The 57,671-nt window shown below is 51.1% G+C and carries 50 protein-coding genes and 1 pseudogene (1 of these 51 running past the window's edge); 24 read left to right on the top strand and 27 right to left on the bottom strand.

Features of this window, described 5'->3' with window-relative positions; genetic code table 11:
* The 8 genes from FE783_RS31360 to FE783_RS31325 form a co-directional block, all read right to left on the bottom strand.
* Positions 1-1,286 carry the 5' portion of a right-handed parallel beta-helix repeat-containing protein gene (locus FE783_RS31360; protein WP_158302147.1) on the bottom strand. The gene continues 919 nt to the left of window position 1, outside the view, so 1,286 of the gene's 2,205 nt are visible here — the first part of the coding sequence; the start codon lies at positions 1,284-1,286; the stop codon falls past the left edge of the window.
* A 67-nt stretch (positions 1,287-1,353) separates the two neighbouring features.
* Complete coding sequence (locus FE783_RS31355; protein WP_158302146.1) at positions 1,354-2,703, bottom strand: ABC transporter substrate-binding protein; 1,350 nt, start codon at positions 2,701-2,703, stop codon at positions 1,354-1,356.
* Between the two features lie 376 nt (positions 2,704-3,079).
* Positions 3,080-4,096 carry a LacI family DNA-binding transcriptional regulator gene (locus tag FE783_RS31350; RefSeq protein ID WP_138883344.1) on the bottom strand — a complete coding sequence of 339 codons (1,017 nt, stop codon included), beginning with the start codon at positions 4,094-4,096 and terminating at the stop codon, positions 3,080-3,082.
* 350 nt (positions 4,097-4,446) lie between these two features.
* Positions 4,447-5,661, bottom strand: a complete 1,215-nt coding sequence (locus FE783_RS31345) for a Gfo/Idh/MocA family protein (RefSeq protein WP_238403330.1) — start codon at positions 5,659-5,661, stop codon at positions 4,447-4,449.
* Positions 5,662-5,757: 96 nt separating this feature from the next.
* Positions 5,758-6,579, bottom strand: coding sequence for a sugar phosphate isomerase/epimerase family protein (locus FE783_RS31340; protein WP_138883342.1), 822 nt, complete (start codon positions 6,577-6,579; stop codon positions 5,758-5,760).
* A 60-nt stretch (positions 6,580-6,639) separates the two neighbouring features.
* On the bottom strand, positions 6,640-7,809 hold the full coding sequence (locus FE783_RS31335; RefSeq protein ID WP_138883341.1) for a dihydrodipicolinate synthase family protein: 1,170 nt from the start codon (positions 7,807-7,809) through the stop codon (positions 6,640-6,642).
* A gap of 13 nt (positions 7,810-7,822) precedes the next feature.
* Complete coding sequence (locus tag FE783_RS31330; RefSeq protein ID WP_138883340.1) at positions 7,823-8,974, bottom strand: Gfo/Idh/MocA family protein; 1,152 nt, start codon at positions 8,972-8,974, stop codon at positions 7,823-7,825.
* 163 nt (positions 8,975-9,137) lie between these two features.
* Positions 9,138-9,587, bottom strand: a complete 450-nt coding sequence (locus tag FE783_RS31325) for a hypothetical protein (RefSeq protein WP_138883339.1) — start codon at positions 9,585-9,587, stop codon at positions 9,138-9,140.
* A 205-nt stretch (positions 9,588-9,792) separates the two neighbouring features.
* Here FE783_RS31325 and FE783_RS31320 point away from each other — a divergent pair, with 205 nt between their 5' ends.
* A complete protein-coding gene (locus tag FE783_RS31320; protein WP_138883338.1) occupies positions 9,793-10,329 on the top strand; it encodes a PadR family transcriptional regulator in 537 nt (178 codons plus the stop codon).
* A 468-nt stretch (positions 10,330-10,797) separates the two neighbouring features.
* Here the strand turns inward: FE783_RS31320 and FE783_RS31315 are convergent, their stop codons facing one another.
* Positions 10,798-11,637 carry an AraC family transcriptional regulator gene (locus FE783_RS31315; RefSeq protein WP_138883337.1) on the bottom strand — a complete coding sequence of 280 codons (840 nt, stop codon included), beginning with the start codon at positions 11,635-11,637 and terminating at the stop codon, positions 10,798-10,800.
* Positions 11,638-11,850: 213 nt separating this feature from the next.
* On the opposite strand from FE783_RS31315, the gene FE783_RS31310 reads away from it, so the two are divergent.
* Positions 11,851-12,237 (top strand): bleomycin resistance protein, encoded by a 387-nt coding sequence (locus FE783_RS31310; protein WP_138883336.1) that lies wholly within the window; start codon positions 11,851-11,853, stop codon positions 12,235-12,237.
* 289 nt (positions 12,238-12,526) lie between these two features.
* On the opposite strand, the gene FE783_RS31305 is transcribed toward FE783_RS31310, so the two are convergent.
* Positions 12,527-15,127 (bottom strand): glycosylhydrolase-like jelly roll fold domain-containing protein, encoded by a 2,601-nt coding sequence (locus tag FE783_RS31305; RefSeq protein WP_138883335.1) that lies wholly within the window; start codon positions 15,125-15,127, stop codon positions 12,527-12,529.
* 489 nt (positions 15,128-15,616) lie between these two features.
* Positions 15,617-18,382: a glycoside hydrolase family 2 protein gene (locus FE783_RS31300; protein ID WP_138883334.1), complete on the bottom strand. Its 2,766-nt coding sequence runs from the start codon at positions 18,380-18,382 to the stop codon at positions 15,617-15,619.
* A 175-nt stretch (positions 18,383-18,557) separates the two neighbouring features.
* Here FE783_RS31300 and FE783_RS31295 point away from each other — a divergent pair, with 175 nt between their 5' ends.
* The 3 genes and pseudogenes from FE783_RS31295 (at position 18,558) to FE783_RS31285 (ending at position 21,341) form a co-directional block, all read left to right on the top strand.
* Positions 18,558-19,490 carry an ArsR/SmtB family transcription factor gene (locus FE783_RS31295; RefSeq protein ID WP_138883333.1) on the top strand — a complete coding sequence of 311 codons (933 nt, stop codon included), beginning with the start codon at positions 18,558-18,560 and terminating at the stop codon, positions 19,488-19,490.
* A gap of 123 nt (positions 19,491-19,613) precedes the next feature.
* Positions 19,614-20,385, top strand: a pseudogene (locus tag FE783_RS31290) (ANT(4')-I family aminoglycoside nucleotidyltransferase).
* A gap of 38 nt (positions 20,386-20,423) precedes the next feature.
* Entirely contained in the window at positions 20,424-21,341 is a 918-nt protein-coding gene (locus FE783_RS31285) for an aldo/keto reductase (protein ID WP_138883332.1), read from the top strand.
* Positions 21,342-21,442: 101 nt separating this feature from the next.
* Here the strand turns inward: FE783_RS31285 and FE783_RS39050 are convergent, their stop codons facing one another.
* From FE783_RS39050 to FE783_RS31260, 5 genes are all read right to left on the bottom strand, one after another.
* Positions 21,443-21,580, bottom strand: a complete 138-nt coding sequence (locus FE783_RS39050) for a winged helix-turn-helix domain-containing protein (RefSeq protein WP_420799784.1) — start codon at positions 21,578-21,580, stop codon at positions 21,443-21,445.
* Complete coding sequence (locus FE783_RS38465) at positions 21,517-21,915, bottom strand: hypothetical protein (protein WP_238403327.1); 399 nt, start codon at positions 21,913-21,915, stop codon at positions 21,517-21,519. Before FE783_RS38465 ends, FE783_RS39050 begins: the two co-directional genes overlap by 64 nt.
* A gap of 99 nt (positions 21,916-22,014) precedes the next feature.
* A complete protein-coding gene (gvpU, locus tag FE783_RS31275; protein WP_138883331.1) occupies positions 22,015-22,431 on the bottom strand; it encodes a gas vesicle accessory protein GvpU in 417 nt (138 codons plus the stop codon).
* A gap of 348 nt (positions 22,432-22,779) precedes the next feature.
* Positions 22,780-23,409 carry a hypothetical protein gene (locus FE783_RS31265; protein WP_138883330.1) on the bottom strand — a complete coding sequence of 210 codons (630 nt, stop codon included), beginning with the start codon at positions 23,407-23,409 and terminating at the stop codon, positions 22,780-22,782.
* 748 nt (positions 23,410-24,157) lie between these two features.
* A complete protein-coding gene (locus tag FE783_RS31260) occupies positions 24,158-25,738 on the bottom strand; it encodes a DUF262 domain-containing protein (RefSeq protein ID WP_158302145.1) in 1,581 nt (526 codons plus the stop codon).
* A 315-nt stretch (positions 25,739-26,053) separates the two neighbouring features.
* Between FE783_RS31260 and FE783_RS31255 the strand changes: the two genes are divergently transcribed.
* Entirely contained in the window at positions 26,054-26,695 is a 642-nt protein-coding gene (locus tag FE783_RS31255; protein ID WP_420799783.1) for a pyridoxamine 5'-phosphate oxidase family protein, read from the top strand.
* 4 nt (positions 26,696-26,699) lie between these two features.
* Here the strand turns inward: FE783_RS31255 and FE783_RS31250 are convergent, their stop codons facing one another.
* Positions 26,700-28,013 carry a copper amine oxidase N-terminal domain-containing protein gene (locus tag FE783_RS31250; RefSeq protein ID WP_158302144.1) on the bottom strand — a complete coding sequence of 438 codons (1,314 nt, stop codon included), beginning with the start codon at positions 28,011-28,013 and terminating at the stop codon, positions 26,700-26,702.
* 281 nt (positions 28,014-28,294) lie between these two features.
* A complete protein-coding gene (locus FE783_RS31245; RefSeq protein WP_138883327.1) occupies positions 28,295-28,840 on the bottom strand; it encodes a pyridoxamine 5'-phosphate oxidase family protein in 546 nt (181 codons plus the stop codon).
* Between the two features lie 196 nt (positions 28,841-29,036).
* Here FE783_RS31245 and pdxR point away from each other — a divergent pair, with 196 nt between their 5' ends.
* The gene (gene pdxR, locus FE783_RS31240) at positions 29,037-30,467 is read left to right on the top strand and encodes a MocR-like pyridoxine biosynthesis transcription factor PdxR (RefSeq protein ID WP_138883326.1); all 1,431 of its coding nucleotides are present in this window, start codon (positions 29,037-29,039) and stop codon (positions 30,465-30,467) included.
* Positions 30,468-30,688: 221 nt separating this feature from the next.
* Here the strand turns inward: pdxR and FE783_RS31235 are convergent, their stop codons facing one another.
* Both FE783_RS31235 and FE783_RS31230 read right to left on the bottom strand, forming a co-directional pair.
* Complete coding sequence (locus FE783_RS31235; RefSeq protein ID WP_138883325.1) at positions 30,689-32,029, bottom strand: sensor histidine kinase; 1,341 nt, start codon at positions 32,027-32,029, stop codon at positions 30,689-30,691.
* On the bottom strand, positions 32,026-32,712 hold the full coding sequence (locus tag FE783_RS31230) for a response regulator transcription factor (RefSeq protein ID WP_138883324.1): 687 nt from the start codon (positions 32,710-32,712) through the stop codon (positions 32,026-32,028). Before FE783_RS31230 ends, FE783_RS31235 begins: the two co-directional genes overlap by 4 nt.
* Before the next feature lie 174 nt (positions 32,713-32,886).
* On the opposite strand from FE783_RS31230, the gene FE783_RS31225 reads away from it, so the two are divergent.
* The 3 genes from FE783_RS31225 to FE783_RS31215 all read left to right on the top strand — a co-directional run bounded on the left by FE783_RS31225 (position 32,887) and on the right by FE783_RS31215 (position 34,447).
* Positions 32,887-33,363, top strand: coding sequence for a DUF6220 domain-containing protein (locus FE783_RS31225; RefSeq protein ID WP_138883323.1), 477 nt, complete (start codon positions 32,887-32,889; stop codon positions 33,361-33,363).
* Positions 33,364-33,620: 257 nt separating this feature from the next.
* Positions 33,621-34,001: a VOC family protein gene (locus tag FE783_RS31220; protein WP_138883322.1), complete on the top strand. Its 381-nt coding sequence runs from the start codon at positions 33,621-33,623 to the stop codon at positions 33,999-34,001.
* A 41-nt stretch (positions 34,002-34,042) separates the two neighbouring features.
* Positions 34,043-34,447 (top strand): DUF6223 family protein, encoded by a 405-nt coding sequence (locus FE783_RS31215; RefSeq protein ID WP_138883321.1) that lies wholly within the window; start codon positions 34,043-34,045, stop codon positions 34,445-34,447.
* A 222-nt stretch (positions 34,448-34,669) separates the two neighbouring features.
* Here FE783_RS31215 and FE783_RS31210 read toward each other — a convergent pair whose 3' ends face one another.
* The 4 genes from FE783_RS31210 to FE783_RS31195 form a co-directional block, all read right to left on the bottom strand.
* Positions 34,670-35,248 carry a TMEM175 family protein gene (locus FE783_RS31210; protein WP_138883320.1) on the bottom strand — a complete coding sequence of 193 codons (579 nt, stop codon included), beginning with the start codon at positions 35,246-35,248 and terminating at the stop codon, positions 34,670-34,672.
* Positions 35,249-35,770: 522 nt separating this feature from the next.
* Positions 35,771-36,667: a phosphotransferase family protein gene (locus tag FE783_RS31205; RefSeq protein WP_138883319.1), complete on the bottom strand. Its 897-nt coding sequence runs from the start codon at positions 36,665-36,667 to the stop codon at positions 35,771-35,773.
* Between the two features lie 435 nt (positions 36,668-37,102).
* Positions 37,103-37,582 (bottom strand): DUF2231 domain-containing protein, encoded by a 480-nt coding sequence (locus tag FE783_RS31200; RefSeq protein WP_138883318.1) that lies wholly within the window; start codon positions 37,580-37,582, stop codon positions 37,103-37,105.
* Between the two features lie 12 nt (positions 37,583-37,594).
* Complete coding sequence (locus FE783_RS31195; RefSeq protein WP_138883317.1) at positions 37,595-37,939, bottom strand: hypothetical protein; 345 nt, start codon at positions 37,937-37,939, stop codon at positions 37,595-37,597.
* A gap of 213 nt (positions 37,940-38,152) precedes the next feature.
* Between FE783_RS31195 and FE783_RS31190 the strand changes: the two genes are divergently transcribed.
* The 6 genes from FE783_RS31190 (at position 38,153) to FE783_RS31165 (ending at position 44,747) form a co-directional block, all read left to right on the top strand.
* Positions 38,153-38,833: a helix-turn-helix transcriptional regulator gene (locus tag FE783_RS31190; protein ID WP_238403329.1), complete on the top strand. Its 681-nt coding sequence runs from the start codon at positions 38,153-38,155 to the stop codon at positions 38,831-38,833.
* A 343-nt stretch (positions 38,834-39,176) separates the two neighbouring features.
* Positions 39,177-39,980: a hypothetical protein gene (locus FE783_RS31185; protein ID WP_138883315.1), complete on the top strand. Its 804-nt coding sequence runs from the start codon at positions 39,177-39,179 to the stop codon at positions 39,978-39,980.
* A gap of 272 nt (positions 39,981-40,252) precedes the next feature.
* Positions 40,253-42,187 (top strand): sensor histidine kinase, encoded by a 1,935-nt coding sequence (locus FE783_RS31180; RefSeq protein WP_158302143.1) that lies wholly within the window; start codon positions 40,253-40,255, stop codon positions 42,185-42,187.
* Positions 42,184-42,828 carry a response regulator transcription factor gene (locus FE783_RS31175; protein WP_238403326.1) on the top strand — a complete coding sequence of 215 codons (645 nt, stop codon included), beginning with the start codon at positions 42,184-42,186 and terminating at the stop codon, positions 42,826-42,828. Before FE783_RS31180 ends, FE783_RS31175 begins: the two co-directional genes overlap by 4 nt.
* A 216-nt stretch (positions 42,829-43,044) precedes the next feature.
* Positions 43,045-44,217 (top strand): HD-GYP domain-containing protein, encoded by a 1,173-nt coding sequence (locus FE783_RS31170; protein ID WP_138883312.1) that lies wholly within the window; start codon positions 43,045-43,047, stop codon positions 44,215-44,217.
* 29 nt (positions 44,218-44,246) lie between these two features.
* Positions 44,247-44,747: an HD-GYP domain-containing protein gene (locus FE783_RS31165; RefSeq protein WP_238403325.1), complete on the top strand. Its 501-nt coding sequence runs from the start codon at positions 44,247-44,249 to the stop codon at positions 44,745-44,747.
* Between the two features lie 312 nt (positions 44,748-45,059).
* Here FE783_RS31165 and FE783_RS31155 read toward each other — a convergent pair whose 3' ends face one another.
* A complete protein-coding gene (locus FE783_RS31155; protein WP_138883310.1) occupies positions 45,060-46,136 on the bottom strand; it encodes a P-loop NTPase family protein in 1,077 nt (358 codons plus the stop codon).
* Positions 46,137-46,259: 123 nt separating this feature from the next.
* On the bottom strand, positions 46,260-46,799 hold the full coding sequence (locus FE783_RS31150; protein WP_138883309.1) for a hypothetical protein: 540 nt from the start codon (positions 46,797-46,799) through the stop codon (positions 46,260-46,262).
* A 291-nt stretch (positions 46,800-47,090) separates the two neighbouring features.
* Here FE783_RS31150 and FE783_RS31145 point away from each other — a divergent pair, with 291 nt between their 5' ends.
* From FE783_RS31145 to FE783_RS31135, 3 genes are all read left to right on the top strand, one after another.
* Positions 47,091-49,091, top strand: coding sequence for a sensor histidine kinase (locus FE783_RS31145; RefSeq protein WP_138883308.1), 2,001 nt, complete (start codon positions 47,091-47,093; stop codon positions 49,089-49,091).
* 23 nt (positions 49,092-49,114) lie between these two features.
* A complete protein-coding gene (locus FE783_RS31140; RefSeq protein ID WP_138883363.1) occupies positions 49,115-49,777 on the top strand; it encodes a response regulator transcription factor in 663 nt (220 codons plus the stop codon).
* Positions 49,778-50,008: 231 nt separating this feature from the next.
* The gene (locus tag FE783_RS31135) at positions 50,009-50,737 is read left to right on the top strand and encodes a DUF4386 domain-containing protein (protein WP_138883307.1); all 729 of its coding nucleotides are present in this window, start codon (positions 50,009-50,011) and stop codon (positions 50,735-50,737) included.
* Here the strand turns inward: FE783_RS31135 and FE783_RS31130 are convergent.
* Positions 50,672-51,277: a Crp/Fnr family transcriptional regulator gene (locus FE783_RS31130; protein ID WP_138883306.1), complete on the bottom strand. Its 606-nt coding sequence runs from the start codon at positions 51,275-51,277 to the stop codon at positions 50,672-50,674. The genes FE783_RS31135 and FE783_RS31130 overlap by 66 nt on opposite strands.
* A 197-nt stretch (positions 51,278-51,474) precedes the next feature.
* Here FE783_RS31130 and FE783_RS31125 point away from each other — a divergent pair, with 197 nt between their 5' ends.
* From FE783_RS31125 to FE783_RS31105, 5 genes are all read left to right on the top strand, one after another.
* On the top strand, positions 51,475-53,277 hold the full coding sequence (locus FE783_RS31125) for a sensor histidine kinase (protein WP_158302142.1): 1,803 nt from the start codon (positions 51,475-51,477) through the stop codon (positions 53,275-53,277).
* On the top strand, positions 53,255-54,061 hold the full coding sequence (locus tag FE783_RS31120; protein WP_138883304.1) for a response regulator transcription factor: 807 nt from the start codon (positions 53,255-53,257) through the stop codon (positions 54,059-54,061). The genes FE783_RS31125 and FE783_RS31120 overlap by 23 nt, the downstream gene beginning before the upstream one ends.
* 94 nt (positions 54,062-54,155) lie before the next feature.
* Positions 54,156-55,484: an ABC transporter substrate-binding protein gene (locus FE783_RS31115; RefSeq protein ID WP_138883303.1), complete on the top strand. Its 1,329-nt coding sequence runs from the start codon at positions 54,156-54,158 to the stop codon at positions 55,482-55,484.
* 88 nt (positions 55,485-55,572) lie between these two features.
* Positions 55,573-56,454: a carbohydrate ABC transporter permease gene (locus FE783_RS31110; protein WP_138883302.1), complete on the top strand. Its 882-nt coding sequence runs from the start codon at positions 55,573-55,575 to the stop codon at positions 56,452-56,454.
* Between the two features lie 134 nt (positions 56,455-56,588).
* Positions 56,589-57,365 carry a carbohydrate ABC transporter permease gene (locus FE783_RS31105; RefSeq protein ID WP_238403328.1) on the top strand — a complete coding sequence of 259 codons (777 nt, stop codon included), beginning with the start codon at positions 56,589-56,591 and terminating at the stop codon, positions 57,363-57,365.
* The last annotated feature ends 306 nt before the right edge of the window (positions 57,366-57,671 follow it).

Raw genomic sequence — 57,671 nt, 5'->3', positions numbered from 1 at the left:
GCCTTGCTATCGCTTGCGATGATACCGTACAGACCGTTACCGATCGCGACGCACGAATCCAGCACGTACGGTGCCGTCGATGTTTTGTACGGTCTGTTCACGCCGGGAGCGACCGTAAATCCGCAATGGGTATTATTCTCGGCTACGCATTGGGAGTAGGTGACGTTTTCCGAGTTTTCCGACCAGAAGCCCGCATTGAATTCCCCGCCGCCGTACAGCCTGGATTGGTCATGCCCGTAGCTGGCATGGCATTGGGAGAAGGACACGTTCCAGCTTCCCTGCTCGCAGACAAAGCCGATTCTCGTGTAATCTTCCGCCGTGCAGCGGTCGAACCGGATATGATCGCTTGTTACCGTATATACCGCGTCGCCGAAATTGCCCCGCGCTCGCTTCATCGAGCAGTTTTCCACGATGACCCGGCTGCATTTCTCGATCCGAAGCGGCGACATGAGACTGTTGCGGAACGTGCAGCCGACGATCCGGATATCGGTCGAGTTGTAAAGGTTGCAAGCAAGCCCGCCGGTGAACGAATTGTAGTTCGAGCTGTTCCACGCGGGCGGATCGGCGCTGACCCCTCCGTCAAACGTCATCCCTTCCAAGGAGAGACCGGTTCTGCCCACCATTCTTACAAAATTGTATTTGTTGCCGGTCGGCGACACATTTTCCACGACAGCATTGCCGTGCGCGAACCAAGAAGCCGTGATGAGCAAGCCATAGGCTTTGTACGTGCCTTCGGGAAAATAGAGCCGTTTGGACGACGCGGCCGCGACGGTATCGGCCAGCTGGATCGCGGAGCTGTCGTCCGTCGTTCCGTCCCCTTTCGCTCCAAACCACCGCACGCTATAGAAATCGGTTTCTATGATGCGCTTAAACCTCGCTCCTCCGACGTTTACGAGCAGCGTGCCCGTGTTATCGGGAGACGTCGAATCAAGCGGATCGTATATAAAGTGGCCTTCATGCCCCGGATCGGTCAAATAGTATACGAAATCCGTATGGAGCGAAGCGGCGGCTCGCAGCTCCGCCAGAGTAATCGGAACGACATAGGATAATTCCGTCCATTCTTTCGGCTTGATTTTGTCCGGCGCTCCCCCGTAAACGGATTGCTGCACCGAGCTTCCGGAATTCGCTTGGCCGTATACGGCCCCGGACAACGTTCCCGGCAGCACGAGTCCCGCCGCGGCGGCCGCCCCTGCCAAACCGATTGACGCCAAAGCTTGCCTACGGTTGAGCCCCGCTCGTTCCGGCTCTGTCTTCCCGTGCTCCGACTCTCCGCTATCCCGATTCATACTTCCCGCCTCCCTCGTAATAGGCCGCATTCGCCTCGGATCTTCGTACATGGCCCGGCTTAATAGATCATTTCGCCCCGGTGCGCGCCTTCACTTCGGCAATACCTTTCTCCGCTTCCTCGATCGCAGCGCGGAACGCCGTGTTGATGTCGATGTCGCCCTTCGCCATGAGACCGATTTGTTTCGTGTACGATTTCTCGACCGTAACGTCATAGATCGTTTTGGCCGATATCGGGGCGAATTTGTTGTAGAAGGCGGCGTTAAAGTTTTTGCCCTTGAACTTCGTATCCTGACCGAACACTTTAATGATCGCTTCGTCCTTCAGAACCGGCATCGTACCCTTCTTGGACAGGTCGGTCTGATATTCCGTCGATGTCAAGAACTTCATGACCTCGATCGCAGCATCTTTATTGCCGGCCATGGACGTAATGCTGAAGTAAGTCGGATACGCCTGCGAGCCTACGCCCGGCAGCTCCTTGAACGTCGGCAGCGAAACCATATCCCAGTTCAGCGGGGTAATTTCCTCAGCTACGGTAAAAGGCATTGCGGACAGGAAGACGAACATGCCGAGCGTCTGGTCCTTCAAGAGCGCATCCCGGTAAGGAAGGGCGTTTTTCAGCTCCGTAATGCGGTCCTTGTAGCCTTGGTCCTGCGCCGGGTCGATCATCGTCGTTTGGTACACCTTTCTCCACTTCTCGTTGTCGAGAATCGGCTTGTTCGTCTTCGTGTCGACGTACGGCAGCGAGAACTGGTTCATCCGGAGCATATGCGTAGGCGATACGGACAAACCGAGGTATTGTTTGTCACCGTCTTTGCGGTTCAGCTTCTTGGCCAGCTCCAGCGTTTCGTCCCAGGTCATGCCGTCCTTCGGATACGCTACTCCAAATTTATCGAACACCGCCTTGTTGTAGAACAGGATCAGGTTCGTGTTGTAGACGGGCAAGCCGTACATTTTGCCACCGGATATTTCTCTCATCGCATCGATCAGCGTCGGCTCGAACTTGGTCAGGTCGATGCCGGACTTCTTGATCAAATCGGACATGTCGTACTGCATCTGATACCCGAACAAGCCGTCCGAGAAGTTGCCGATCGAGTCGTAATAAATATCGATCTTCGTTCCGGAGGCGATCAGCTCCGGCAAGGTCGTGCCTTTCTCGCTGCGGATATATTTGATCGTATAGTTCGGGAACTGCTTGCGGATCGCGTTGCCGTACCGGTCGTTGAAGCTGTCCTGGGACTCTCCGCCCATCGTGAAAAATGTCAGCTCCGCGGGCTCCGTAGCCGCGTTCTTTTTCGGCTCCTTCGGCGCCTCTCCGGCTTTCTCGGTCGTGGAAGCATCGCCTTTGCCGCACGCGCTAGCCATCATGGCCAATACTAGGGCAAGGCTCAACGTAACTGTAAGCTTTCGTTTTTGCAAAACAACCCCTCCTGATCTGTTAAGAAAATGGAATCCGGACTCGTTCGACATTTTGCTATTACGCTTTCGTGCATGCATGAACAGTAACCGTTTTCATTATTCACTGCAAAATCGGACGATCATTCGCGGCAGCCCGACTATATTCGGCCGGTCGCTTCGTTCCTCACCTCCATAACGGCTCGCGGTTGTCGCACCGCTCGTAGAAATCGATTTCTTTCTAGTGATAAAAAGAATCCGATTTCTCATGCTATAAACAGCGACATAACGGACTTTGTTTTCAACTATGGGATCATTATATTATACGTATTCTTAACTTGTAAACAAAAAAATTCCACGGAGCTTCCGCCGCCCTGAGAACAGCGGAAGCCCCATGGAATTACCCGGTAATCGCTTTTACGGATTGTCGCACTACGAGCTCCGGCTCGATCAATACATTCGCGCTTCGGGATACGGTCTGTCCCTCGGACTGCTCGGCCGCCGTCTTGTCGGCCGCATCGCCCGCCAATATGTCGATGGCGCACGAGGCCAGGCGGGCGATACTCGGACCGACGACGGTCAGCGGCACGTCCAGCAGCTCCTGCATTTCGGGCACATCATCATACACGATCAGCGACAGATCGTCCGGGATGCTTATTTTATAAGTTCGAAACCATTTGAGCATTTGGAATAGAGCGCCCTGACTGTCCAAAATGAGCGCCGTAGGACGCTCCTTCGCAGGCCGGGCCAGCAGCGCCTCCACCGCCTGATGGGGAAAAATGCGCCCTTCGCGCTGAAGGACATAATCCGGGTGGTGCTCCATCTGGAACTCGACCATACCTTGCATAAATCCGCTCATCTTGTCGGACGCGTTTCCGATGAACGTGATTTTGCGGTGTCCGAGCTCCGCCAAATGCTGTACCGCTTTGTATATGCCTCGCTTCCGGTCCATGTCGATCCGGTGAGCTCCTTCCAGGGTCGCTCCGCCCATCAGCAGCAATTCCCCTTGGAACGCTTCCATTTCCTTCATGAACGGCATGTCGGGAACCCAGTTCGACGACTCCCAGAACAGAATGCGGTCGACAAAATGCTCGTTGAACGTATGCACGGCCACGGCCGGATTGGCCACGGATATTAGAAACGTAAGCCCTCGGGCCGATACTTCCCTTTGAATCGCGTGACAGAGATGATAATAAAACAACCCTTCGGTTCTCGGCCAGATGAGTCCGATACAGTTGGATTGACGCGTGACCAGCCGTTTCGCGGCCAAATTCGGAACGTAGTTCAGCTCTTTGGCTATTTTCAGAATACGTATTCTCGTCTCTTCGCTTACGCCCGGCTCGTTGTTCAGCGCTTTGGAAACGGTAGGTTGGGTGACGCCGGCGAGCTTGGCAATATCTTTGACGGTAATTCTCATCGGTACGGCCTCTTTTCGGGATAATGACGACTACGTATACTATAATGCATTTCGGTCACTTATGCACCCATTGCGACGCCCCCGATCGTCATCGCAAAAAAAGACCGCCCTCAAGGCAAGGGCGGCTGCTGAAAAAGTCTAAGCGAGAGTTGGAATACCAAAAGAGGTGGGGGAGATGTGCGTAAAGCGAAGCGGCTGACTTTAAAATCGTGTTGTAACCTCTGAAAATTCCAAAAACAACACGATTTTAACGGAAGTGGAGCGCATTCCCCGACCTCTTGCCTTCAGCGCTTCCCTTCTTGCAGACTTTTTCAGCAGCCTCCAAGGCAAGAGGGCGGCCTATCTTAAAACTAAATCATTCCGGCCGGCAGCTCGAACCGCGAGTAGCCGTCCAGCTTGAACGGTTTCGTGGACGTCGCCCAAGGCAGGCCGTACTCGGAATAAAGCTTGCCTTGCTCGGCTGCGTCCTTCATAACGTCCGACAATCCGGGCAGCAGACGGACCGTCGTGTTCTCTTCCGCCTGCTCCACCACGTACTCCATCGGGATCGGGCGAACGGCGCCCGAAGATTCGTATGCCCCGTTCGAGGCGAGCACGAAGCTGCGGCACGCTTCGATCGGCGAATAGAGCGGCTCGCCGCCTCCGGAGATCGCCTGCATCAGGTTCAAATACATGTTTCGCACCAGGTTTTCGTTCCCGAAAGATTTGCTGTGCTCCCCGTCACGGCCGGCGATCGTCAGCTTGTTCTGATAGTTCCAGCGCGCTTCCCCTTCGGTCCCCTTGACGGAAATGAAAGGCACCTCGCTGTCATGATGGGCCAGCATCGCGTAAAAATGAACTTGTACACCGGTTGCCGTGCCGATCCTTAGAACGGATACGTCGTCGCCTTCGATGTCGTTCACATGATAAAGCTCGGCTTGCACGGAGTTTGGCTCCGCCCGATAGGCATCGCCACTTCCCGCTGCGATCAGACAATTGTTCAGCAAGTGGGCGAGCGGGTTGTTGAACGTCCCGTCCAGCACGTACTGGCCGTCGCATAGAAGCTTGCCGGCCCAGCGCGTTCTCTCATAGTACGATCGCAGACGCTTCCACATGCCGACCCCGGTCACGTGCGTCACTTGTCCGATCGCGCCCGACTCAAGCTGACCCAGCATCTCCCGGAACGCCCGGCCCGACGTGTTCTGGAAATTCACTTGGCACAGCTTGCCGGTAGCCCTCTGTGCGGCGATCATCTCGTCCAAATCCTGGATCGTCACGGCCGGCGGCTTCTCGACGATCACATGGAACCCTAGCTGCATGACGCGCACGCACATCGGCTTATGGGCCGCAATCGGGGTGGCGATCGCGACGAAATCGATTTCTGGATGCTCGCTCAGCATCTGCTCATAATCCGAGTAGTGCGCGGCACCAAACGACGTGAGCTTGGCGTACTCCTCGGCATAGGCTTCCGCTCTTACGTCCGCGAAAGCGACAATTTGCAGCAGACCTTCCTTGGCCAGCTCTGTCATGACCCTGACGTGTTGTGCGCCAAATCCCCCGATACCAATTATCGCAGATCGAATCATATTCACTAGCGGTCTCCTCCGCACCGAATAGGCTATTGCCCGGATAGCTGGGCTGTCCGGGCAAACATTCATTCTTTTTCACTAACAGTTGGGACTTTACACATGCTCCAAGTAACGCTCTTTGATCAAGGCCAGCGCCTCGTCCCCTTGCATATCCCATACTTGCCGGTTGAATATTTCCACTTCGATGGCGCCGGCATATCCGGCCGCTTCCACTGCATGACGCATCCGCCGCAGTTCGATGACGCCGTCTCCCATCATGCCGCGGCCCATGAGCAGATCCGGTACCGGTACGATCCAATCCGAGACGTGGAAGCCGAGAATGCGGCCTTTCGCCCGTTCGATTTGCGCGTACAGCTCCGGGTCCCACCATACGTGGAAGGCGTCGATGACGACTCCGACATGATCGGCGTCGAACTTCTCGGCAAGCGTATTCGCTTGCGCCAGCGTATTGATCACCGACCGCTCCGCGGCATACATCGGATGGAGCGGCTCGATGCCGAGCTTGACTCCGTGCGAGCGGGCGAACGGCGCGAGCTCGGCGATCGCCTCCTCGACCGTCTTGCGGGCGAAATCGATGTCGCGGTCCGGCGCCGGGCCGCAGACGAGCACAAGCACGTCGGTGCCGAGCTCGGCCGCTTCCTCGACGGCGCGGCGGTTGTCGTCGAGACGCATCTTGCGCTCTTCCGCCGTCGCAGCCGGAAAATATCCGCCGCGGCACAGGCTGGATACGCGCAGCCCGGCGTCGCGCACGAGCCGCTTGCTCTCGGCGAGACCCGCCTCGGCGACTTTATGCCGCCATAGGGCGATCCAAGGCACTTCGGCGCGGACGGTCACATCGACCGCTTCCCGCATATTCAGCCGGTCCGTCGTAATCTGGTTCAGGCTGAGTCTATCTATGGAAAGTAGAGGCTCCACAATGCTTCCCTCCCGTAATGTACTTCAAAAGGGACTAACTGGCAATACTAAATTTACCGATCAGCCCTTGATTCCGGCTAGCGCCAGCACCGGCTTCATCCGCTGCACGGCGAGCTCCGGATCGGCAAGCAGCCCGGCCCGGTCGGCCAGCACGAACAGCTCCGCCAGATGGACGATCGAGCGCGAGCCTTCCGCGCCGCCGATCATCCGGAAATGCGACTGGCGGCCGTTCAAATAAGCCATGAATACGATTCCCGTCTTGTACGCGTAAGTCGGCTTCTGGAAAATATGCCGCGACAACGCTACGGTCGGCTCCATGATCGCTTCGTAGCTGTCCATATCCCCCGCATCCAGCGCATGAAGCGCTTGCGCCGCGGCCGGCGCGATCGCGTCGAATATGCCGAGCAGCGCGTGGCTGTATCCTTGCTCGTCGCCGCGGATCAGCTCCGGATAGTTGAAGTCGTCGCCGGTATACATCTTGACGCCCTCCGGCAGCAGCCGGCGCATCCGGATTTCTTTGCCGGCGTCGAGCAGCGATATTTTGATGCCGTCCACCTTGTCCGCATTCGCCCGGATCACGCGTAGACATACGTCCATGGCCGCGTCCAAATCGTCCTTGTAGCCCCAATACCCCGCGAGCGCCGGGTCGAACATGTCGCCCAGCCAGTGAAGAATGACCGGCTGCTTCACTTGTCCCAATATGCGGCCGTATACCCGTTCGTAATCTTCCGGCCCTTTCGCGCATGCGGCAAGGGCGCGGCTGGCCATGAGAATCACTTGTCCGCCTTCGCCTTCGACGAAGCCGACCTGCTCTTCATAAGCCGCTTCCACGGCTTCAAGCGTCACGTGCGGTCCGGGCGCCAAATGGTCCGTTCCCGCTCCGCAGGCGATGCGCCCTCCTACCGAACGCGCTTCCGCGATCGAACGGCGGATCAGCTCCTTCGAGCGGTTCCAGTCGAGCCCCATCCCGCGCTGGGCCGTATCCATCGCCTCCGCTACGGCAAGGCCGAGCGACCACAGGTGATGGCGGTACGAGAGCGTCGAGTTCCAATCGATCTGAGCCTGATGCAGCGGATCGGCGTCCGCGAACGGATCGCAGACGACATGTGCGGCCGAGAACGCGATGCGGCCTGTGAACGGCTTCGCCGGCACGGAGAACGATGCCGCTTTGCCCGGCGTATATTCGTACAGTTCTCCCCCCGCGCGGGGGAGGAGCAGCGTTTTTGCCATAATGGCTCCCTCCCTACAAGCTCAGCTTCGGTACGTCGATCCAGCGGCGCTCTTGCCACGATTGTAGCCCGAGATCGGCAAGCTGGGTGCCTTTCGCGCCTTCGAGCAAATCCCACGGGAACGGCGTATCGATGACGATATGCTTCAGAAACATTTCCCACTGCACCTTGAAAGCGTTATCGAACGTCGTGTTGTCCGGCACCTGCACCCATTGGTCGCGGAACTTGAACGGATTCGGAATGTCCGGGTTCCATACCGGCTTCGGCGTATTGACGCGGTGCTGCGCTTTGCAATCGCGCAAGCCGGCCACGGCGCTGCCTTCCGTGCCGTCTACCGTTACCGTCAGCAAGTCGTCGCGGTCGACGCGCACCGCCCAGGATGAGTTCGCCTGCACGATAATGCCGCCTTCCAATTCGAACGTCGCATAAGCCGCATCGTCCGCCGTACAATCGTAAGGAACGCCTTGCTCGTCAAGCCGTTTCGGGATATGGGTGGCTGCAAGACAAGAGACGGACTTCACTTCTCCGAACAGGTTGTCCAGCACATACCGCCAGTGCGCGAACATGTCGACGATGATGCCGCCGCCGTCTTCCTTGCGGTAGTTCCACGAAGGCCGCTGCCCCGGCTGCCAATCGCCCTCGAACACCCAGTAGCCGAATTCCATCCGTACGGACAAGATGCGCCCGAAGAAGCCGGAGTCGATCAGCCGCTTCAATTTCAACAGACCGGGCAGGAACAGTTTGTCCTGCACGACGCCGTTCTTCACCCCGGCCTCGCGGGCGATGCGGGCCAGCCCCATCGAGCCTTCCAGATCGACGGCCGTCGGTTTCTCGCAGTAAATATGTTTGCCTGCCGCGATCGCCTGCTTGATGCTTTCCGCACGGCGAACCGTCGTTTGGCTGTCGAAATAAATTTCATTATAAGGATCGGCGAGGCATGCCTCCAGATCGGTGCTCCAACGGGCGACTCCGTGCGCTGCGGCAAGCGCCTGCAGCTTGTTCTCCTGTCTGCCGACCAGAATCGGGTCCGGCATGATGACGTCCCCGCCCGGAAGCGCGACGCCTCCCTGATTGCGAATGGCCAAGATGGAGCGGATCAAATGCTGGTTCGTCCCCATGCGGCCGGTTACCCCGTTCATAATAATTCCGATATTGCGCACTGCCATGTTCATTGCTCCCTTCGTCGTTCGTATACCCGTATTGTATCGAAAGCTAAAGCGCTTTTCTTACAACTCCGGGAAGACGATTCTTAATTTCGGAAGCGAATTCGAAACTTGGCCGCTTAAAAACAAAGAGCGCCCTACAATCGGGCGCCCACGGAATCGAACGTTAATATTTGCCGCTGACGACGAAAATAATCGACAAGACGAAGGCGGAGCTGACGGCGAGCCCCGTCACGTAGGAGGTGATGGAGGACGAAGCCGTATGGGCGACACCGCCGGAAATCCGCTTCACCATGCGTCTTCCCATCATCGAGATGACGACGATAAACAGCAGAATGACCATGCCTCCGACCCGCTCCATGTAGATCATCCAGAACGGTTTGTCCGACCCGAGTCCCATCTGGAGCAGCATGAGGACACCGCTCACGAGAACGAGGAAGGCGCTCGGATGCGTAAGGAAATTGAACGTGCGGACCGTTTTCTTGACCAGCGCTCCCACATCGGCGGAATGAATTTGCTTCTTCATGGCCGTGAGCAGAATGCCGACGGCAACGAGCGAGCCAAGCCAGACGCATAGCCCGGATAAATGGATGAACAGCCAAAAACCGTACATCATAAAACCTCCTCCGCACTGTAGACGGTCCGCCGAACCGTACCGACGGACATTTCACCCGGTTCGCGCCGATGGCGCGGCATGCCGGATATTTTGAGCACGCCTATAGTCACGCGTGATTAATAATACATGAGTAGGTTATCAAATTTTTGATCTTCCCGTCAAAGTTACTATAATGGGGATGAACGAAGCAAGGAGGATCAACATCATGGATGAACGCGAGCTGCTCGTATTGGGCTTGTTGATGGCACAAAGCCAGCACGGCTATCAGATCAACGAATTTATCGAACGCAACCTCGGGCAGGTTTCCGATATGAAGAAGGCGACGGCCTACGCGATCTTGAAAAGGCTCAATCAAGCCGGCTGTGTCGACGTGAGCGTGGAACAGGAGGGGAATCGGCCGCCCCGGCAAATGTACTCGATTACGGAGCGCGGGGAAGCCAGATTTCAAGAGCTGCTGCGAAGCGTCTTGTCGAGCGTGGAAAATGTAACGCCTTCCGGCGACATCGGCCTTATGTTCATCGATCATCTCCCCGCTTCGGAGGCGCTGGCGCTGCTGGCGGAAAGACTGAAGAGAACGGAGCAGCTGCTCGCAGTGCTGGGGTCCGTCCCCCGTCACGGACACGGACATGGCGTCGATCTGTCGATCAGCCACCGGATCGCCCTGCTGCAATGCGACCGCGACTGGCTGAAGGAGACGATCGGAGCTTTATTAAAATCGTCTGTCAGCGAACGGCGGAAGTGATCTGCCCTAGTACAATCATCGGCTTGGAATAAGAGCCTTTTCTTAGGTTGTTGAAAAAGTCTAAAGAGAGTGTTGGAGCACAAAAAGAGGTGGGGGAGATGTGCGTAAAGCGAAGCGGCTGACTTTAAAATCGGGTTGTAACCGCTGAAAATTCAAAAAACAACATGATTTTAACGGAAGTGGAGCGCATTCCCCCACCTCTTGCCTTCACCGCTTCCTCTCTTGCAGACTTTTTCAACAACCTCACTTTCTACCCTTTATTTTGTCCAAAACCGGTTTTTTTCCCCAAATAAGAGCGATTTGGGACCCTTATTCTAATCAAATGGTCAATAATCCTATATCGTCCCCACACCGCAATGTGATCCTATAAGAGTCACAAACAGCCGCTATTTTGTCTCAACGCCCCGCCAGCTTTCGCCAGCCCCAGCGCCCACCCGCCCCGATACGAAGAAGACTAACTTGAACATCTCATTCCGCATATTCCGCTTGCCCGGACGTATTGAGCTCCCTGTAGGTTTTCGGCGATATTTTCGCGACGGCCTTGAACGAACGGTAAAACGTGGAGACGGAGTCGTATCCGACCTCGAAGCAGATGGAGATAATATCTTTACCGGTTTCCGCGAGCAGCTTCTGGGCGAGGCGGATGCGCACCTCCGTCAAATACTGCATCGGCGTCATGTCGTACCGCTCCTTGAAAATGTTGTTCACGTGCCGGGTGCTGATGCCGAGTTTGGACGCGATGTCCACCGCCGTCAGCGGATCGAAATAGTGCGAATCGATATAGCTGCGGATTTTCTCCGCGCGGAGCCGATTGGAGCCGGTCCCTCCCGCCGGGCTTTGGACGGACCGGGCGAGCGACAGCAGCAGCTGCGACAGCTGGATTTTGAGCGACAGCCTGCCGAGTACGGAAGGCTCCTTCGTTTGCTCGAACAGCATTTTCCGCAGCATTTGACGCAGCTCGCTCCCCGTAAATATATTCGGCTTCATGAGGACCGATGTTTGAAAATGGGTGCGGAGCAGCTGCTCGGCCATTTCCGGATCGAGCGCCGCTTCGTCGAATGCGAGCACGAGCAGCGTCAGCCTCGAATCGGACTTGACGGAATGGACGGAGAACGGAACGATGAGCGCGGTATCGTTGACGGCCAGCTCGCGGTTTTCCCCGTCCAGTCGGATCGTTCCTTCGCCCTCGAGCACGAACAGCAGCTGATGCGTCTGATGATGGTGCTCGGATACGAGATGGCCGCCCATATGCTTCTGCTCGTATATATCGATATGATTCGGAGACAAGTCGATCCATTTGATCGTCATGCCGCAACCTCCATCCGTGGAACATGTCTCGTATCATTCGCAACTAATATTCCTATTACTTCCGGGGGAGCCACCAGATGCCTGTCGTTTCTGATTATACCGGAAAGCCGGCCGGGGATGCAGAAAAAAATTCGCGCCGTTTGTCAGGAATCGATCGTCAATCGGCATCAAGAGGGTGTAACCACCATCCTAGAGGCGAAGGAGAAATATCGAATGGCGGAAGTTTCAGGAACAAAACCTTTATCGGGACCGTCGATGGTCATGCTCGTCGTGGATGAGCAGGCGGCTGTAAACTACTACAAACATTTGGGATTCGTTCACGAATCGATCGGAGGGCACTCCCACGTATCGAGAGACGGCGTATGCTTCATCCTGCATCCGGCCCGGAATCCGAGCGACATTAGGCCTCCGTCGTCCGCGGAAGGCGGACTTTACTTCGATGCGTTCTGCTACACGAATGCCGCGGGAGTGTTCGGCTTGCGGGAGGAGTTTGCCGGCAAAGGCGCCGAAATCGTCCACTCCGCGTTGGACGGCTGGTGGAAGGAATTTACGATCCGCGATTTGAACGGGTACCGGATCGCTTTCGGCGGATCGGAATAACAGCGATGCTAATATAAGGCATTTCAGCGAACAATGAATCTAATTTGCTTATTTGTGAACCTCGTTGCGCTATTGGGCTCTGCTAACCGGCAATCGGTGGAACAGTGAACCTGAAGTAACTATTACTAACCTTAAGTTCAGTATTAACGAAATTTGGATCGCTATATGCCGAATTCGCCCGTCTTGCAAGCGATTAGCGAAATTGAGTTCCGTAACAGTGAAGTTTGGTTCGTTCAACGCCAAAATTGCAGCCCCCTACCGTTGCCGGAGGGGGCTCTCGTCGAATTACTTAAATCTCAAGGATGTCCGCCGTTACCGGTCCGAACAAGCCGGACGGTAAGGAGGCTCCGTTGTATGCGTTAGCCAAGCTGTTCGTTACAGTAACGCGAAGCTTGTTCGCGCCAGGCCGGACCGCCGCCGAAACGTCGGCATAACGGTACGGCTTCCAAAACCGGACGCCCAGCGGCACTCCGTTCAGCTCGACCGCTGTCATTTCCTCCGCGTCCCCCAGGTCGAGCCGGATGACCCGGCCCGCTCCGGCTTCCTCCTGCTCCAGATGAAGCTCGTTCTCGTAAACGACCTCCCCGGAGTAGTGGTTCATCCCTTCCCATGCGGTCCACGAGCCGAGCCCGACCGGCCTTGCGCTCCCAGCTTCCGTACCGGGGACGATCGCGCTCCAGCCCGAATCGAGCCGGACCGTGCGGATAACCCGATCCGGCTCGGGCGGCTCGGACACGACCGCCGGCCGGGAAGGATCGATGCAAAGGATGACGCTCCCTCTTCGTTCCAGCTCCAGAGGAACAACAGCGGACTTACCGGAGCTCGCCGACGGCAGCAATGGCTGCGCGACTGCACTCCCTTCCCACGGGTCCCATTTCTCCGCGAAGCCGGCCGTTCCGAGCTCGACGGTTCCTTCCCAGCGCTCCTCGCCTTCGTTCACGAACAAATAGAAGTGAACGTCCCCTTTCCGGACATGGCTGCTGCGAATGTCAGGGCAAGCCGGGACGAGCGTAACGTCGCGGGGGAGCAGTCGATCCAGCGCCGCCGGAAGCTCCCGGCCGTCAGCGGCGATGCCTATTCCTTTCGCCGAAGTCGAAGCCGTCACAGGCACCGCCGCCGATGCGGCGCCTGCTTCCGCTTGCGCCTTCGACGCGACGGCGACCGCTGCTTCTACTTCCGCTTGCGCCTCCGAAGCGACGATGACCGTGCCTCCTATCTTCGCAAACTCGGCCAGCCGTGCTCTCGTCTTATCCGCGAACCGTTCCGGACGGTCGACCACTATGACCGGGTAGCCGTATTCCCCGATGCGGGCCGCGCCGTTGCGGAGCTCGCACCTATCCGCGAACAGACGCTCTTCCAAATAATTGAACTCGATCTGATGCTCATACAACGGTACGGCGATTTCCCAAGGCATCCGGTCTTCCTCGCACAGAACGGCGACCCGGGCGGCGTTTACGGAGTCCGTCATGAGCCAGCTCATCCGTTTCATATAGTCGCTGATCGTCCGGTAGTGAGGCCACCAGATGCTATTCGGCCCTACATCGGGCGGGCGCTCGTCTCTCCGCTTACCTTCGATGGAATAGTAGAACGCGTGAGGCACGAGCATGTTGACGCCGCGGACGAACAGCCAGTCCATGTACCATTTCATCTCGTCCGCCGTAAAGTACCAGCCCATACCCGCTTTGAAGCAAGCTCCGAAGCATTCGTTCAAGTTCCGCCTTCTGCCGCGGTGGCGCGCCGCGTCCGAGGAGCATTTGCCTAGCGTGCTGTCCGCTCCGTGCAGTCCTTTGCCTTCTCCGGGCTCGACGACGCGCCAGACGATATCCTGCCCCGGCAGCTGAAAATATTCGAGCAGGCCGATCTCGTCGCTATGGCCGGGATGCCCGGTCAGTTGGATGCCGTGCTCCGCGCACCAGTCCGAAAGCGGACGGTAATAGCTGTGCGCCAGCTTCGCGTTGACCGCCTTCGCATAGGCGGCGCGCACCTCCGAGGTCCGGCCCCCGGCATCGAGCCATAGCGCGGGCAACTGCTTCTCTTCGAGCCCGAAGCTCCGGGCGTATGCGAGAAATCCGTCCGTCCATGGCTTCAAACCGCGTATAGGAGCGCGTCCCATGATGTTCGGCTCGTCCGTGAACATCGCGATTACGGTGCTTCCGAAAAACCGCTTCAGCTTCCTGTAATAAGCTTCATGCGTCAACCGGATGAACGTTTCCGTCGCTTTCGGATTCAGCAGGTCCGCCGACGGCGGCGCATCGGGATCGACATCGTCCTGTCCGAAATAAACGCCGCGTATCACCCCTTTGGAGTATGTCTCTACGAATAACAGAATGGCCCAGCTTCGGTTATCCGGAGGAGTGAACTTGACCGAACCTCGTTCTGCTTCCAGCAGAACGATACTGGCGGGATCGAACGCGCGATCGGACGTTTTCACGACCGCCTGGGCGGATACGAGCGTCTCTCCTTCCTTTATCGGCACGGCAAACTCGGTGCATTCGCCACCGTTGCACGGCATCTCGATCAGCTTAAGCCCGCGGCTCGCGAAGGCCGGATTTTCCTTCGCCACCATGCCCATCGCCGAGCCGGAAGGATACATCGCTTCGTCGTACAGGATCACTTTCATCCGGAGCCGCTCCGCTTCCTCCACGGCCGCTTCCACCAAATCCATATAGCTGTCGGATAAATAAGGCGTCGATTCGCTCATGCCGAGCCTCGGATGAATGACGAACCCCGCCACCCCTTTGCTTGAGAAATCGCGAATTTGCTTGATAATCTCATCCCGGTTCATGCTTCCGTTCCAGAACCAGAACGGCAGCGGCGAGAATTCGTCGTCCGGCTCGATGAACTGCTTCTTCAGCGAATCGATCGCGGCGGCATTGTTGCCTGGCTTCATGATTATGTTCCCCTTTTGGAAGAGCTTCGTTTCAGCCTTAACTATATAAGAAAACAAGCCCGGATCGCTATTGGCGATGCGGACCTGTTGATAGCCGTTTCGGACATTCTTGAGAAGCTGCTGTCCGGGCTTGGCTGACGGCTTGCCGTCCAATCCTTGTTGAGGATTTGCGAGACTATCCATTTACGTAAGCCATATGGGTGCGTCGCGCCGGCCATCGTGTACGGCCGCGCAGCCTGTGGATGCGGAAGTTTGAGTTCCGCTATTGCCCGGGAAAGGGCGGGAAAACGAGAGTAAAGGAACTTTCAGTTCCGTTTCCTCACTTTTTCAGTATGAAAATGGCGATTTTCCCGAAATAGAGGAACTCATTGTTCCGTTTCCCCCTTTTTTCGCCTCGATCAAGGCCAATAGCGGAACTGGTTCTTCCTTTCTTCTTTTACGAACTTGAAACGAAGCTCCCATGCCGCCGCTTTGTCCGCGAAAACCCGCTTATTCGCAGCGAACGATCAGGTCGATCGGATACCGCCCGGCATTGCGGCCGTACAGTGCCAGACCGCCTGCATCCGCCTGCAGCGAGAGCGTCAGCCTGCGACTTTGGTCCAGCTTGGCCGCGATCCGGCCGGGAACGGCTACTTTGCACAAATACCCGTATGATCCCGCCTCGTCCAGCTTGTTCGAGACCGGCTGGTAATGCCACGACAGCACCCCGCGGCTGTCCGCCGGATCGTCCGGAAGCACGAACGACTCGACCGGCTCTCCGTCGATCAGCACTTGCAGACGGGACTCGTGGCATTCCTCGTCGGTCATGTAATACGTGTTCGGATTGCGTTCCGTATTCGGGTCCGCGCCGTGCATGAACGAGATTTCCGACTTGACGTACGTTCCTCCTTCGACGTTGCGGATCAGCAGCCGTTTCGCGCCCGCCTCGAACCATATCTCGACGTTATGGATAACGGCCAGCTCCTTCCGATCCGGCAGCGTGATCTCGTAGTCGAAGCGGCCTTCCGGCCCGCCGTTTATTTTGTGGCCTTGAATCGCTTGCCATTGGTGCGGGAACGTGTGGCCAGCGAATTCGCCTACCGGCGTACTGACGATCCGCGCCGCCCCTTCGCCGACTGATCCGGGCTTGCCGCCTCTCACGTCGAAGGTCGTGAAGTTGCGCGATACGACTTCGCCTTCCTCCGTCGCGAGACGCAGCGCCAGCACGGCCACGGCATCCAGCGCCGGCAGCTTGACGGTAAGCGGTTCAAGTGGAGACACGCCGTAGCCGTCCCAGTCCAGAGTGACCTCGCCGCAGTCCGCAACCGTTCTTACGCCCAAATGGTCATAGGACAGTTCCCAGACGAGCCGGAGCCGCTTCCCGAAATGCCGGTCGGAGAAGCTGGACCGCATAATCGATAGGATCGCTTCGGTACCTGCGTCTACCGTCTGACAGGGCGGGGCGTCGATCACGATGAAATCCGCGGCGTGCAGATCGGCGATCGTCATGCCCGGCACGAACGATTCGTAGCCGAACCGTTTCTCCGAGCCGTCGAGCCGGTAATAGCCGTTGAACTCGTTGATGACGTCGCGGAATTCCGTGAAGACGAAGCCGCATATTTTGTCATGGCGGCGGAATTCGTTCAACATATACCGGTAATGCCAAGATATATCGCTGTCTCCCGCTCCGCCTTCGATGCCCCATACGTTGCCGCACTCGCTGTTCATCAAAGGGGCGCCGTTCTGGACGTTGCCGCCGCAATAGTTGAACGCCGAGCCCGGAAACGTCTGATCGGCGACTTTGGCGATATGCCCCTTCACTTTCTCGTACCCGTTCATATAGAAGTGCCATGTATTGAGATCGGATTCCACATGGTCGTAGTTGCAGGCCGAATTGTCCTCCACGAGCCGGGTCGGGTCGATCACTTTCGCCCACTTGTAAATATGGCGCACCCATTCCTGCGTTTGCGGCAAATATTGCTTGGCGGGAATCCAGTCCCTCGTCTGGTCCGGCGCCTCGTCGTCCGTCTTCAAGCCCCACGTCTCGTTGAACATGACCCAAGAGAAAATGGATGGATGGTTGAAATCCCGTTCAATCGTCTCAAGCGCTTCCCGCTCGTACGTCTCGCGGGCTTCCTGGTCGGGGTTGCCCCAGAAGCACGGCATGTCTTCCATGACGAGAATGCCCAGCTTGTCGGCCCAGTACAGCTTGCGCGGCTCCTCCGGCTTGATATGGATGCGGACGAAGTTCAAGCCGAGCCGTTTCATCAAGTAAATTTCTTCCCGCATCTCCGTATCCGTCGGATAAGTGAAATAGCCGGTCGGATGATACGATTGGTCGAGCGTGCCGTTCAAGTAGACCGGTTTGCCGTTCAGCGTAATCCAGCGATAGTCCCGGTCGCCAAACAAGGCGGTCCCGATTTCGCGTATGCCGAAATACGTGCGGACGATATCTTCACCGCCGTCGCCGGCAAGACGCACCTCTCCCTCGTATAAATGCGGCGTATCCGGACTCCAGAGCCGCGGAGCGTCGACGGTGAAACAAACCTTCGCTTCGTTCCGGCCTTCGGTCAGCTCAAGCTCGGCGCGATGTTGTACCTTTCCACCGTCGAAACGGAAATCCAGCTCCGCCTTCCCTGGCCGGTTCGCCTCGATAGTCGCCGTTACTTCCACTTGCCCGTCGATCTGGGTTATGAATTTCGCTGCCTTCACATAATTTTGCGATCGTGCTTCCAGCCACACCGGCTGCCAAATGCCCCGGATTTCACCGTAGCCTTGCTTGCCGCGGGCTTGGCTGGCGCGATCGTTGTCTTCCGCGCGAACGACGATGATGTTGTCCGAGCCGTTCAGCCACAGCGCGGTGACATCAAAATCGAAAGCGCCGTAGCCGCCCGTATGCGATCCGGCATGCTCGCCGTTGACCCAAACGTCGCAATCGTAATCGACGGCGCCAAAATGCAGAAACAGCCTCGAACCGGCCTTGGCGGGCGTCCATCGGACGGTTCGCCTGTACCAGCCGATGCCTTTCTCGTTGCGCCCCACTCCGGAGAGCGGACTGGCCCACGAGAACGGCACCGTAATGCGCAAGCCGAATTCGGGATGCTCCAGTTGTTCCGGATGTTGGTGCCACAGCTGTCCGATACCCACGTTATCCGGATCGAACCGGAACGACCATGTACCATTCAGATTGAGCCAATCCGCTCGTTCCCAATCGGGACGCGGATGCTCGGGCCGGGGAATGCCCGCCTCGGACTTCGTTAAGATGGGGGTTTCCATCGGGTGAACACGACCTTTCTTCTTGATTTCACACCCATTCTACTGCATACATTTAATACATGCAATGTATATTATGTTTTTATAATATTTTATTTTATCAATGTACATTTCGTTTTTACAATAATCGTTTTTTGGTGTACACTGTACCTATCATTTCTCGATAAGGAAGAACCGTATGAGCGATTTCAAACAGGAACTGATCCGGTATCCCGCTTCGCGCATTACCGAGGTGGCCAAAGCGTTATCCGGCGACCTGCGCGTACGCATCCTGGAGGCGCTCGGCGACAAGCCGATGAGCGTAGGCCAGCTCGCAGAGGCGCTCGGAGTCGCCCAGCCGACGATTACGATCAACGTGCAAATGCTCGAGCAGGCCGAGCTCATCGTCTCCACTCCGGGGGCGAACCGGGAGAAAATTTGCTCCGTCACCTGCAAAGCGATTCTGCTGGAGCTCCCCATCAAGCCCGGAGACGGACTTCACCGATTGGAAGAAATCCATATGCCGATCGGCATGTATTCGAACTGCCGAGTCCAGCCGCCGTGCGGGATGGCGGGTAAAGACGGCTCCTTGTTCGGTTCGATCGACGATCCGCGCGTCTTCTACATGCCGGAGCGGACGGAGGCGTCGCTGCTCTGGTTCTCGGGTACAGGAAGCATCGAATATTATTTTGCCAATCCGATGCCACCGGGCGTACCGCTCGACGAGCTCAGGCTGAAGGCCGAGGTTTGCTCCGAGGCGAACAGCTTCCGCATGGATTACCCGTCGGATATTTCGCTGTACATGAACGATCTGCTCGTGGGAACATGGACGAGCCCGGGCGATTTCGGCGACCGCAAAGGCAAGCTGACGCCGGACCGGTGGTTTCACGGCACCGAATACGGCACGCTCGTCGAATGGAAAGTAACGAAGGAAGGCTGCTTTCTTAACGGCTCCCCGGGAGCGGAGACGACGCTCGACATGCTCGGCCTGCACTACCGCGAACCGATCCGCGTCCGCTTCGAAGTTAGCGAAGATGCCGCGAATAAGGGCGGGCTCAACTTGTTCGGCTCCGGGTTCGGGGATCATCCGCAAGATATCGTGCTGTCGTTCGTGAGAAGCAGCGAGCGGTAGCATGCACAATCTCAAAGGAGGAGTTCTTATGCATCGAAAAAAAGTCCCCCGTTAAGCCCGTGGTCCACCATTCCTGCATGAGTGTCCGCTTACCCGACAAAATCAAAAGGGAGATGCACGCTAATGAATAGGAATGGACCTGTAGAAATGTCTCGGAGCGAAAGACTTCAAACCTGCCATGACATTTCCGGAGAGGCTGCACGAGGTTTACGGAAACCAAGTATTGGCGATCGGGGTTTACGGATCGGTTTCCAGAGGGACGGACGGTCCTTTCTCGGATATCGAGATGTTTTGCGTTCTGGAGCAGTCAAGCGAATCGATCGATTTTAGCTATGAATGGTCGTCGGGGCCTTGGAAAGCCGAAGTGAACGTACGCAGCGCGGACGTTCTTCTCGAAACCGCCTCAACGGTCGACGGCGAATGGCCGTTGACGCACGGTCCTTTCTTTGCTCCGCTTTGTCTGTTTGATCCTAAAGGCTTTTTCCCCCAATTAAAGGAAGCGGCCGAGTCGCCGACAAAGGAAGATTTCTGGCGCAGCATAAACGAAGTGCTTGTGGGCGAGATGTACGAGTTTATCGGAAAACTTAGAAACGTCCGTCTTCATGGCCCTCATACCTACTTGCCCTACTTGGCTATGCAGTTTGCCCAATACGGCGCCATGCTGGTCGGTTTGCACAATCGCAAACGGTTCACTACCGGCTCCAACGTTTTGCCGGAGGCGCTGAATATGCTGAATCGTCCGGTCGGCTTCGATGATGTGGCACAACTCGTAATGTCCGGGGAATTGGCAGATTCGTCGAAGATCGTTTCTGCCTGTGAGAAGTTCTGGGACGGACTTGTGGAATGGGCTGCCGAGCATGGTTATGTGATTCATACGGAACGGATTCCTTTTTGAAGCGGTCCAACTTATAATTAACGGAGGTGCGTTTAGGCATGAGAACGATAAAGCTCGGTATCAGCACGTTAGAGGTACCCGTTATAGCAGTCGGTTGTATGCGCCTTAAGTCACTGGACAAGCCGCAAGCGGAGCGCTTCATCCAGGCGGCGCTTGAAGAAGGCGCCAATTTCTTCGAGCATGCGGATATTTACGGGAAAGGCAGATGCGAGGAACTATTCGCGGAAGCGATTCAAATGAGCCCCGGCGTTCGGGACAAAATCATTCTGCAATCCAAGTGCGGCATTCGGCTCGGAATGTTCGACTTCTCCAAAGAACATATTGTTAACTCGGTCGACGCGATCCTGAAACGGCTCAAAACCGAATACTTGGATGTGCTGCTGCTGCACCGCCCCGATACGCTCGTCGAGCCGGAAGAAGTGGCGGAAGCTTTCGATCTGCTGGAAAGCTCGGGCAAAGTGCGTCATTTCGGCGTCTCCAATCAAAATCCGATGCAGATCCAGCTGCTGAAGAAGTCGGTGAAGCAGCCGATTGTGGCGAACCAGCTCCAACTCAGCATCACGAATGCCACTATGATCTCCCAAGGCTTCAACGTCAACATGGGGAACGACTCGGCCGTGAACCGGGACGGCAGCGTGCTCGACTTCTGCAGGCTCCACGATATTACGATTCAACCTTGGTCGCCTTTCCAATACGGATTTTTCGAGGGCGTATTCCTCGGCAACGAGAAGTTCCCCGAATTGAACAAGAAGATCGACGAGATCGCGGCGAAATACGAAGTAAGCAACACGACGATCGCCGTCGCTTGGCTGCTCCGCCACCCGGCGAACATGCAGCCTGTCATCGGCACGATGAATATCGAGAGAATGAAAGATTGCTGCCGAGCAGCCGACATTCGCCTTACGCGGGAAGAGTGGTACGACATTTTCCGTTCGGCGGGCAATATTCTTCCTTAACTGCCAAGAGGGCACCCTTGTGAGGGTGTCTTTTCTCGTAAAAACTATTTATGAGCACATCCCTTTTATCGCGCCCTATTTGGGGTACGGTTCACCATACTTTATCGATAAAAAATAATACGGTCAACTGCTACAAGTATGTAGGTGGGTTTGGCATAGCTCATTTCCATCCGTTTCATGAGTTTGGAGACCCCGCGAAGGGAGTACGTTTTACCAAACTCCCGATTTGCAGCGTCCAGTTGAATTTGGCAATGAATCCAACGTCATGCGGAACAGCATCTATAATGACTTTTTTCAACTTCTGCCAAGTGTAACTTACCCATTTGGAATCTTTATTTCGACCAACAACATTTCCACGAGCATCTTCAAGTATCATTACAAACTTATGAATTTTATCCCACTGTCTCCCCCGCCCCTCAACTTGTAAGCGCACCTCAATAGTTGTATTGAAGAGACCTATATCAACAATTGACACAAACTCATATGATTTTAGCAACTGATCCTTAAAAGGCTCTCTTATTCTCGATGGCGCTATCTTTGCATCAAAAATCTTACGCGGAAGTATATTGGTCATCCCACCATTTTTTTTTGATCACCAGTCTTATCGGAAGAATGTTGAAAAATTTAATTAGATCGTTCAATTAAAAAATGTCGGCTTTAGCCGACATTTACGTCATAAATTGCCAAGAATAAACCCATCAACAGTGGATAAACGTCCTCTCCAAAGACAATTATTAAATTCTATAAACTGGTTGTTACCGCCTAGAATCTTTACATTTTTTAAGTGAATGAAACCTATGTTAGCAACTTGCTCTGAATCTTGTTCTACTCTGTTACCGTAAAATGCGGTAAGTGGTTCTTCTAGGGCGTTTGCTATAGTCTCTGCTCCTGATGATCCGGCAGCTCTAAGAGACTCTATTAATAGCCTAGTATAGGTTTGGCCGCTAATCATCATTCCAGAAATGGTTGTACCTCCTACACTAAGTGTAACACCCATTTCAATGGAAGACCCATTTACAACAGCAACATATGCTGCTAGAAGCCAATCTTTTTCCGGTTCAACCGCCCTGCTTTCAAAATGTTCCGTCATGAGCGCAATCGCCTCCATATTATTAAGAAGTAATCTTTTACCAATATATCACATTTTGGAAAAATCAAAAAGATGAATTGATACTTGGAGCAGGACGATATGAAGACATAGGCGGCTTCGTCGCCGGAACGCTGACTGGAGGACGCCGGAAGGCCGCAGCGGTAACTGGCAGGGACATCATAACGCTTGACTTGGACAATATCCCTGGCCGGGGGTACGGCGGAATCACTGCGCCGTCTGGACGCGTTAGGTTGCGCTTATGCGGTTTATTCGACACACAAGTACGAGGAGTCCAATCTGGTATTTCCTCTATCTTTCATAAATATGAAGAAATAATGATAAGTATCTCTATTCCTTGTTTATTTTCTTTTCTAAGTTTCTCATTTCAAAGTATCCATGAGCTTCTACTTCACGGGACACAACTGTTTTAAATTCTTGCCAATTCGGTTTGTCTAGTTCATTATATTCAATTACAATTACGCCAGATTCTTGGATCCAAAGTCTGATACTTATATAAAACCCATTACCGAATATATCTTCATAATATATCGTTGTAGTATAAGTTATGAAATAATAATCTGTTGGGTCTTTTCGTGCAATTCTAATAACAAAAGGAATAGATCCACCTTCAGGTATACTAATAGCATTACTACCCACTCTAAAAATGACAGGATTCTCTTCTTCACTTTGGAATGATAGTACACTTACCCTCTTAGCAGGCCCCTTACCAATATTCTTGATTCCGAAATGAGCCAATACCGGAGAACCAATATCTTCTATGATTGGGTATTCATAGTTACAGGAAAATAAATTATCATCACTAATGAATTCAGTAATTCTACCAGGAAATAGTAGTGGTTTTACAGACGTCCTTCTTATATTTATATTTTCTTTTAAAGCTAAACCTGCAATTATTAGAGCAACCACAGCTGCGAGATTTGCAAGAAATTGGAAAATATCAATAATAACTTTTGGCATCGATCGTTTCCTTTCTTATTGATTTTTGTTTGATTTCTGATTGGGCGGACAAGGGCCGTAAGGCCCGCAGTAGGCTGTATTATCGGAATTGTCATTGTCATTTTTCTTCGAACTTTCCCTCATCCTGCTCCTTAAAAGTCAAACTTTCATCTCGTAGTCCTTGTTCTTTCAGACGTTTTACTACCTCAAAACAAAACAAATCATAACATAAACATAACCTGTTCCTATAGGCTATAAAAAGGTTTAAACCTATGAAAGCATGCCAAGTCACTTCATAGGCATGTTTTACCTTCACTGCTCCTTATCCGTTGCTACTCCTAACTGCCACTGAATCAACTCTTTCATCCCGCCATCATCAGGCACACTTTTGTCTCACTGACTCCCATAGAACTTCTGAACCTCAACCACAAAAGCAAACTCCGCCCATCTCTCCTGAAAATCAGCTCAAATACGTAGGCTAACCGATTGTGTACAAATTTGTTCAGTATCGTCATGTCTTTGTCGGTTATGTTCTTCTCCCAATCGGCGTGCATATCCTCAATTGGCCCATTGCGAAATGCAAAGTGCGTGATCGCCTTAGCTATTGTGACTGTATCTATGGTCGACAGCATCGTCTTCTTTATATGTGCGTTTATTCCTGTTTCTCAGCTCCTTAATGTCACTCTTAGCTTTATCCCCTCTGAAATGAATTGCATAGCTGTCTATAACGGCAAGTAAAAAGCACCGATTAAATACGGTGCTTTCTAATTTATTTTATTAATTCTCTTGCATATTCAACTAGGTTCTCCACTCGTTTTTGTAAAAATTTATCGTAATCGATATCAAGAGCATCAGCTGGACAAAACGCTGTCTCTAAGATTGCTGGTAAATTAGTGGGATCAATTAATGCTTTGTAAACAAAAGGTGGCTTATCTTTTATCTTTTGATTATCAGCATTATTTAAGAAACAAATATTTGCAAGCAAATTAATGTCCTTCTTACTAGTTAACTTCAATGTATTTTCTAAATAGTTCACAGGGAAAATATGATGAAACTCGTTTTTACTTACATTTTTTAAAACTTTGCTTAAATCAACTTTAGCTCCTGAAATGAAAGATCTGGGCCCTCTGTGTGCTAGCAACGTAATAAAGGTTTTAGTATTAACGGTATTAACATTAAATTGATTGCTCATGAAAAAAGTAGAATCTACGCTACATTCAAAACTCGCAATATCATACTCTTCGTTTTTACGCAATTCATCCATTGCACGCAAATCAGCTTTATGAGCATCAGTAACACCACTAGAATACCGTCGTGAAAAACAGGATCTCCAAAACCATCGTATTAACTGTCTTCTTTGTTTTTCTGTATAAAGGAGGCCATTCTCTTTATCTGTTGAAAAAAACCTTGTAAGGGCAACAATCATAGCTGGGTATGGCATTGATTTAAGTGAGTAAATATTCAGTTCTTTTTGTAAGAAGTCAATGCTTGATTTAATCCCGTTCTTAATTTTAGTAAAGTTATTTCTTACGTCTTCGCCCTTTAGATTAATTATTGCTGCAGGGGCAGTGTCTCCTGAAATAACACCACTACAACACTTCAATTGCAAATCTTTATCAAAAGATAAATCGCCAAATCCAAATGGCTCTATCTCCTCAGCGAGTTGTGTAAACTCATCCTGCAAGTCAAAATCCGTACTCCAGCTCCAAGCCGATAACAACTGAAACGTATCCAATTGTGTACCAAATCTATTAATCCTTTCAAAAACAATAGCAACATGGTGTTTATCTTCCGTTTCCATTACCTGAATCGGTATGAGCGTTTCTTTGAATCTTTCTTGGAGCTTATCAATAATTACTATTGTTTCAGCATCAAGTCCTTCTGCTGCTTTTCGGTACTTTACTGAATCGAATAAACAATTCATAGGGAAATACCGAGTTGGATCAAAGTCTTGCGCCTTTAATGGTACAAACTTACTTTCCTGAATTACATCTCTACTTGTGAAATCGAAAAATATATCCAACCACTCGTCATTTTGATTGGGGATTAATTCTGTTTGAAAGACACTAAAGAGAGAGGTTAGTCTTTGCTGACCATCGAGTACATAGTCTATAGGGTAATCTTTTCGTGGATCAGGAAGTGTATAATTTCCTAAATCCCTTTCGACTTTCAACCTTTCCCGCGTCCTCCACAGTAATATAGTTCCAATAGGGAATCCTTTATAAATACTGTCTAGTAAATATGAAACTTGCTCAGATGACCATACATATCCTCTTTGGAATGCAGGGATTCTAATTTCCCCTGATGTAATTTTTTCAATAACTTTCCTTATTGTGAGTGGCTCTGCCAAATAGTTCATCCCCTAGTTAAATCTCATCAAGAATACTATACCAAATATTTCCCAATAATTACATTGGAAGCTTGCAGTTACTTGTGATATGGCTCGCGGTACATTATCTAAACACAAAATTCAGTTTAACCACAGTTTGCTTTTCGACAACATGGATAGTCGAAGATATCAAAAGTATATTGAAACTACATAGACCTGGACGCTGCTCTTTTTATGTGGCAGTGGGATACCCCCTCCGTTACTTTTTCTTTTTGATAGTACACACCTATCCTAATATGGTAAATTATCAAATATAACTGTCCGCTGAAAGGGCGATTGCTTTTGAATGAGATCGATAAAAGCCAATTTATTAGCACGGAAGCCGAACTTCGCTCGCTTATGGGATTTCCCAGCGAGCTTGTCCAACACAAAGTTATTCTCCAACTTGATCATCATTGTCGGGACTTTATTTCCAAATCGCCATTTGTATTCCTTTCAACTTCCGATTCTCTAGGCAAATGCGATGTTTCTCCTAGAGGCGATCATCCCGGCTTTGTGCACATCATTGATAATAAACATTTGGTGATTCCGGAACGACCGGGCAACAAAAGAATGGATTCCTTACGCAACATCATTTCTAATCCCCAAATAGGTCTGCTATTCTTGATTCCGGGTCTTGGCGAAACACTGAGAGTAAATGGATGTGCGTTTATCACCAAGGAAGAAAAACTGTTAAGGCTGATGGCAGTCAATGACCGTATTCCTGTTGTTGGTATTGTTGTTGAAGTAGAAGAATGTTACCTGCACTGTGCCAAAGCATTTTACCGTTCCCAGTTGTGGAAGCCGTACTCATGGCTTAGTAAAGATCATTTACCATCCGCTTCTAAAATGATATCGGAACATGCAAATCTTGATGGAATGACAGCCGAAATGATTGCTGCTCGGCTTGAAGATGGTTACAAGAATCGATTGTATTAATAAACTACCTGACCGTTAACCGATAAGGTTGATTCGGATGGCGGTACCGGTGTAATTGCACTTGATCGACCGGCATCCATTCGTAGCGCTTGCTTCCGTCTGCGAACTCCCTTTCCACAAGGAAGTTGGCGTACCGGATGCCCCATGGAGCCCCTTTGAAGAATGGCTCGAAAGGATTGTATTCCAGTTGCCATACACCTTCATTGTTGGTCCAACCGCTCCATATTGGTTCCTTAAGAACTTCGTTGCTATACCAAGGAACCGGGTAAAGTCGGATCATAACGTGCGGTAGCGGCCGATCATCCCGATCAAGCGTTACAATCTCCATGCGATCTGGAAATTGCTCGGCCAAAAACCGCTCTTCCTCTTGTACGGGATACCCACCAGCCTTATTTATTGTCGCTATGGTGTGGTTGTCCCAGATCGTCTCCCCATACGGATACTCCATGATGGAACGCTCCGCTTTATAACCCTCCCCCGAAATGGGGTTCCGTCCCGCATCCACGTTTAGCGCATACAGGTCCAGTGCGTTTCCGATCGCATGAGCGAACTCATGTACAAGTCCGTCAGTAGCCGCCGATTCAAATAGAGATCCGAAATCCCCGGTCGGCCATGCATGATAAATCGACTGGGCTTCTCCACCGTACCAGCCACCCCCTCCATCCGGGAAAGCATCGTAGATTATAATAAATTCGTGCTGGGGATGCCTCTTGTTCAGCGCTTCCTTCCGTCCATCTCCCTGGAAATGATATATATCTTCGGATTGAATCTTAAAGTGCGGACTTCCCTCGAATCCCTTTTCCCGGTATCTTTGATTCACAGCATCCATTTGCTTCACGATCTTCTGTTTCACTTCCGCCAACCCACCAAATGCTTCCGCTGTTTGATCTGTAACCCCCGCTATAATGCGATATTCCCAAGCCTTGGCGTCAATTGGAGACTTGGTCCGGACGACAACCTTTTGTTCTCGAACGTCCCATGCCACTGCTGCCCCAAAAGATTCGCTTAAGAAACGCAACGGCACGTAGGTGACTTCTCCAATTAGCTGGGGTGGTACACTGAGCTTGATTTGACGCGGTAACTGACCCTTATCTTGCACATACGCTAACTCCTGCTCCAACCCCAACCGCACGGTTCGATTCCACCTGCTGACCGTTATCGTCCGTGTGGACTCTTCCCATTTAACGTTTGCGCTTAGAGACTCCAACAAGCTCCGAAGTGGAATTAACGTGGTACCGTCCTTCAATAGCGGGTTATGTTCAAACAGCATGGCCTGACCATTTAACTCTACTGTAATCGCATCTGCGGATACGACCAAGCCGGGGAAGCTCCCTATGAAGATCGTTACGCCAATCATCGCACTTAGGAGGTAAAGCACCCCGCTTCGCAACATTCTTCTTCGTACAGATCTGCCGGCCCTATAGGTTTGAACCACTCTATCAACCCCAATGATTCAAGATGTCTTATTATACCATTTTACGAATTTCCTTGGGATTTGCGGCAAGTTATCGGCGAAAAAGCGAAAGGAGCATGCCGCGGCAGCTCCTTGATCGTTTATAGAGCACATCCTATTAAACAAATCTGCATTTGGTTCAGAATCTACTCTCGTCCGACATTTATGACCGTTGTATACATTTTTTCTGCCTCAATTGGACTTTCTTTTGCCGTCACATGGTGGGGGATAACCCGGCAAACTTGAACCGGTCCGCCGAATACAGCCGATCTATATTTGTCCACATGCTGCTTCGGCAAGGGACGGTTATAATAGCCGGGTACATATTTATTGATCATTTCCTGAAGTACATGGGTGGCTTCGTCCAAATCTGTGATCGGCTCTGCTTGTCCAAATATCATTACGCTCATATAAGCCGTATCCGTCTTGGCAGGTACCGGATCCGTAATGGTACCGTATTCCACGCATACCGTAAAACATACCTCCGGATTTTCACTCATGACCTGATTACGTCTTCCATCTCCAGCTCCGTGAAAATAGAGCTTCCCCTCTGTCCATACATAATTAAGCGGTACAACATAGGGCAGGTTCCCATCAACCAACCCAAGACACCCAATTCTCGCTTGGCGAAGGAAACTTTCAATCTTTTCTTGATCCTGGCATTCCCTGATCTTGTAACGAACCGAATCCATTTCGAAACCTCTCCTTTCACTCCTAAGATATTCATCCCACTCCAATTGTCTTAACTCCGATACTCTTCTGGAGTGAGGCAACGACCAGATTGCGAATACCAGTGTTATTACGGTAGTATATCAACGAATGGAGTGTGTTAACATATCCAAACATTACGGTTTTGAACAGTCCATAATTAATATGGAGGTGTGTACGATGATGAAAGTAATCCGTAATGATAAGAGACCGATCTGGCAGCAATTGCTGGATCAAGCGATTCATAATATTACTAGCGGAATCTGGGCGCCGGGACAATTGCTGATTCCTTCCCGCGAACTTGCTCACCTGGTAGGCGTCTCTCGCTCAACGATACAGATCGTCTATGAGGAATTGCTAAGTCGAGGCTATACGGTTACATCTCGCCGAGGAGGAACGCGAGTTAGTAAATGGAAGCAAGTCACGGAGTCAACGAAGGAAATAATAGCAGATGGCCCCATCCCCCCCTCGCTTCCCTTGTTGAACTCGGCGGTCGATCAATTGCATGACTGGTTAAGAGGCAAAGAACAGCGAGTAGTGGATATTGATTTTAGCCCCCATGAACCTTATTTGGATGGACAATTTCAAAAGAACTGGCGACAATCGCTTCTCCACGCATCCGCTGAAATGGATTTATCAAGTTGGGCTTACGGTAATCCCTATGGGTACACACCATTACGTGAGCAAATTCAACGTTATTTATCACTTGAACGAGGAATCCATATCCAGACCAATCAGATTCTGTTGACCTCGGGAGCTCAGCATAGCATTGACTTAATCGCACAATCGCTTTTAGCTGATGGCGACACTGTCTCTGTAGAAGATCCCGGTTTTCCGGCTGCATGGATGGCGATGAAATATCGGCGTATGAGCGTGGTGCCCGTTCCCGTTGATGAGTTTGGTCTAGTGGTTGAGCATATTCACCCGCAATCCAAAATGATCTTTGCGACCCCTTCGCACCAGTGCGCGGTCGGGGTCGTTATGTCGGAGCCGCGCAGACAACAATTGCTTCATAAGGCCGCTCAAGAACAATTTTGGATCATGGAAGACGATTATGATAGTGAATTTCGATATCGTGGGGAGCCGCTTCCAACGCTGTTTAGTCAGGCACCCAATAATACGTTGTACCTCATGAGTTTTTCTAAAATGATTGCTCCCGGCATTCGTATTTCGGCTATCGTTGGATCTGTCGAGGCAATTGCTCAACTAGCCAAGGTACAGGAGCTGACTTACCGTCATCTTCCGATTATGGATCAGCTAACCCTAACCCACTTCATCAAAAATGGGCATTTTATGCGCCATATGAGAAGAGTCCGAAATGTGTACCGACGAAGACACGAAGCCATGACAAAGGCTATTATGGCTAGCGGTTTAGGGGAACGTTTCAAACTAAGCGGAGTAGAAACGGGATTGCATATGTTGCTTGAAGCTGAACAGTCCTACGACGAAGAAGCCTTGACAAAGTTAGCCCTTCAAAAGGCAATACGTGTGTACCCTCTTGGACCCTATTGTTTGGAAAGCAAACGAAAGGGATGGGTATTGGGGTTTGCAAAAGTAGATGAAGCCTCGATTGAGCAGGGGATTCATCGTCTTGCGGAGTTGATCTTATAGGAACACGGCTCGGCTTGACGGGTCTATCGGCGAAAAGTAACAAGGAGCTTGCCGCGGCGCGACAGCTCCTAGAAATCCAAGTGACGTGTAACGCTCGATATCATGATTTCACCGCAGTTGCTATGATCACAACCAATAGTTATGGAAAGGATTTATCACGTGTCAAAAAAGCGTCCTATCGAGCAAAAAATTTCATTTGCTTTTGCGGGATTCATAATGTGCTATGCACAAGGCAAATACACAGTAAACTGGGTCCCGCGACCAACCTCACTTTGTACCGAAATGAAGCCTCGATGAGCCTCGACAAATTCTTTTGCGATTGCAAGTCCGAGACCCATGCCACCCGTATGACGGGAACGCGATTCTTCGGCGCGATAAAAACGGTCGAACAGGAAGGGGAGCTGCTCCGCCGCGATACCGACTCCGGTGTCCGCAATCGAGACGGACGCAAAACGCGAATCGTCATGGGAACTATCCGTAATCCGGATCGAAATCCTTCCGCCGGACGAAGTATACCGCATGGCATTGACCAGCAAATTATAGAATACTTGCGTAATCCGGTTAGGATCGATGAATGCATTCAATTGTTGTGCCGGATACGAGCGAACAATGTCGATATGTCGTTCTTCCGCTTCCGGCTTTAACATATCGATGATCCGATCCAAAAGGGGAACAAGATCGGTAGGAGCCTGGTTCAGCTGCAATTTGCCGGCTTCGGCCAGCGTTAACTGGTGGAGATCGTCGACAAGCTTGGACAAACGAATGACTTCATCCTGCATAGGCAATAAGGTTTCCGGAGGAATGTCCCGTCCTCCCTCTTGTATCATTTCCATATGACATTGAATAATGGAAAGCGGCGTCCTCAATTCATGTGCCACATCGGCCGTCAAATGCTTCCGTGCCTCTTCTGCTCGAAGCAACTGCTGCGCCATATGATTCAGCGCTTCCGTTATTTTCCCGAATTCGTCCCTTGTTGTCACGGGAATGCGAATATGAAGCTCTCCGACCGCAATTTTTTGGATGGCGGGGGTGAGACGTTCCAGAGGCTGCGTTAATTTCTTAGTTAACCAAGAGCCAAGAAGCAGGGCAACGATCCCGGTTAAGCCCAGTACCCATATACCTTGGGTGCGCATGGAGCCCAGAACAAACTTCTTTAATAGATAATCTTCGGTCGATTCCCACTTGTCGACATAGACCGTGCCGACCGTCGTTCCGTTAACCATGACTGTATTCCGCTTCCCCTGATGTATCAACGGCCCGGCATCGCCCGACCCTCTAAAAAACAAGATGTTGCCATCAGGAGATAATAGAGCGATTGCGCGTTCATCCGGATTTCTCTGCTCCAATCCATCTGAAATGTTCATCTCCTCTATGCCTTCCCATGAGTGTTTATGCTCCTTATAGTAGATTTCAAACAGCTCTGTCGTTTTTTCTTTGAAGTAACGGTCAAAACGGCTTTCCAAGTATCCTTGGGTTGCCCCATAGTAGGCTACAGTGACGAAAAGAACCAGAACCGCCATCGCGCCAAACAATTTATCCCCGATGCACCAACGAACGTTCATAACTTGTCACCGAATCGATAACCGAATCCGAACACGGTTTGAATATATTTCGGGATTGCCGGATCGTTCTCGATCTTCTTCCGCAAATTGCTGATGTGGGAATCGATCGTACGCTCGTAGTTGATGAAATCATCTTCCATGACCGATTTCATCAGTTGAAGCCGACTGAATACAATACCGGGCTTGGCGGCCAAAGTGATCAGTAGTTTGAATTCCGTAGGGGTAAGAACAATTTCCGCGCCATCCTTCATGACTTGGCATTTCGATTCGATAATCGTCAAGTCTCCCCTTAGCATCGTCTGAATTTCTTCGGACTTCCCCTGAATGCGGCGTAATACGGAACGTATTCTCGCCGCTAACTCCCTCAAACTGCAAGGCTTTGTCATGTAATCGTCGGCCCCGATTTCCAAACCGATAATTTTATCCATCTCCTCCGTTTTTGCCGTCAACATAATGATTCCATAAGATCCCATGTTCCGAAGTTCGCGGCAAACTTCAATTCCGCTCATTCCCGGAAGCATCCAGTCTAGAACAACCAAAGCCGGACACTCCGTTTTGGCTGCAATCAGCGCATCCTTGCCCGTAGTGGCGCACACAATCCGAAACCCTTCAGTTCGTAAATAAGAAGCCATCGCCTCAAGCATTTTCACTTCATCGTCGACCAGAAGTAAAGTGGTTTCCATCTTAATCCCGCTTCTTTCCGCTGTTTTACTGTATTATAGCTTTTTATAAGCCAAAAAAAATAATCGCCACGAAAAAAGGATATGTTCTCCACAAGTTCTCAACATGGGCTTGATAAATTAGGGTTAAGCATGACAGGAACGCGGTCATTATCAAATGAAAGAGAGGATTCAAAGATGAATAATCAAATAATAAACCGTAATGGTGCGGGAGTTGGAGATCTGACGGCGGATAAAGTTGGCCTTTCTCCTCTTGTCCTCAGAGCGCGTATCGTCTTTAAGCTGCTGGCATGGATATTTGCAGCTTGCATTTTGATCCAAGTGTTTCTCGCCGGCCTTGCCTTGTTTCAGAATCCGGACCAATGGGCAAGTCATACGGGCTTTTCCAGATTTTTGATAATTCCACCGATCCTGATGCTCGTCACTTCTTTCATCGCCCGACTGCCGGGCTCCTTTCGTCTGAGTAGTGCAGGTTTGATTGGCATGCTAATCTTGATGGCAGTTACCGCCAAATTATCGACAGAAATGGGATATTTATCAGCTCTCCACCCGGTAATCGCTCTGATGATGTTTATGGGAGCTGTGTCCAACGTACGGAAGATCGAAGCCCTCACGAAAGCAAACAAGCAAGAATCTTCGGAGCATGGCGTTTGAATTGAATTTTGATCACAATCTTCAACATGGATGGAGAGGAACGATGCCGCCCTAATCTATCCGATTATCTGCTGGTCTTTCTATTCCTTATCGCGTCTGGAGTATCGCTGTATCTGATTGCGCAAGATTATGAGAATAGAACTCGTTGGTTTCGAATTGTTGTAATGGTTCTTTATGGAATGTCCGGTATCCTTGTTTTGTTTATTATTATTCCAAGATAATGACCAAAGAAAGCAGAGGCTCTAGGAGGAGTAAAAATGGCCGGTATCAAGGTACGTTACATTGTCGACGATGTAGATGCGACGATCGCATTTTACACCCGGCATCTTGACTTCACTGTCAAAGCACAACCCGCACCCGGTTTTGCCGTTTTGCAGCGAGGTGACTTGAATCTTCTTATGAATGCCAAAAATGGTCTAGGCGGAGCCGCTCAAGCTATGCCGGATGGGCAACCGGAACCCGGCGGCTGGAATCGGATTCAAATCGAGGTCGATGACCTGGCCGGATTGGTCGAAACTTTGCGTAAAGCAGGCCTGCGCTTCCGCAATGATATTGTCGCAGGTTTTGGTGGAAAGCAGATCTTACTGGATGACCCGGCAGGTAATCCGATCGAACTGTTCGAGCCTCCACGCAAATGATGGAAAGAACATTATAAACAAAAAAGAGGAGTGATTAACTAATGATAATGAAGCTAGTTTCATTCATAATACTTTGTGCATTTCTACTTGTTCCAACTATTGCCTCTGCTGAAGTGACCAACGGTAATGTCGTATATGGATGGACCCCCGGGCGACTCTGGGCCACGATAGACGCGGCGGTTGGGCTGATCAGCGCGATCCTCGCCGGGCTGTCTCTGGCTCGCTCCGCTGGTCGTTTCGGCACCGGCAGCGGGCGACGCGGGGCCATCGTGGCCGCGGTGGCGGGGCTGATCGTGATAGCCTACGCTTTGCTGCATCTGAACATATTCCCTGGTGCATTAGGCACCGGCGCCGGGCGAGCCGGGGCCATCATTGCCATCGTGTTGGGGCTGATCGGCGTGGCCCTCGCCGGGCTGGCTCTGGCCCGCTCCCGCCGCACCGGCTGAATTGATGTGGTTGAGTTCTGCACAGTTATTGCTACGGACGCAAATGATGGAAAAAGAATGTTATTTGCGCAAAAGCATTTTACCTAAAATAACCCCACAAAGTGGAGCCTTCCTTCGAAGCTTATTCCAATTACTTTGCGGGGACCCCGAAATTTATTAACTCTATATAGGTAAAAAAAGCTCTTCGAACCCCGCCTGCACGCGAGGATCGAAGAGCTTTTCTTAGTGGCCTCTAAGGGCATGCTCGATTCGTTTATCCGGAACGAACCAGATCACAGCAACAAGTACGAAAAAGAAGCCGGATATCCAAGGACTCACATAGGCGGTCAAGACCGCGGTCAAGTAGAGCAATGGAGATAATTTCCCCTTCAAATCCTTTCCCATCGCCAGAACGAATGAGGAATCGCCGGAATGCTGGTTAATAATCGCGCGCTGAAGCAGCCAGTACGAGAACGCCGCGAGGAGCAGAACAATACCGTACAGAGCCGTCGGAGTGGCTGCAAAATGGCTCTCCCCCATCCAAGCTGTCGTGAACGGCACAAGGGATAACCAGAAGAGAAGCAGCAAGTTAAGCCACATCAACCGCCCGTTCATCGTTCGAACCATATGCAGCAGATGATGATGATTGTTCCAGTAGATGCCGATATATACGAAACTGAAAATGTAACTGAGAATCTTTGGGCCTAGTTCGACCAGTGCATACCAGTCATGGCCTTCCGGCACTTTAAATTCCAACACCATGATCGTAATGATAATCGCTAGCACGCCATCGCTGAACGCTTCCATCCGATTCGCTTTCAGAGTGTTTCACCTTTTCCTCGCTTCGCGCTTTTTAACCTCTTCAACACCAGTAACTTCGCATAATATCCTTTATCTTGTCAAGCAGAACTTTGACAGCAAGTTTTTTTATCGATAAGGAAAGTTTAACTTCGCTAAAGCACTAAAGCGAAGCGAGACTTTCCTTACTAAGAACTATTATTTGAACAAATACTTTGCTAAAGCCACTAATGAAGCAATGGCTATAAACATTAATGAACCAACAAATAGAACAAACAGAAACACTTTAATTAATTTTCTTATGTAATTTTTACTTGGCTCATCAACCAAGAATGATAATAGAAGTGAAATTAAACACAAAACGAGAAATTGCCACCTATATCCGATATGTAAATAAACGATTACAGCATAAATTAAAGAACCACCATATGATAAGTATTTTGTTTTTTTTGTCATTTAATGTTCCGACCTTTTTCTATATTGCTCCCTATAAACTCCACATTTTATCTGTCGGATGGCTTTTTCTAGTTGCATCTTATCGAACATCTAATAACGTGTTTGCTCAATCCCCACTGATTTCTGTAAAATGGCAATATTTTCTCGAAGAAAAGACTGATTTTTTTCAATACCTCTGTTTTTACACCAAACAATTGCGCTGAAAGCATCGTAAATATCATAAAATGGCAGCACTCTTTCCAGAGCCAACATAGGTCGAATCGATTGATAACCTTCAATGAACGGTATCTTTGTTCTCGGATTGACTTCCCAAATATATCGATTGACTTTTGTAAAGTCTATTTCCGACGATCCACCACGGGCACTCTCGAAATCAATAATGCCAGCAACCTCGTTACCATTCACCAATATATTACCAGGTCTAAAATCCATATGAACAATGCATGGCCCGTCAGGTTCCGGTAAAGTAGAAAATACGCCATCAAAGTGAAGAATACATCTTTCATACAGCTCTGGATCGAGAATCTCTTTGCAAGGCTCTTTCCACTTTTCAAAATTACCTTTGATATGTAGTCTCCAATTATTTTGTTCAACAATCTTAAATCCATCAGTCAAATGGTAACCGTAACCCGGAGTTTTAACCTCATGAAGCATCGCATGAAACACGCCAATTTGAAAAGATAGTTTCTCATCAATATTTTCTGTACAAGGTATGCCTTGAATCGCCGAAAGAAGCAATGCTCCAGTAGTAATTTCATCCCCATCCCAAAAATCCAATACTTTAGGAACAGGTATTACGTCCTTCAATGTTTCAAGCATCTGAAATTCACGATATAGTTTATCCTTGTTAAATGGAATTTTTACATACACTTTTTCGCCGTTAGCGAGAGTAAGTTTGTATACATCAGAACTAAATGACTCTGGAACATCTTCTACATTTAAGACGTTCAGCTTTAACTTTTCAATAACGTTTAGAATGGAACTCATAAAGCACCTCCTCGTTTTGGGTTGCAAAACGATAATCCCGATTAAAAACCTTTGACTTTCTCGGGACCTCTTGGAATTCCCTGGAATTAACCGAATTAAACCCAATCTCTTACATATATCATATTCTTGATCCAGAACCAAGTCCACAAGAAGGACAGACGCAAAGTCGCCGGGATAGAGCTAGAGTTTGACCCGACCGTCCAAAAGCATTTTTTTGAGCTTGCCCCTTCCGCCAAAACGGCCTATTCCAAACCCTTGCCCGGCAATGCCCCTTTCCAAGCCCGCTGCGAGATTTTCCGAAAAACTTGCCGTTACTTGAGGTACGGTCCACCGTATCATAAGTGACTTCGAAAAATAAAAGGAGCCTGAACTTTTAAGCTCAAGCTCCAACAAGAAATGATGAAAGGCAGATTTTCTCCCTCGAAAGGGTTTACATTAAGATTTCCCCGATTCTGACTTATCGATCATTGGCTCACTGCCCACAGAATGCCGATAAACGAGTTGCCCGCCTAGCCATCCCCCGATCAGAAGAAAGATAAGCCCTAACAAGGAGAGGGAAACGGAACTCATTAACCGCCACCCGGATGGGATTTCAACACCGAAGCGAATAAAAAAGCTGCCCGTATACATCGCTATTGACGTAATAATAACGGTCATATGGCTCATTGCAGTGCGTTCGGCAATCCCCTTTTGAGGAATGGCCAGAAAGTCGATCATACCGGTGATTAGCGCAGGTATGGACATGACAAGTCCGATTGCAAGATTATAAAAGGAAAAACTCCACCAGAACGAAGCACCTGTCCAAACTCCAAGCAGATCACCAAGCAACGAAACCGGTAACAAAGCCATTGGAAAATGCGTGACGATAGGGTGCACCGGGTGCCCGTAGAACCTCATCTTTCCCCGTTGTTTCATTCGATCCTACCCTCACAAGATTCCGATAAGCAAAAGGACAAACGCGATAACTGCCGCCAAAGCATGAATCACGATTAGACTTCTAGGATGAGGCCTCCGGCGTAGATGGTAAGAAAACAGCACGAATCCGCCGAGCGCTGCGATGAGGAATAGCACCAGGGAGATGATCGGAAGTGATCCTGCATTCCCCTGCACGACCCCGAGAATTAAAGTAACAAGCCCTGCCGCTGCAACTACGCCATGTATAAGCGATAGCCACATGGGCAAATCCCTCTGACGAAGCCCTAAAACCCCAAGCACCAATCCACCAAGTGCAGCAACTGCAAAAAGGATAACAGATAAAACCAGCATCTTCACAATCCCCTCCATTAACAAATTTATGCAATTCCATACATCTCAAAGAATACATCAATAAACCAAATTAATCAATATAATAATTGTTTAATTAGTTTTATTGGGAAGGAATCTATTTTCCACCTTATACTTCTTTATTTTTCAACGAATTACTTGTTTAATTAATCGTTTTTTGGCATATTAGGTTTAAAAGTTTTTTCGGAGGTACTCGGCGTGATGATCGACTCAAATCAATTCCCAGCCCCTCGACGCGATATTTTGTATCATCTGAAGCAGTATGGCCCGGCAACCGTTGCGGACCTCTCCTCACGTCTGCGGATGACTGGAGAAGCTGTGCGCCAGCATCTCCTTCAGCTTACCCAAGATAGATATATTCAACGGCAATCTGAAAGAACCCAAGCTCCCGGTGCCGGCCGGCCTTCTTTATCTTACAGTCTGACTTTGGAAGGAGAGCATCTGTTTCCCAAAAGCTATGACGGGCTAACCGTGGAACTGATTGACACGATCATGTCGCAGCTTGGAGAAGAAGCTTTAAAACAGGTCCTTTCTACCATGACGGAAAGTCGGGTACAACAGTGGGAATTTCGGTTGCGAGGATTAAATTTGAATGAACGAGTGGCTGCACTAAAGGATATTTATATGGAAAACGATTCATTCATCGATATTGAACAGGATGGGGAAGAAATTTTACTAATTGAACGGAATTGTCCGTTCGCCAATGTTGCAATGAAGCGTCCCGCCCTTTGCAGTGTAACGGTTAATGTGCTCACAAGGCTGCTTGGACTGCGCGTAGTCCGGAAAGAAACTTTTCAGAACGGCGACGGCCGGTGCGTTTTCAGCATTATTTCCAATCAACCGGTTGACACCGGGTCCTATTCCTTTTCATTTGAAAAGTGATGGAAGCTGATGAAGGCTGCTGCAGTCTGGAATTTGATAACAAAGTTCTGGACTGTCAACTGCCTTTCATAAGGCATCCTTTGTCCGAACACATAGGTAAATTATCAAATACTGCTGTTCGTCGAAAGGAAGATTACTTTTGAATGAGATCGATAAAAGTCATTTTATTAGCACGGAAGCCGAGCTACGTTCGCTTATAGGACTTTAGAACTGACTACGAAGGGCATCTTCTACCGAATTCATTTCCTGACGTCTTTCCCGAACAATTGGGAGTTCTCCTCTATCCCTTATGGATCTTGTTTCGATATGCTGATCCCATGATGAATGAAAGGGGATAGATGAAATGAACACCGTATTAATTGTGAACGAACAGCCGAAGCGATGGAAGCAGGTCGGGTTCGTTGTTGTTGCGGTATTGTTTACGTTATTTGGTTTTTTCTTCCTGCAGGGAGCCACAGAGGCGTTGGAGCCTTGGTTGCCTTCGGATTGCGGAGGCTGCAACGGCGAAACGTTCGTGCCCGATTCTTATCGCTGGCTTGCGGCTTCGCATGGTGCGCTTGTCGCCTTTATGTTCGGCGGGAGCCTGATCGCCTTGCTGCGCCGACCTTTTGAGAAGCCGATGCTGCTTTACTTCTATGCAGTGGGTCATCTTCTGTTTCTGGCGACATTCGCATCAACTGCGCCGAAACTCGCGATAGGGAAAGCTTTTGTATTTATTATGTTCGCGCTGACACTGACGATCTTGTACGCGTTCTACCATAACCGTGCTGCCGCGATAAAGCTCGCTGCGTCCACCGGTTACTCCAGCCCATTGCTTGTGCTGACGACGATTGCAGCGATCTTCCTGATCCCGGTAGCCGTCCATGCAGGCATCCAGCAATGGTCGGAGACAGGGGAACATTTCCGCTGGGGCGAACATACGGCCATGCTGATTGTGTTGTTGTATGGTAGCTTTTTAACAGCTTCGCAGCGTGCCGGTTCTTTTGCACTCGGAATTATCGTTAGCCTTACATTTATGTACCTTGGAGTTTCGGCACTTGCGGTACCAGACCACCCGGGCAGTTGGGGCATCGCAGGAGGAATCGCATCTATTCTCTTCGGTGTAGTCTATGTCTCCGTCATGATTTACAGCAAACGTATGAGGTGAATTTCTCTATGCAGGCTTTGCATAAGCCATCACCCCAGGTACAGTCAAGCCCAGTCAGCCACCGCCATTCCCGGTGGCTATCTGCGCTGTATACCGGAATTATCTCAATTAATTTGCTTCTGATCCTATGTTATTTGGCATCATTACCATCCTACTATTCATATCTACTGGAATCATGCATTAGCTCGATGCAGATTTGCTCGGATACGACGATAAGCGTCTTATCCTTAGAGTGGAAAGAGACTCTTGGGCTTACTGAGTCAGGCCTGGCCATGTTTCATATCGGAATCGACTTGTTCTATTTCTGTTGTTTTGCATTCGTTGCTGCGCTGATTATGATCTTGAAGCCCAAAGATGTTCTCGGCTCGATTGCCGCTTTTACGCTCGTGAGCTTCGTGTTCGGAAATGTCGTCTTCCAGCAGTGGGAAGGATTGGATATACTCGTTCCCCTCGCACAGATTGCTGGGCTATCAGGCTTCATGTGCCTAGCCTTGCTGTTTCCGAGCGGTCGAATTACCCACAGATGGATTGGGTGGACCGCCGTCCTTGCCTTCCTTATCCGCTATGTGCCCGATTACTTACCTTTTCGTGTGATGCATATTGACAATTGGCCGCTGGGACTGTCGCTTGGCTGGCTTATTTTATTTTTCGGCACGCTGGCCTATAGTCAATTTACGCAGTATCGTGAAAATGTCTCACCGAAGGCAAGACAGGCCATTCGAAAAGTTGCCTTCGGTTTTATCGGCGCTTTCGGAGCGTTAATTGGTGTGAACCTATTGCTAATCGTGTGGCCCCAGCTCTATAAGAGCGAAGTGTTTTGGCTGGATCTCTCGATTCGTCTCACAATGCTGCCCATTCCTATTGCACTTGGCTCTGCCTTGCTGAAAGACCGCTTGTGGGGCGTTCCTCCCATCGTTCGCAGAAGTTTCGTTTACGCAGCGCTGCTCGTCACTGTATTCGGCATTTATTTGACGACGGTGTGGTATCTGGCACTTGTATTTCAATCCCAAAGTGACGTCTATCCACTAATTGCAACAGGGTTGGTCGCGGTCCTGTTCAGTCCTTTGAAGGCAAGTCTGGAGAAGCTGGTAAACCGATTCGTATATGGCAAAAGAGAAGATCCCGTCTCCTTCCTGGTCGGCCTTGGTGATCGGTTGAAGGAGCCATTCGCGCCGGAACAGGTTCTTGGAACGGTCGTCATGACGATAAAGGATATGTTGAAGCTGCCACATGCCTCCATTACAATACTCCTCAATGATCGTGAGCAAGAAGCGGCGATAGCCGGATGCCCACGCGAACCGGAGTCCCTCCGGTTTCCGTTAGTTGTGGGAGGACAAGAACTCGGCAGCCTCTATGTCTCCCCACGGTCACTCGATGAACCGCTGAGCCGTTCCGATATGCGCCTGCTCCATATGCTGGGCAGGGAAGCTGCCAGAATCGTTCATGGACTTCAACAGTCTCTTGATATCAACCGCCTTATGCAAGAGCTGCAAGCATCAAGAGAGAAGCTGATCTTCGCCCGGGAAGAGGAGCGGCGCTCCCTTCGCAACAATCTGCACGATGACATGGCTCCGAAGCTCGCTTCACTTGCCCTTACCGCATCGGCAGCAGGCGCATTGATTCGCAAAGATCCTCCACGAGCAGAAGGTATTGTCGCCGAGCTCGAATCCGATATTCGGATCATCGTCAGCGAAATTCGTGAATTCGTCCATAACCTCCGGCCCCCGGCATTGGATCAGTATGGTCTCGTTGAAGCTATTCGCCAGCGGGCAGATCGTCTGATGCATGTGATGAATGCGCATAGAACGGATGAGGGTAAACAGATTCAATTGGAAGTGTCGTCGCCTCATGCGCTGCCGCTATTACCGGCTGCCGTTGAAGTTGCCGTGTACCGCATCGTATCGGAAGCGTTGACCAATGCCGTCAAACATTCGAAATCAAGCACGTGCAGAGTTACGATTGCGATGCATACGGGGATGCAGATCGATGAGCTCTATGTGGAAATTGTGGACAATGGGGTTGGCATCTCCGATGCAGTTCGGTTGGTGTCCCATGCCTCAGAAGGTGGGGTCGGTTTGACATCCATCCGGGAGAGAGCTGCAGAACTAGGAGGACGGAGTCAGATTGTGGTTGCTGAAGGCGGAGGAACGAGGGTCGCAGCATGGCTGCCCTTGCAATTTCATACAGTTGGGAGTGTCACAGAGTGAGAACGTGGAAAATATTAATAGCCGATGACCATCCAATGTACCGCAAAGGACTCAAAACAGTTTTAGAAACGGTAAATGATATAGTAGTCGTAGGCGAGGCGACGAACGGCGAGGAAGCGATTACTCTATGCAATCAGGTATCGCCTGATGTCATCTTGATGGACATCCGAATGCCTAGCCTGAACGGAGTAGATGCAGCCAAACAGATTAAAGCGAATCACCCGGACGTGCAAATTCTTTTTCTGACGATGCACCAGGACGATTCATCGGTTCTTACCGCCTTAAAGACCGGAGCGAGGGGCTACCTCCTCAAGGATGCTGATAAGGATGAGATCATTCGCGCTATTCGCTCGGTTGCCGGAAGAGAAGCCATATTCAGTGCGGAGGTAGCGGAACGAATGATTGATTTTGCAACCCGGCCATCCTCCATTCTTGATCGATTCACTCAACTAACCTCCCGGGAAAAAGAAGTCCTGCATTTCATCGCCGAGGGATACTCGAACAGCGAAATAAGCAAACAGCTAGGATTGACCGCGAAGACCGTGTCCAACTATGTGACGTTGGTGCTCAACAAACTTCACGCCACCGATCGTACCGCAGCTACGCAGATGGTGAAGGAAGCGAGAAATGATTCTTGGTGACATGCAGCAAAAGTTTTAGGGCACCCGATGAGGTGCCCTAACGCTTTGCGGGCTGCAGTGTTCATCTCCGTTAAATTGCTTGGTATGATCTGCCACGATACTCCGAACTTGTCTTTCAACCACTGAAATAGTTAACCGATTACTAGCAGGATTCGATACTTTGATGTCGAATCCAGATCATACTGGCAGGAAGTTAACTTATATTGGAAAGTTGGAATGATGATGCCACGTTCACCTCGTTCTTTAGTCATAACCATGTCAATAACTATTGTCGTACTTCTTCTGGGGTATGCGTATCTTATAACCTTCCCTGGACATAGTGCCATGTGGGAGCTCCCCCGTTTCCACTTTTACGTTATTTCTCCAACACTCCTTGCCTTGGCCGTCAGTGCCATTGCCGTTGGCTGGACGGGGATTCGACTTCGGGATATGAGTGCGCTCATGCTGGCATTAGCTATCTTATCTTTAAATGGTTTTTTTCTAATTCATGCACTTTCGACCCCCGGGTTCATTATTGCTGATCAACACCACTTGGCAGGTGTTTCCTCACAAGTCGCGATGACAACGTGCGCAGTCTGGATTTACCTCTCGACCTTACCTTCGGACCACTCCTTTATCCGCAGGGTGTCGAAGCATCGGAGGAGTATTGTCGTCGGCTGGGTAACCATTATCGTCCTGATGAATATCGCGGCTCTTATGTATCCCAGCATTTCCAACTTCATTCCCATCGACCTCGCGCCTTTGAATTATTTGATGGCGCTTCTCACAGTCTTCCTGTATCTTTGGGCGGCTAAGAGATACTTTCAGCAATTTCGGTTAGTCAAATTCCCTTTGCATGCGGCTATCGTATTTGGTTCCTTTATGCTTAGCGTCACCGAATGTTTCATGGTCACTACCATGATGTGGACTTTGGCCTGGTGGCTTTACCATGTAGTACTTGCCGTGTCGGCCTTGATGCTGTTGTTTGGTATTATCGCCCAGTATCGGTCAAACCTATCTGTAACTCAAACCTTTCATCAGGCGAATGGGTATCCATCTTCGGAACAACTTCGCATTAGCATCTCCAGCAGCATGCAAAATCTGATTGTCGCTACGGAAACCAAAGATGAATATACGGCCGGTCACAATTACCGTGTAGCCATGTACGGATTTCAACTGGCCCAGGCCATGAATCTGGATTCCGAACTTTTGCGAGCCCTGGCTCGGGGCGGACTCATTCACGATGTAGGGAAAATACAGATTCCTAGCGAGATCCTGAATAAACCAGGAAGGTTGGATACGGACGAGAGAATCGTGATCGAGCAGCATCCCTTAATAGGTTACGAGATGTGCAAATATATTGGCTTCATGACTGAGGAGCTTATACGGCCGGTCACAATTACCGTGTAGCCATGTACGGATTTCAACTGGCCCAGGCCATGAATCTGGATTCCGAACTTTTGCGAGCCCTGGCTCGGGGCGGACTCATTCACGATGTAGGGAAAATACAGATTCCTAGCGAGATCCTGAATAAACCAGGAAGGTTGGATACGGACGAGAGAATCGTGATCGAGCAGCATCCCTTAATAGGTTACGAGATGTGCAAATATATTGGCTTCATGACTGAGGAGCTGTCCGTCATCCGGCACCATCACGAAAAATGGGACGGTACGGGATATCCGGACAAGCTGAAAGGCACAGAGATTTCACTGCCCGCAAGAATCCTTGCCATTGCGGACGTGTACGACGCGTTGACCTCGCGAAGGTCCTATCGCGAGCCTTGGTCCCAAGAACGCACGTTGCAAATCATTGTTGAGGGCAGCGGCACCCACTTTGATCCCGAATGCGTCTCGGCCTTTGTTCGTCTCTGTAATAAAGGCGAATTGGTTGTTCCGGAGGCCATGGGACAATCATATGGGAGAGCGTTGATAATAGGTTGATCTTTCCGGCCAATACGATCAAAAGCTGCTAACAGAATATGGGAGCTTTCCCTTGTGACAAGATACCAATCGGCGCCGCTATGGCTGCACGGTGACGTTGCAGTAGGCAATCTGCTCATGAGGGATGGACGGCTGTGTGGCGTAAAGCACTTGAATCAACCAAAGAAGCGGTCGTCGTATAGATCGACAACCGCTTCTTTAACGTTACTTACCTATATTTGTACTCATAGCTTGAAGACCCTGAAGATCCGTGCTACCATAAACCATGATCAGATTTTCTTTCTAAAGGCCGCTTCTTCATCAGGGAGCGGTCTAATTTTTCATCAAGTTTCCGGTATACATAAGTTGGTCAGGCTCTAAATCATCAACAACCCCATCCATTATACGCCTAACGCTATCCAATGTCTCCTGAAGCGTCAGCCATTCTCCGGGTTTCTTCCTATAGGGTTCGGCGGTATAAAACGATTGAGTAAGAAATGCCTCCAGACGTTCTCCACGACAGTAGGTTTGTACATCCGTTTCCGGTATTTTTTCTACTCCTTGCTTATCGACCAGAAAGCGCAGTTCCCGATAACGACGAAGCAACTTTTTAGCCCGCTGCTGAATCATAAGATGCGTTGCCTCCAATTGGGCTCCCTCCAAAACCGTTGATGTGGACGCCAGTGGGTCCACTGCAGGAAAGAATTTGCGAGAGGCCAAATCAAAATCAAAGCGAAGAAGCGTATCAAGCGGACCATAGGGAACTTCTTCGTCTGGCGCGTTGAAGCGGGTGTCAACAAGGGCAACTGTTAGGGGACGGACTCCAGTTTCTTGAAGCCGCTCACGAAGGGCTAATAATTCACCCGAAATGACAATTTCCCGATCAGCTCCCAAAAAAACATCACATTCTGAGCCCAGAGAAATTATTTGTTCGGATGCCTCATCAAGAGATTTGCAAATAAAATCGGCTTGAGGCAACACGTCCTCCATGCCTTTCTTAATGTCATACTTGTCCTCGGCATCATATTGGGGTTCCCAGAGAATTGTCTTGTACCCGCGCTGTTTTACCCGATGAAAGAGCTCTGCTAACAGAACAAGCTGCCCCATCCCATGCCGTGCCACCAGACCAACAGTACCTCCTCGGACGACTGGCGCCAACAAATCTAAAACTTTAACTCCCGTTTCAATCATTGCTGCCCCACTCCCTCGAATTATCAATTCGTCGATACTGCAATTAGCCAGAGACGCAAGAATCGCGAGTGTTCGGACTTCAGCCCTACCCACAGGAATTTTCCCTGTGCACAGATTTGAAACTGTAGCCGGCCTTATACCTGCGGCGCGTGCTGCCGTTGTAAGATTCGGGACACGACGTCGCAAAAGCGAGACATTGAGATGTAATTCATCATTCATTTTCATCACCTCCATTACTCTATATAGTAATTACAATTACTTCAAAACGCAATATGCAAAGTGGAAAATTTTGAATTTTTCTGAATCACCCCAAATGTCAGACCCAACCTCACTATCCGTTAATTACTTGACTGTGTCGACTTCCTTCGTTTTTTGTTTGGATGTCCAAACGGCATATCCCATGCCGATATAGGCGACTCCCCACAGTAAAGCGACGATTTTCTCGAACATTGGAATTACGCCAATTGGCAGCATTGCTATAAGAGTAATACATGCCCATTTCGGAAGGACGCGGGCTTTGAGGCTCGCGATCGGGAAAAGAAGCAGCCCCAGCATACCGGATGCGATCTCAAAGCCTTTGACCACGCCCCATTCCCATGGTGACACATGAAGCATGGATGACCAAACGGTACAAGTTACCAAGATTAGGCCAAGCTCCAAAATAGCGAACGAAATAAATCCAAATTTCCCCGATTCTTTCACTTGCGCCAAGTAAAGCCCGAATGTGCCGAATACCATAAAAATGTTCGCGATGAACGCGCAAATCAATTCTTGGTCACTGTCCCCGCCCCAAATGTAGGATGAGGGAGTCATCCCTATTCTGCTAATCCCGCCAATCATAGCGACAAATGCAAACCACCTTACTGCTTTTTCAATTGTCATGTTTATCCTCCGCTTCTTCGCGTCTTATTGATTCCGCCTTCCTTCGAACGCAAAGGCGACATGAACAATGTAACAACGAAGATATCCCGCTGTCATGATTGATCCTCCCGACCGGCTAGGAAGAAAATTCCTGACCGGCCGGGAATTGTTCCCTTTCACATTCGAGGAATGGCGGCTATAGTTAAGACAGATGGCGTTTATTATTGCGAAGGGTAAGGTAATGAATCTGTGAAGAATAGATGGCGAGTAAGATCTTGGGTAATTTTTGTTGGCCGGCATACGATATGGCCAATGTTCGCTTTGTTCTCGTTGGGTATTTTCGCGATCTCGGTATGGAACGGTTATTCTCTTCATCAGAACGCCTGCACGGACGCGGAGTGGTGCTCCAATATCTTTTATCTGACGGCCGACCAGATCGCCTTGCTGAATCAAATCGGCTTGCCGGTATCGTTCTATAGCGGAGTGATGGGCGGGTTCGCCTCCTTATCGTTCGCGAGTTTTTTCTCCGTCAGCTGGATTCTCTATCGTTATGGATCGAGAGACCTCGTCTGTTATACGACTTCAATCTTGCTCATGGCGACAGGCTCCGCATTCACGAGTGACGGATCCGTCTTGGAAGCTTGGCCGCTTGCGGTTCGCGCGTTCGAATTTCAGGATATGTTGTTCGGCTTTTCTTATTTGCTGCTCTTTTTGTATCCTGATGGCGCTTTTGCTCCTCGCTGGACGAAGTACTTTGCCATATACGGATTATTTTTCGCGTTATCCACCTATATCGCTCCGTCAACGGTGCTCGATATGTCGACGTGGCCCCTCGCGATTCGGGTCATTCAAAGCTCTCTCCTGTTCGCACTGATCGTATATTCGCAGATATACCGTTATAATCGGAGTTTCTCGACGGAACAGCGTCAACGAACGAAATGGTTCATCGGGAGCATCGCGTTGTACCTGTTGGGATCGACGCTTATGATAGCTGTCGGGGCCCATCCCGTTGCCAAAATTTTTCTATGGGGAGTTATGAATATCGGCTTGTTGTCGATCCCCTTCTCCGTAGCGCTCACCATCATCGAGCAGAGAAACCGCTCGATGGTACCCGCATTCAATAGATCCATCGTATATGCGGTACTTAGCTTCACGATTGTTTCCGTATATGCGCTAGCGACGGGCACGATCGGCGCCATATTCCAAACCGCTAACAATTGGCTGATCTCTCTGCTGATGATCGGAGTTCTCGCGATTGTGCTGCAACCGCTTCGAGATAAGGTGCAGGATGCCGTCAACCGGCTCATTTACGGCTTGTACGAGGAACCCTATCAGGTTGTCTCGAATTTGATTCAGCAGCTGGAGGCGGTTGTGTCCAATCAATCCGTCTTGCCTCTCGTATTGAAGACGCTAGCCCAGGCTTTAAGATTATCCTTCGCCGCGATAAGGAATGATCGCGATGGTCCGGACACGCTGCTCGCATCCTACGGCATGCCGGTTCCCGGATGCATGGAGATTCCGTTGTCGATTCAAGGCGAGCCTGTCGGAACTTTGATTCTTGGTTCGTCCGCTATTCATAACATTATCCCTCCGGGCAAACGGTACTTGCTCGATGATTTAATCCGACAGGTCGCGATTGCCACTCGGACGGCTCTATTGTCGAGCGAACTGCAGCGTTCGAGAGAACAACTCGTCAGCGCGAGAGAAGAGGAGAGACGCCGCCTGCGGCGCGATCTGCATGACGGACTCGGATCCAATCTGGCCAGCATCAGCATGAAACTGGCGATCGCTATCGATCAGTGCGACAGCCAGTTCCCTAAAGCTGTATCGACGCTTGCGGGCGTACAGCATCAATTGGATGGGGCGATCGCGGACATCCGACAACTCGTGTATGCGCTTCGGCCGCCTTCTCTGGACGAATTCGGACTACTCTTCTCCCTTCGAGAGCTGGCGGCGCAATTGCAACAAGCCAACTTCCGCATTGTATTCCAGTCTCCCGAATCGCTTCCTCCGCTAATGGCAGCGGTAGAAGTAGCCGTCTATCGGATCGTTCAGGAGGCGATCACGAACGCCTTGAAGCACTCGCAGGGAACCGCGTGCCATATCCGGCTGAGCGTTGACGAAGTACTTCGAATCGAGATTTCGGACGATGGGACCGGTGTATCCAAATCTTCCAGGAAGGGAGTCGGCATTCGCTCCATGCGCGAGCGCGCAGAGGAGTTGAACGGACGGTTCGCGATGAATGATTCGGCGGACACAGGAACACAGATCAAGATCGAATTTCCGTTATTCTCTCAATTCATATCGAGCTAAGGAGGTTTCTATCCGTGGAGAAGATGAGAATATTATTAGCGGATGACCACCCCCTCTTCCGGGAAGGTATCATCGCCGTGCTTCAAGGATACGAGGGTTTGGAGATCGTGGGGGAAGCCGAATCCGGGGGTGAAGCGCTGCGTTTGGCCGAGTCGCTGCAGCCGGATCTGATCTTGATGGACATCAGCATGCCCGGGGTCAACGGAATCGAAGCTACCCGTCAAATTATCGCGACTAGCCCGCACATCCGAATTCTGATTCTGACGATGTTCGATGACGATAATTCCGTCTTCTCGGCGATCCGGGCGGGCGCTCGCGGCTATTTGCTCAAGGGAGCTAAGCCTAAGGAGATTATCCGCGCCCTAGTTGCCGTTGCGGATGGGGAGGCCATATTCAGTCCTGGAATCGCCAGCAAGATGATGTATTATTTCGATGCAATCCAGCGACCGCCACAGAAGGAAATATTCCCGGAATTGACGGCCAGGGAGACGGAAATTCTGGAGCAGCTCGCTATCGGGAAGACGATCTCCGATCTTGCCCTATTGTTTCAGCTCAGCTTAAAGACGGTTCGGAATCACGTATCGAACATCTTGAACAAACTGCAAGTTGTCGACCGTGCCCAAGCCATTCTGCTGGCGCGCGAAGCTGGACTAGGTAGTGTTCCGGGAAGAACTGAGCCCAAATGAAAAGAAAGAACGGAGCCATGCGCTAGCTTAGGACATCGGCGAGCTCGCTGTCTGCGAAACGAATTTCTTTTTGGCAGGCAGGGCTCCATCATTATTGAAGCGGTCTTGTTGAATGGGCTGCTGAGTATGTTTTTGTTATTCATATCATGATCGCAGCTTAACTTAAATCAATGCCCCAACCACCTCCCCCTTATATAATGAAAATCAATCATCCATATAGGGGGTTTTCTTATGGCCGCCTCGGTCAAACAAACGTCATATCACCGAAAATCCGCTTTAACTGCCGGTATTTCACTTATCATCATGGCACTCGCCGCATTTTTTTCCTATGGTTTGGTCCATGGAAGCCTAGTGGTGCAAGGCGATGCCGGCACCACCTTCAATAACCTCGTGTCCTCCACCCACCTTTTCCAAGCCGAAATCTTCGGTTGGATCATCATCGCAATTACGGACATCCTGGTCGCCTGGGCTTTTTATGTGTTTCTGCAGTCGGTAAATAAAAGCCTTTCCTTACTCGGCGCATGGCTCCGTCTTATTTATACGGCCATACTGGGAATGGCCATCCTGTGTTTGATAATCGTGATGCTTCTGTCGAGACAGGCAAACTATTTATCTTCCTTCACCATTGAACAAACTCAAGCGCTTATGATGCTATTTTTAGATGCATTCGAATCCATCTGGTCGATCGGATTGATCATTTTTGGCGGGCATCTGATGGTTGTGGGCTATTTAGCTTGCAAGTCGGACCGCATTCCTAAAGTGTTCGGCGTTTTGCTTCTGCTAGCCGCAATCGGCTATATGGCCATTCACCTGAGCAAATCGTTTCTTCCGCAATACGATGAGGCCATTTCCATACTCAATCTTATATTTACAGTGCCCATGATTGCAGGAGAACTAGGCTTTGGGATATGGCTGTTGTTTCGAGGAGGAATGAAGCCGCTTCTTGATTCTGCTCAGTGACTCCGGAGTCATGCCGAGATAACTCGCCAATTGATGTTGGGGTACGCGATCGATCAAGCCGGGTCTTTTTTGCAAAAGCGCCTTGTAGCGTTCTTCAGGACTAGAGGAGATAAACGAAGCCCATTCATCCTTTACCTCGCCCAGGTTATCTTCTACCATTTTGCGTGTCATGGTTTCCAGCTGAGAATATTTTTGAAACATGTCCTTCTCGGCATCAAGTTCGCCGACAACCAGTATGCAGTCCTCCAGACAAGTTAAGGAGTACGGGGATGACTTGTTCGGTTTATGCTGATTGAATATCGCGACTGCTTGCTCTTCCGTGTAGAAGTTGGATGTGCTTTCTTTTCCCGTTTCGTCTACCGAGTACTGTCGGACGCATCCCTTCAATACGAAATAACATGCACGGGGAACATCTCCTTGTCTGAGGAGCATGGTTCCTTTTTTATATTGTTGAACCTGTATATCTTCCACGATGGCCCGTTGTTCTTCTTCGCCCAGTGTCGTAAATTGGGTTAAATATTTGAATAATATGTTTTTCATTTGCTGTCCTTTCGGCTTATGATTGGCAGAGTCGGATTGATGCATGGCCTATAGTCAACTTACCTTATCTGATCTATATGTTCAAGGCCCCCCCTTCCGCCCCTTTCCAATTACGCCAACCAAAATCTTTGGACGTTTCGCCGCAAAGCGTATACAATAAGGCCAACTCAAAGCCGGACTGTCCAGGAGGAGATCTTATGCCCGCATGGCGGCACGCCCTATATCCGAGCCAATTGAAAAACCGGTTGTTTCTGTCGTTTCTGCTGCTCATTTTGCTGCCCTTCACGCTCGTCTCGGTCTACCATTTCCGGGAAACGGAAACGCTGCTGCAGGCGAAATATACCGAGCAGGATCTGGAGCAGCTCGAGACGATGAAGCAGTCGCTGGAAAACTTGATGGAAGTCGCAGCCAAGACGGCGACACTGCTGGAGCAGGACCCCGCTATCGTTCCCGTGCTGCGAAGTCCGGATCTGACGGACCCCTGGTCGCGGATCAAAGGCGTGGAAAACAAATTCAACAGTATCGGCAACAGCTTCTTCCTGTCCGACGCTCCCGTCTATTACACGATGCTTGATTTTCATGGAAATGTATACGCTTCCTATTCGCCGGACAAGCCGCTCCGCTATGGCGATATTTCGAACGAGCCTTGGTTTCTCTCCGTTACCGGCGGTTCGACGGCCAAGTACGTCTGGAACGGCTTCGAACCGAACTATGTGTACCGCGGTCATACGACCAGCCCTTATCTGATCTCGCTGTACGCTCTGCTCAAAGACGAGAACTTCATCCCGCTAGGAGCAGTCCGGATCAGTATCGATTACCGGGAGTGGTTCAACCGGATTCCGGCCCGCGCCGCTTCGGGCCAAGACTACTTTCTGCTGAACGGGGACGGCCGGGTCGTGCTTCAGCCGAAGAAATCCGCCTCCGTCGATCCGGACATTGCGGCGGGCATCGTTTCCGGTGGCAGCGGACGCTCCTCTTATACCGACAGGGGAAGCCATACGCTGTACACGTACAGCTACATCCCTTCCTTGCAATGGTATTTGGTGAAAAAAGTGCCGCTCGACGTCCTGTTCCGCGAAACCGACCAGTTGAAGCAGCGTTTTTTCGTCACCATCCTGCTGTTCACGGCGCTGTTCATGGGCATGACGCTGCTGATCGCCTCGCGGATCACTCGTCCGATCAAGCTGCTGGAGCGGAAGATGGAGGCGATGGTCATGAACAATCTGAAGATCGTGCTGCCGGAAAAAGGAAAAGGCGAAATTTTGTCGCTCACCCGCAGCTTCAATCGAATGGTCCGCGACATCAACGAGCTCGTGCACAAGTTCAAGATGGAGGAACGGCACAAGCAGGCGGTTCGCTTCCAGGTGCTCGTTTCGCAGATGAATCCGCATTTTCTGCTGAACACGCTCAATACGATCAAGAGCATTTCCCTGCGCAAGGGTGATGACGAGACGCACGAAATATGCATCGCCTTGGGACGTCTGCTGGAGAACAGTCTCAATACGGACGTCGACCTGATCCATCTGAAAGCCGAGATCGGACTCGTCAGCGCCTATATGCATATCCAAAATTGCCGGTACGACCAGCAATTTTCCATCCGGTTCGACCTCGACGACAAGCTCCAGTACGCGCTGGTCCCCAAATTCAGCCTGCAGCCGCTCGTCGAGAACGCCATTTACCACGGTTTCGGGGCTTCCCAGGCCAAGGGACATATCTCAATCCGCGTCTATTCCGAAGCCGATCGCCTGATCATGGACATATGCGATGACGGCATCGGCATCGAGAAAGCGATGGAACGCAAACGATCCCGCGCCCGGAAAGGCATCGGCCTGCAAAATTTGCGCGAACGGCTGGAGCTGCTGTTCCCCGGACAGGCGGATTTGCAATTGCTGCCGCTGCCGCAAGGCGCCATGGCGCGTCTGTACTTTCCATTACTGCTGTCGACGCCTTATTCCGAAGGAGATGGAGGAGCTTACCATGTGGACTACCCTGCTCGTTGAGGACGAGCTGCAGGCGCGCGAATACGTAAGGGCGATTTTCGGCAAAATCGCCTCCCCGTTCCGGATTACGGGCGAAGCGGCCAACGGGGCCGATGCGCTCGCTTTTATACGAGAGCATAATCCCGACCTTGTCATCTCGGACATCGTCATGCCGGTCATGGACGGGGTCGAGCTGCTGCAAGCCGTTCGGGCGGAAGGCTACGATACCCGTTTCGTCATGCTTACGTGCATGAGCGACTTCGAATTCGCCCGGAACGCTCTCGAATACGGCGCCTCCAGCTACATTCTGAAGCTGTCGATGGATACGGAGACGCTCGAGCAGACGCTTGACAAAGTGGCGCAAGAGCTGCGGCTGCGCGGACGTCTGCGCAAAATCGAGCGCGATTTGCAGGGCATCGCCAAGCACGCCGCGAAGCCGACCGACCATCCCGAGCTCAACAACGTCATCGACCGCATCCTGATGCATTACGACGAGCCTTTGTCGCTCGCTTCGTTGGCCGAGTGGGTAAGCATGGACCCGAGCTACTTGAGCGATCTGTTCCGGAAGAAGACGGGCGTCACGCTAACCAACTTCCTGCAAAACGTCCGGATCGAATCCGCCAAAGTGATGCTAAAGGAATCGGCCGCGACGATCGGCGAAATCGCGGAGAAGGTAGGCTTCGCCAACGACAACTATTTCAACAAAATATTCCGGAAATGGACGGGGGTCAGCCCCGGCGACTACCGGCGCGGCGGAAGCAGCGTCAGGAAAGACGACGAAGACGACAACCAAAAATCGTTCTAACATTCCCTAAAAATCGTTCCTTAAGACGTCCCCGGCGAACTGATATATTGAAGCTGTAACCAAATGATAGCATCGTACGAGGAGGTCCTAAGCGATGAGACGTTACAAAATTGGGGCAGGTTTGTTATGCGCGGCATTGCTCGGTACGACGCTCGCCGGCTGCGGCGGCAACGGAGGCACACCGGCGACGGGAGCCGGAAGTGCGGCCAAGACCGATCCGAAGAAAGTCGTCAAGCTCAAGTTCTGGGGAGGCGTGCCGATCGAAGCCGGGCCGCAGGAAGTCGTCGACGCCTGGAACGCCAAAAACCCGGATATCCAAGTGGAATACGTCCGGTTCGTCAACGACGATCCCGGCAACCTGAAGCTCGACACCGCGCTCATGGCCGGCCAGGAGGTCGATCTATACGCGAACTACGCGCTGTCCCGCGTGAAGAAAAGAGTGGACGCGAATCTCGCCGTAGACTTGAGCGCTTACAAGGACTACGACATCGACGGCAAAATGGGGCCGGACGCCAAGCAGTGGCAAATCGACGGCAAATATTACGGGCTGCCGACCAAGAAAAGCATGTCCTTCCTCTGGCTGAACCAGTCGATGCTGGACGAGGCCAAGCTGCCCGTTCCTCCACTCGATTGGACCGTAGACGATTTGCGGACGTATGCGGCCAAGCTGAAGAAGCCGAACGTATGGGGCTACGTGCAGTGGAACGCGGAACCGACCGGTCCGATGGACGGCTCGATCGCCGCGATGGGGCTTACGAAAAGCGACGGCACGTCCAATTTCAACAACCCGTATTGGCAGAAGAGTCTCGAAACGATGTTCGACATGATGCACAAAGACAAATCGATGCCGACGTACGGCGAGCAGCTGACGAGCAAAATGCCGATCGACACGATGTTTTTGAAGGGCGAGGCAGCCATGCTCGGGGCGGGCGAGTTTATTTTCCGCAACTCGAACAATATGAAGGACTACCCCCGCAGCTTCAAAATTACGTTCGCGACTACGCCGAAGGTCGAGGCGGGCCAGAAAGACTTCAAATATTCCGGAGGCGGGCTCGGCGACGTCATCTCGATCAACCCGAAATCCGCGAACAAGGAAGCGGCATGGAAGTTTCTGAAATGGTACGCCGACGGAGGCATGCTTCCGATGGCGGCCGGCGGACGGATTCCGTCCTCGAAGTCGGTTAATGCCGACGATGCGATCAAGCTGATGCTGAAAGGCGTCGAAGCGACCTATGATCTCGATGCGCTCAAGAAGATCATGTTCGGCGATCTTCCGGTTATCCAGCTGGACATCCCGCAGCAAGTCGTCGACTCCCGCAAGGAAGAATACGAGAAATATTTTCTGAACAAGCAAGATATGAAGACGACGCTGCAAAACATGGAGAAACGGCACAACGATTTCATCAAGCAAAACAAAAAGTAAGGACGTCGGAATCGTGGGGCGAAGGCGTGCTCCGGCCGGACCGGAAAGCTTGCCGCCCCCGATTCCTCAACGGCCGGGAGGTACCGATATGAAGCGCAGTTGGTTGCACAAACAGCAGTGGATCGGGTATCTGTTCATCCTGCCGAACATGCTCGGCATAATCGCGTTTTTCGTCATCCCCGCCGCATACTCGCTGGCGCTCGTGTTCACCGACTACCAATTCGCGAATCCGCGCTACCGTTTCGTCGGATTGGACAATTTCAAGCGGCTGTTCACGGACGAGCTGTTCTACGTATCGCTCAAAAACACGGCCATCTTCCTCGCCTCCGTGCCGGTATCGATCGCCCTCGCCTTCGGCGTCGCCATCGTGCTGAACCGCAGCGTATATCTCAAAAACTTGCTGCGCACGCTATACTTCATGCCGTATATTACGAGCGGCGTGGCGGTCGCCTTCGTCTGGATGCTGCTGTTTCAGCCGACGCAAGGGCCGATCAACGGCTTGCTGCGGGCGATCGGCATCGCGCAGCCCCCGGGCTGGTTCGCGACGACGGACACCGCTATTTTCGCCATCGACATCATTCAAGTTTGGCTTATGCTCGGCTACAATATGATCATTTACTTGGCCGCCCTGCAGGAAATATCACCGGAGCTGCTGGAAGCCGCGAAAATCGACGGAGCGAGACGCTGGACGACAGTGAGCCGCATCCTTTGGCCGCTCGTCAGCCCGACCACGTTCCTGCTGCTCGTCACCGGCCTCATCATGGCGATCAAATCGTTCGGCCTCATTCAGGCGATCACCCAAGGCGGTCCGGGAAGCAGCACGACGGTCATGTCGCTGTTCGTGTACAAAACCGCGTTCAGCTATTACGAGATGGGATACGCGTCGACGATTTCGTGGGTGCTGTTCGCCTTCATTTTACTTATTACCGCGATCCAATGGCTCGGCCAGAAACGATGGGTCCACTACTGACGGGAGGTAGCGACATGCGTACGGCTCAAACTTCATCCGCCCCGCCGTCGGCATCGGCATCGGCGCCCCGAAGACGGCTCCGCCCTTCGGGCAGCGGCTCCTCCATCGCCGGCAAAGGACTGCTCACCGCCTTTATGCTCGTCTGCGGCATCGCGATGATCGTTCCATTCCTATGGATGACGCTCACCTCGGTGAAGGCGCCCGCCGAAGTATTCGGCTCCTGGCTGCCGACGAAGCTGGAGTGGAAGCATCATATCAAGCTGTGGAGCGGCGGGCAAAGCTTCGGCGTCTATTACTGGAACTCGCTGAAAATATCGCTCATTAGCACGATCGGCGCGACGTTCCTGGCCTCCTTGGCCGCCTACGGCTTCTCGAGAGTCGAATTCAAAGGCAGAAACACTCTCTTCTTCGTTTATTTATCGATGATGATGATTCCGCCGCAAGTGCTGTTCGTGCCCAAGTTCATTTTGTTCAATCAAGTCGGCATTTACAATACGCACTGGGCGCTCATTCTGCCGGGATTGTTCACGATATTCGGCGTCTTCCTGATGAGGCAGTTTTTCATCGGCATTCCGAAAGAAATTTCCGAGTCCGCGTTCATGGACGGTGCGCATCACGGGCACATTTTCATCCGGCTTATGCTGCCGCTTGCCAAGCCGGCTTTAGCGACGCTGGCGATTATCGATTTCTCTTGGCATTGGAACGACTACGAGAATGCGCTCGTCTTCTTGACCAATCCGAAGCTGTATACCGTCCCGCTCGGCCTGCAAAACTTCATTCTGGAAAACAACATCGACTATAACGGGATGTTGGCTGCCGCCACGGCCGGCATCGTGCCGATGATCGCCGTATTTCTGCTCGGCCAGAAATATATTATTCAAGGCATTTCCGGTTCGTCGGTCAAAGGATGAGCACTAAGTGGCGTGAGCCTTCGAAGTTACACCAAGTGCTTTTCAGGAACCCCGAATATCCGATAAACAATGAACCGAATTTGCTTATTTGCGAACCTCATTGCGCTATTTGGCTTCAATTATCGGCAATTGGTGGAACAGTGAACTTGGAGTAACTATTACTGAACATAAGTTCAGTATTCGGTTCGGCCCCTTAATTCTGGAGTCTTACTGTGAATTACTCGGTTTTTCATAGTTTCTTGCTTTTTGCAGGGAGCCACGCCCCCTGCACCCCGTCACTCGGCGTGTGCCGTCCCCGGCCATCAG

Source organism: Paenibacillus mesophilus (assembly GCF_005938385.1).
Taxonomy (GTDB): Bacteria; Bacillota; Bacilli; order Paenibacillales; family NBRC-103111; genus Paenibacillus_AB; species Paenibacillus_AB mesophilus.
This window is presented reverse-complemented; position numbering and strand designations above follow the sequence as displayed.

Excerpts from the sequence above, each read along its gene's own strand:
- FE783_RS31310 (WP_138883336.1), top strand. The coding sequence starts at position 11,851 with ATGGCGGAAGTTTCAGGAACAAAACCTTTATCGGGACCGTCGATGGTC.
- FE783_RS31155 (WP_138883310.1), bottom strand. The coding sequence starts at position 46,136 with ATGAATGATGAATTACATCTCAATGTCTCGCTTTTGCGACGTCGTGTC.
- FE783_RS31140 (WP_138883363.1), top strand. The coding sequence starts at position 49,115 with ATGAGAATATTATTAGCGGATGACCACCCCCTCTTCCGGGAAGGTATC.
- FE783_RS31180 (WP_158302143.1), top strand. The coding sequence starts at position 40,253 with ATGTTTCATATCGGAATCGACTTGTTCTATTTCTGTTGTTTTGCATTC.
- FE783_RS31190 (WP_238403329.1), top strand. The coding sequence starts at position 38,153 with ATGATCGACTCAAATCAATTCCCAGCCCCTCGACGCGATATTTTGTAT.
- FE783_RS31215 (WP_138883321.1), top strand. The coding sequence starts at position 34,043 with ATGATAATGAAGCTAGTTTCATTCATAATACTTTGTGCATTTCTACTT.
- FE783_RS31165 (WP_238403325.1), top strand. The coding sequence starts at position 44,247 with ATGAATCTGGATTCCGAACTTTTGCGAGCCCTGGCTCGGGGCGGACTC.
- FE783_RS31230 (WP_138883324.1), bottom strand. The coding sequence starts at position 32,712 with ATGGAAACCACTTTACTTCTGGTCGACGATGAAGTGAAAATGCTTGAG.
- FE783_RS31220 (WP_138883322.1), top strand. The coding sequence starts at position 33,621 with ATGGCCGGTATCAAGGTACGTTACATTGTCGACGATGTAGATGCGACG.
- FE783_RS31225 (WP_138883323.1), top strand. The coding sequence starts at position 32,887 with ATGAATAATCAAATAATAAACCGTAATGGTGCGGGAGTTGGAGATCTG.
- FE783_RS31335 (WP_138883341.1), bottom strand. The coding sequence starts at position 7,809 with ATGGCAAAAACGCTGCTCCTCCCCCGCGCGGGGGGAGAACTGTACGAA.
- FE783_RS31235 (WP_138883325.1), bottom strand. The coding sequence starts at position 32,029 with ATGAACGTTCGTTGGTGCATCGGGGATAAATTGTTTGGCGCGATGGCG.
- FE783_RS31135 (WP_138883307.1), top strand. The coding sequence starts at position 50,009 with ATGGCCGCCTCGGTCAAACAAACGTCATATCACCGAAAATCCGCTTTA.
- FE783_RS31265 (WP_138883330.1), bottom strand. The coding sequence starts at position 23,409 with ATGCCAAAAGTTATTATTGATATTTTCCAATTTCTTGCAAATCTCGCA.
- FE783_RS31150 (WP_138883309.1), bottom strand. The coding sequence starts at position 46,799 with ATGACAATTGAAAAAGCAGTAAGGTGGTTTGCATTTGTCGCTATGATT.
- pdxR (WP_138883326.1), top strand. The coding sequence starts at position 29,037 with ATGATGAAAGTAATCCGTAATGATAAGAGACCGATCTGGCAGCAATTG.
- FE783_RS31285 (WP_138883332.1), top strand. The coding sequence starts at position 20,424 with ATGAGAACGATAAAGCTCGGTATCAGCACGTTAGAGGTACCCGTTATA.
- FE783_RS31125 (WP_158302142.1), top strand. The coding sequence starts at position 51,475 with ATGCCCGCATGGCGGCACGCCCTATATCCGAGCCAATTGAAAAACCGG.
- FE783_RS31145 (WP_138883308.1), top strand. The coding sequence starts at position 47,091 with ATGTTCGCTTTGTTCTCGTTGGGTATTTTCGCGATCTCGGTATGGAAC.
- FE783_RS31320 (WP_138883338.1), top strand. The coding sequence starts at position 9,793 with ATGGATGAACGCGAGCTGCTCGTATTGGGCTTGTTGATGGCACAAAGC.
- FE783_RS31185 (WP_138883315.1), top strand. The coding sequence starts at position 39,177 with ATGAACACCGTATTAATTGTGAACGAACAGCCGAAGCGATGGAAGCAG.
- FE783_RS31345 (WP_238403330.1), bottom strand. The coding sequence starts at position 5,661 with ATGATTCGATCTGCGATAATTGGTATCGGGGGATTTGGCGCACAACAC.
- FE783_RS31105 (WP_238403328.1), top strand. The coding sequence starts at position 56,589 with ATGCTCGTCTGCGGCATCGCGATGATCGTTCCATTCCTATGGATGACG.
- FE783_RS31300 (WP_138883334.1), bottom strand. The coding sequence starts at position 18,382 with ATGGAAACCCCCATCTTAACGAAGTCCGAGGCGGGCATTCCCCGGCCC.
- FE783_RS31325 (WP_138883339.1), bottom strand. The coding sequence starts at position 9,587 with ATGATGTACGGTTTTTGGCTGTTCATCCATTTATCCGGGCTATGCGTC.
- FE783_RS31200 (WP_138883318.1), bottom strand. The coding sequence starts at position 37,582 with ATGAAACAACGGGGAAAGATGAGGTTCTACGGGCACCCGGTGCACCCT.
- FE783_RS31130 (WP_138883306.1), bottom strand. The coding sequence starts at position 51,277 with ATGAAAAACATATTATTCAAATATTTAACCCAATTTACGACACTGGGC.
- FE783_RS31305 (WP_138883335.1), bottom strand. The coding sequence starts at position 15,127 with ATGAAGCCAGGCAACAATGCCGCCGCGATCGATTCGCTGAAGAAGCAG.
- FE783_RS31295 (WP_138883333.1), top strand. The coding sequence starts at position 18,558 with ATGAGCGATTTCAAACAGGAACTGATCCGGTATCCCGCTTCGCGCATT.
- FE783_RS31205 (WP_138883319.1), bottom strand. The coding sequence starts at position 36,667 with ATGAGTTCCATTCTAAACGTTATTGAAAAGTTAAAGCTGAACGTCTTA.
- FE783_RS31245 (WP_138883327.1), bottom strand. The coding sequence starts at position 28,840 with ATGGATTCGGTTCGTTACAAGATCAGGGAATGCCAGGATCAAGAAAAG.
- FE783_RS31330 (WP_138883340.1), bottom strand. The coding sequence starts at position 8,974 with ATGGCAGTGCGCAATATCGGAATTATTATGAACGGGGTAACCGGCCGC.
- FE783_RS31170 (WP_138883312.1), top strand. The coding sequence starts at position 43,045 with ATGATGATGCCACGTTCACCTCGTTCTTTAGTCATAACCATGTCAATA.
- FE783_RS31115 (WP_138883303.1), top strand. The coding sequence starts at position 54,156 with ATGAGACGTTACAAAATTGGGGCAGGTTTGTTATGCGCGGCATTGCTC.
- FE783_RS31350 (WP_138883344.1), bottom strand. The coding sequence starts at position 4,096 with ATGAGAATTACCGTCAAAGATATTGCCAAGCTCGCCGGCGTCACCCAA.
- gvpU (WP_138883331.1), bottom strand. The coding sequence starts at position 22,431 with ATGACGGAACATTTTGAAAGCAGGGCGGTTGAACCGGAAAAAGATTGG.
- FE783_RS31315 (WP_138883337.1), bottom strand. The coding sequence starts at position 11,637 with ATGACGATCAAATGGATCGACTTGTCTCCGAATCATATCGATATATAC.
- FE783_RS38465 (WP_238403327.1), bottom strand. The coding sequence starts at position 21,915 with ATGACCAATATACTTCCGCGTAAGATTTTTGATGCAAAGATAGCGCCA.
- FE783_RS31120 (WP_138883304.1), top strand. The coding sequence starts at position 53,255 with ATGTGGACTACCCTGCTCGTTGAGGACGAGCTGCAGGCGCGCGAATAC.
- FE783_RS31110 (WP_138883302.1), top strand. The coding sequence starts at position 55,573 with ATGAAGCGCAGTTGGTTGCACAAACAGCAGTGGATCGGGTATCTGTTC.